This window comes from Paramagnetospirillum sp., from assembly GCF_058402745.1.
Genome location: NZ_JBZVFI010000003.1, coordinates 389,243 through 446,913, shown reverse-complemented (window position 1 = coordinate 446,913; position 57,671 = coordinate 389,243). Strand labels below are relative to the sequence as shown.

Here is a 57,671-nt window from a genome sequence, read left to right as displayed (position 1 = left end):
TGGAGCGCGACAACGACAAGAACCCGGTGGTGGCGCTGCGTGAGATCGCCGACGACACCATTGGCCTGGACGGCCTGCAGAACGCCCTGATCCAGAACCTCCAGAAGCACGTCGAGGTGGACGAGCCGGAAGAGGACGAGATGGAGGGCTTCATCCCCGACCGCGACATGGCCTTCGAGACCGTGGCCAACGAGGACGAGATGATCGAGGACGGCATGTCCATCAACGACACCGGCGCCGATTTCGACGTGGACTCGGGCGACGAGTAAGTCTTTCGGAAAAAGCCGCCCGTTCCCATCTTTGGTGGGGGCGGGCGGCTTCTCTATTGGGCGTTCATGAGTCAAGCACCTTCTTGTCTCCATCTGCCTTATTGGAGAGCATTGTCCCGCCAGGTCTCTGGCTTCTCTCCGAAGTCGGCGCGTTGGCCGCTTCATGGTTAGGTCCGAAGAGTGGTGGCTCAAGCTTTTTCGCGAAGTCGCTATTTGGCGCTTCAAACCGCCCTCGATCTCACCGACCCTCGGTCCCCGGAGGGACTTCGCTCCGCCTCGCGGCAGATCCTAAATTACGACGGACGCAATAGCTCAGACAGTGGCTTCGGCCTTCCAGCAGAACTCTGTGCGATCGATCCACATGCGGTGAAGAATCACCGCCAGTTTGCGTGCGACGGCAACCATCGCCCTGGCCATGCCTCGGCGTTTGGCAATCCGCAGGCCCCATGCCTTGAGCGCTGATGGCTTCGAATTCGGGCGCAGCAGCACCAAGGCCGCCTCGAAGAGCGTCGATCGCAATGTTTCATCGCCGTTCTTGCTGATCCGGCCCCGGCGGTCGATCTCGCCGGATTGGTGCGTTCGAGGAACCAAGCCGAAATGTGCACCAACGGCTCGTGAACGCTGGAAGCGGGCCGGCTCATCAATGGCTGCCCGGTAGGTCATCGCGACCACCGGCCCAACCCCAGGTGCGCTCATTAACAACCGGCAATCCTCATCGGCGCGGACCAGTTCCAACATTTTCCGATGAAGAGCCGCGAATTGCTCACGGGTGACGCGCCGGACGATGAGCATGGGTTCGATCACCGCCGCCAGCGTAGGGTCGCCGTCAATCAGCTCGCGGATCCGCGCGTCGTAACGGGCACGACTAATGACGCCGACTTTCATGCCGAAATTACGCAGCAGCCCCCGGATGCTGTTCTCGACGTCCAGAATCCGCGCCTGGAGAAAGCGCCGACCGTTGAGCAACGTCCTGATCTGCTGGCTCGCCAGGGTCTTCACATGCACGGGCCGATAAAGGCCGACACGCATCATCTGTGCGATGCCGCGGGCGTCGTTGCGGTCGGTCTTGTTGATCTGCGCCTTGAGCACCGCCTGCGCATGCCGCGTCTCGATGCAGATGACCGGCAGGCCAGCCTTTGCCAAGCCCGCGTACAGCCATTGGCAAAGCGGGCCTGCCTCGACGCCGACACGGATGTACCGCCTGCCGGGCACATCAAGGAACTGGATCAGCGCCTCGGGTTCGCTTTCGACCTTGCCTTCCTGAACGATTCTTCCGGTCTCGGTCATCACGCACACACTCGTCGTCCGCACCGACACATCCAAACCGACGAAATAGTCCATCACTTCTCTCCCCTGCTGGTCGGCGCCGCATCAGATCGCCGTCACGTCGAGAATTCTTACCACCCTACCGGGTGATGAGGGCGAGAGCCCAATGACCCAACCTTTTTTATTCTTTTTCCTCTTTGCCGCCGGCCTTTGGTCGGTACACACTTGGGCGGAAAAGGTGAGGTGACCCCGGCATGATGCGCCAGTTCGAGTTGGTGGAGCGCGTCAAGTCCTACGATCCCGGCGCGGACGAGGACGCCATCAACCGCGCCTACGTCTTCGCCATGAAGATGCACGGCTCGCAGCTGCGGGCTTCTGGCGATCCCTATTTCTCCCACCCCATCGAGGTGGCGGGCATCCTGACCAAGTACCGGCTGGATTCGTCCTCGATCATCACCGCCCTGCTGCACGACACCATCGAGGACACGCCGGCGACGCTCGACGACATCGAGAAGCTGTTCGGGCGCGAGATCGGACGTCTGGTGGACGGCGTCACCAAGCTGAACCGCATCGAGCTGCAGTCCGACCACGCCAAGCAGGCCGAGAACCTCCGGAAGCTGGTGCTGGCCATGAGCGAGGACATCCGTGTCCTGCTGGTCAAGCTGGCCGACCGCATGCACAACATGCGCACCCTTCACTACATCAAGAATCCCGACAAGCGCCGCCGCATCGCCATGGAGACCATGGAGATCTACTCGCCGCTGGCCGAACGCATCGGCATGCAGGGCATCAAGATGGAGCTGGAGGACCTGGCCTTCGCCGAGCTGCACCCCGACGCGCGGGGCTCCATCGTGGCGCGCCTCTCCTTCCTGCGCGAGCAGGGCGGCGACCTGATCGGCCGCATCCTGGACGAGCTGCGGAGCATTCTGGACGAGGCCGGCATCAAGGCCACGGTGTCGGGCCGTGAAAAGACGCCCTATTCCATCTGGCAGAAGATGCAGCGGAAGAACGTCGGCTTCGAGCAGCTGTCCGACATCATGGCCTTCCGCGTCGCCGTGGGGAATATCGAGGATTGCTACCGGGCGCTGGGGGTCATCCACTCCAAGTATCCCATGGTGCCCAACCGCTTCAAGGACTACATCTCGACGCCCAAGCCCAACGGCTACCGTTCCCTGCACACCGGCGTGTTCGGGCCGGAGCGCCACCGCATCGAGGTGCAGATCCGCACCAGCGAGATGCACGAGGTGGCCGAACTGGGCGTCGCCGCCCACTGGAAGTACAAGGGCGGCGGCGGTGACGGCGGCAACATGACCGATGGCCGCCAGTACCGCTGGCTGCGCGAGCTGCTCGACATCCTGGAGCACGCCTCCAACCCCGAGGAATTCCTGGAGCACACCAAGCTGGAGATGTTCTCCGACCAGGTGTTCTGCTTCACCCCCAAGGGCGACCTGATCAGCCTGCCCCGGGGCGCCTGCCCGGTGGATTTCGCCTATGCCGTCCACTCCCAGGTGGGCGACACCTGCGTCGGAGCCAAGGTCAACGGCCGCATCATGCCGCTCAGGACCCAGCTGAACAACGGCGACCAGGTCGACATCATCACGTCGAAGGCCCAGACGCCCAATCCCACCTGGGAACGCTTCGTCGTCACCGGCAAGGCCCGCGCCCGCATCCGCCGCTTCATCCGCACCCAGCAGCGCGCCCAGTACACCGAGCTGGGCCGCGCCATCCTGGTGCGCTCCTTCCGCCAGGAAGGCTATGAATTCACGGAAAAGGCCCTGGACGGCGTGCTGCGCATCTTCAAGGCGCCGTCGTCCGAGGATCTGCTGGCCCTGGTGGGCGAGGGCACGCTGACCGCCCGCGACGTGGTCTCCACCGTCTTCCCGGAACTCAAGGCCCAGGCCAACCGCAACGACAACGTGGTGGCGCTGAAGGCCCGCGGCGACAAGCCGTCCACCAACAAGAAGGACAAGGCCGGCGCGGTGCCCATCAAGGGCCTGATCCCCGGCATGGCCATGCATTTCGCCGGTTGCTGCCATCCGCTGCCCGGCGACCGCATCGTCGGCATCGTCAGCACCGGCAAGGGCGTCACCATCCACACCATCGACTGCGAGAACCTGGAACAGTTCGCCGACCAGCCCGAGCGCTGGCTGGACCTCGCCTGGGACGAGGCCGACAGCAACGCCCATGTGGGCCGCATCGATCTGGTGGTGACCAACGAGCCCGGCGCCTTCGGCGCCATCTCGACGGTGATCGCCAAGAACATGGGCAACATCACCAACCTCAAGATCACCAACCGCACCACCGACTTCTTCGAGATGATCATCGACATCGAGGTGCGCGACGTGAAGCACCTGACCAACGTCATCGCCGCGCTCAGGGCCACGCCGGCCATCAATTCGGTGGACCGGGCGCGGAATTAGCTCTTATACCAAGATGCACTGATCGGAACCGATCAGTGCATCGCCCTCAATCGCCGGGCGCCACCTGTGGCTGCTGGGCTCCCGCCGCATAAGCGGCGCGGCCCTTTGGGCCTATCCAAACTGCGGATGAGTCACGCTCATCGCAGTTTGGCATTAGCCACAGATAAACACGGATAGCCGCTACGCGGCTTCGCGGATGGACATGGAGAGATTATTCTTTCCGTGTTCGTCCGTGGGCCTGCACAAGCAGGCCATTCGTGTTTATCCGTGTCTCTTGAAAAATATCAGCGCCGCTTATCCCCGCGCTTGGTCAGCCCCTCGGCCAGGGCGCGGCGCTCGCCCCGGCGCAGCAGGTTGCCGAACAGCCGCCCGCCCCAGTTCATGCCGCGCTTGGGCTGTTCCCAGTCCTTGCGGCTTTCCCGCACCAGGATGGTGCCGTCGGGCGAGGGGGTGAGCGTCAGCTTGCGCTGATGGTATTGCTCCAGCTCGGCGTGGAAGCCCACGGTAAGGATGGTGGCGGTGGGGAATTCGTCGATCAGCAGCTGCATCAGCCGGCGCTCGCCATCGGGGTCGAGGGCGTCGGTGGCCTCCTGCAGGAACACCCATTTGGGGCGGTGAAGCAGGAGGCGGGCGAAGCCCAGGCGCTGCTGCTCGCCGGCGGTGAGGCTCTGCTCCCAGATGGCGGTGTCGTCGATGCGCGGCATGAGATGGCCGAGGCCGACCCGGTCCAGGGCGCTTTCCAGCTGGTCCTCGGGGAAGCATTCCATGGCCGACGGGTAGGTGAGCACGCCGCGCAATGTGCCGATGGGCATGTAGGGGCGCTGCGGCATGAAGAAGATATGGGCGTCGCAGGGCAGGTCCACGGTGCCGCGTCCCCACGGCCACAATCCGGCCACCACCTTGAACAGCTTGACCGCCGCCCCGGGATCGCCGCCGATCAGCACGTGCTCGCCGCCGATGATCTCGGCGCTGAAACCCTCGATCACCACGGTGCCGTCGGCGTTGGCGATGGTCAGGTCGTGGAAGCAGAGCGTGGGAATGGCCGCCTTCTGGACGATGACCGTGTGGGCGTCGGGCCGCGACGAATCGTCCCGGAGCGCCTGCAGCGCGTCGTGCAGCGACAGCACGCGCTCCACCGAGGCGCGCCATTCGGCCACCTTCTGCAGGTTGTCCACCGGCCAGGACAGGGCCTGGGAAAGCTGCTGGAAGGCCTGGGCGGTCTGCATCAGATGGCCCAGCGAGATGATGCCGGCGATGTAGCGCGGCGCGGCGATCAGGATGGGGAAGGCGGTGGAGAACACCGCATAGCCCGAGGTGAACAGGAACAGCCGGGTCAGGCCGGCGGTCTGGCGGTTCCAGGCGCCCTCGATGCCGCGGAACAGCTCCGAGAAGCGGCGGCGCTCGCCCACCTCGCCATGGAGAAGGGCGATGGCCTCGGAATTCTCCCGGGCGCGCACCAGGCCGAAGCGGAAATTGGCCTCCGCCGTCTGCCGGCGGTCGGTGGCGCGGATCAGCGGGCGGCCCACCCACAGGGCCAGGGACGAGGCGCACGAGGCGTAGATCAGCGCCACCCACACCATGTGCCCGGGAATGGGAATGTCGAAGCCGCCGACCGAAAGCACCAGATCACCCGACAGCGACCACAGGATCTGCACGAAGCTGGCCAGCAGCAGGGTGCAATAGAACAGCGAGTGCATCAGGTCGATGGCGGTCTCGGTGGTCAGGCGGATATCCTCGGCGATGCGGCCGTCGGGGTTGTCGTGGTCGCCCGGCATGTGCATCAGCTGGTAATGGTGGCCCATGGCCATCCAATTGTCCTGCAGGCGCCGGGTCAGCCAGCGGCGCCAGCCCAGCTGGATGGCGCGCTTGACCTTGAGATGGGTGGCGGTCACCGTCATGGAGGCGACCAGGATCACCCCGATCTCGGCGATCTGGCCGAAGAACTTCTCCATGGATTTCTGTTCGAGCGCATCGAACAGCTCGGCGCTCCACAGATTGATCATGATGGGGATGACCACCTGGGCCACGGTCAGACCCAGCAGCAGGGCGACCAGACCCCGCACCTTCCACTTCTCGCCCGATTGCCAATAGGGACCGGCCAGGCGGATGAACTGCCTGATGAAACCCGGCGACTGCCGCTCGAAATCCTGGCCGTCGCCCGTTGCGGCCCTGTTGTTCACGTCGCTTGCCATCCCGCGTGCGTGGCGGAGCCCACGCTCCCCCCGGTAATCACTTAACCCGGAAATGCCGGCCGAGTGAAGCCCGCACCACCTTCATACTGACATTTCAATGTTTCGCAGCGGTTAATTCCCGCGCTCTTGCAAGTTGGGCGGCGGGGCGCGATGTTTGGGAGATGATGAGAGGGACAGGCGGAATTCGGGCAGGCGGGGCGCTTCTGGCGCTGTGCCTTGTGCTGTCCGCCTGGGCGGCGCGGGCCGAGCCCTCGGCCTTTCTGGCGGTGGACCTGGACAGCGGCGCGGTGATCGCCGAAAGCCGGGGCGGAGCCGCCCATCATCCGGCCTCGCTCACCAAGATGATGACCGCCTATGTGGCCTTTGGCGCCATCAAGTCCGGCGCGGTCTCGGCCGGCGACGCGATCACCGTGTCCGAGCGGGCGGCCTCGCAGGGCGGGGCCACCCTGGACCTGCGCAAGGGCGAGCGCATCACCCTGGGCGCGGCGCTGAAGGCCATGATCGTGCGTTCGGCCAACGATGCCGCGGTGGCGGTGGCCGAACACGTGGCGGGCAGCGAGCAGGCCTTCGCCGCCCGCATGACCGCCGAGGCGGCCCGACTCGGCATGACCTCGTCCTCGTTCCGCAACGCCACCGGCATGACGGCGGCCGGGCACGTCAGTTCGCCCCGCGACATGGCGTTGCTGGCCATGGCCCTCGATCGGGACTTTCCCGATTTCCGCCCGCTGTTCTCCAGCCGCGACACCACCTGGAAGGGAAGGGTGCTGCCCACCGTCAACGGCTTTCTCGGCGCCTATGCCGGGGCCGAGGGCATGAAGACCGGCTTCACCTGCTCGGCCGGCTACAATCTGGTGGCCATCGCCCATCGTGGTGCCAGGCGGGCGCTGGCGGTGGTGATGGGGGCGGGATCGTCGGGAGAGCGGCTGGGCGCCATCCGCCGGCTGATGGATCAGGCGCTGGCCGCCCGGCCGGCGGCCTTCCGCCCGCTGTCGGGACTGGCCGATGGCGGGGGGGCGCCGCCCGACCGTTCCCTGGAGGCCTGCGGCATCGCCCGGAACGGCAGGGAAGGAGCGCCGGAGGCAGCCCTGTCGCAGCGCCGCGCACTTCCTGGCGGCTGGGGGCTGGAGGTGGCCTTCGGCCGCGATCCGGGCAAGGTCCGCCGCGACCTGGACAAGGCCCACCGCGAGCTGCGGGGAAGGCTGGGCGGCGGCTCCACCGTGGTCTTGATCCGTCCTCGCGACGGCCTGCTGCGCTATCGCGGCCTGATCGTCGGGCTGCAGGAGCGCCGGGCCATCGAGACTTGCCTGGCGGAACGGGCGCGGGCCGGCGAGGAGCGGTGCCTGGTGATGTCCCCCACCATGGTCGCCGGGGCGGTGGATGACGAGCGCCGGTTCAAAATGATCTCGGCGCATTGACGGAAAACACGTATACTCCCGGTATAGGCAATTTTGGAAAGCATCGACCCCAGGGGAATGGGCGGGTCGGTCCCGGGAGGACCCAGGTCGGTTTGAGTCGGAGCGATTGTTCGTAACGAAGTTTGACGGAGTAGTGTGCCCGCCCGATTATGGAGGGACGGCTTCTGTGATAGACTCCGAAGAATCGGCTAAGGAGGCCAAGATGAAGAGCAAACTGTTCGCTGCCTTGATGTTCGCGGTTGGGCTGCTGGTTTCGCAGGTCCCGGGTGGGGCCCTGGCCGCCGATCCGCCGGTTTCGCTGCTGATGCAGGTCAGCGGCACCGTCGAGCACAGCCGGGACGGCACCGCCTGGAAGCCCGTCACCCGCAACAAGTACCTGTTCGCCGGCGACATGATCCGTACCGGTGCCGACGGCACCGGCAAGCTGGTGGATCAGGCCACCAACATGGCCCAGACCATTTCGTCGGGCAGCCAGATCGAGGTTGCCGGCAACGCGCTCAAGGTGGTGAGCGGCAAGCTGTCCGCTCCGGAAGCCGCCTCGGGCGATCTGGTGGCCGGCCTGGGCAACCGCTTCGCCGAGGCCCAGCGCTATACCACGGTGCGCCGCGGCGTCGCCAAGGAAGGCGCCATCAAGCTGCGCGTGGTGCAGCAGGTGACCCTGTCCGCCACCTATCCCGAGCTGGCCTGGCAGAGCTTCGGCAAGCAGCACTCCTTCGTGCTGACCATCGGCGGCACCGTCCATCAGGTGCCGGGCACCGATGGCGATCTGGTCCGCTTCAAGGTGCCGGAACTGTCGCCCGGCAAGCACAGCTTCTCCGTGGCGGTGATGGAGAACGGCCAGAAAGTGGCCGAGGCCGACAAGGAAGGCGCCATCATGTGGCTGTCGGCGGCCGAGGACAAGGCCCTGGCCGACAACATCGCCAAGATCCGCGCCATCAATCCCAAGGACGACTTCTCGGTCGCCAACCTGCTGGACGAGAAGGGCGCCACCGTGGCGGCCATGGACCTCTACCGCAAGTATTTCGACGAGAACAAGGACGACAACGAGATGCGCCCGTTGCTGATCCGCGCCTATAACGAGCTGAAGCTCGTCGAACTGAAGAACAAGGAAGCGTTGGTCTACAACGACAAGCTCAACGCCAACTGACGTTCACGGGGCGCCCTCTTCCGCGAGGAGGGCGCCCTTCTTGATTCCGGGGAGCGCCATGAGCGGAATGACCAAGCGATACGACATTCTCTTCACCCTCATCCTGTTCCTGGTCGCCATCCCCGCGCAGCATTTCGAGTGGTTCGCCCTGTTGGAGGACCAGACGCTGTCCTTCCGCCACCAGTTGCGGCTGGCCTATGGCGATTCCAAGAAGCTGGCGGTCTCCCCCGACGTGGTGGTGGTCAACACCGACGAGGCGTTCTTCAAGGCCTATAAGAGCTTCCCGCTCCGGCGCACCGACATCGGCGCCATCGTGACCAATCTGAAGGCGCTGGGCGCCAGGGTCATCGCCGTCGACATGCTGATGGACTTCCCCTCCTCGTACAACGAGGACCCGGCCCTGGCCAAGGCGCTGGCCGACGCGGGCAACACCCTGCTGGTGGCCCAGGGCGAGTTCCGGGACGGCAAGTTCGTCAAGATCAACTATCCCACCGCCGCGCTGGATGCCGCCTCGGCCAGCGCCTACACCAACATCCAGTCCAATTCCAAGATCGTCACCACCCTGTCGCGCCTCAAGGTCTTCCCCGAGATGACCGGCGAGAAGGGCGGCTGGCCCTTCGCGGTCAAGGCGGCCGCCATGTTCCTGGGCGTCGAGCCCAGGCTGGACGGCAACACGCTGGTCCTGGGCGACCTCAAGGTGCCGCTGGACCACGAGAACAAGCTTTATATCGACTTCCCGCCGCTGCCCACCGGGACGCGCTTCCTCAGCCAGTCGGCGGGGCTTTCCGCCCTGGAATTCCTCGACATCTCGCAGCTGGACGAGCGCGAGCTGGCCGAGCTGGAATACTGGGTCAAGGACAAGATCGTCGTGGTCGGCGACACCTCGGAGGTGTCCCACGACTGGTTCGACACCCCCGTGGGCATGGTCTACGGGGTGGAGATCATCGCCGATTCCATCAGCTCGATCCTCAAGGGCGCCCCGCTGCGCGCCGCCAGCCCGATGACCGACGCCCTGGCGCCGCTGCTGCTGCTGGCCGCCATGGTGCTGCTGTCGCTCTACCTCACCCGGCCGCTGCTGCGCGGCATGTTCGTCATCGCGCTCGGCCTGGGTTTCGTCCTGGCGGCCACCGCCCTGTACGTGAACATGGGCGTGGTGGTGTCCATGTCCTACGCCATCATGGCCCTGGTGCTGTCCTATCTGCTGGTGGAGTTCCGCCAGTACCTGATCGAGCGCAACCAGAAGCAGCAGATCGCCAAGACCTTCGGCCAGTACATTCCGCCGGAGCTGGTGGCCGAGATGAACAAGAGCGGCCAGCAGGTGACGGTGGGCGGCGAATCCCGCGAGATGACCGTGCTGTTCTCGGACGTGCGCGGCTTCACCACCATTTCCGAGGGCCTGGCGCCGCAGGAGCTGACGGTGCTGATGAACGCCTTCCTCAGCCCCATGACCCACGTGATCCACGATCACCGCGGCACCATCGACAAGTACATGGGCGACGCCATCATGGCCTTCTGGGGGGCGCCGCTCCACGATTCCGACCATGCCCGCCACGCCGTCCAGGCGGCGCTCGGCATGGTCAGGAAGATGGAGGAACTGAAGGACGACTTCATCGCCCGGGGCTGGAAGCCCATCAAGGTGGGCATCGGCCTCAACACCGGAATCATGAATGTCGGCAACATGGGTTCCGACTTCCGCATGGCCTATACGGTGCTGGGCGATGCCGTCAACCTGGGGTCGCGGGTGGAAAGCCTGACCAAGCAGTACGGCGTCAACATGATGGTCACCGAATACACCCAGGCGGCGGTTCCCGGCCTGATCAGCCGCGAGATCGATCTGGTCCGCGTCAAGGGCAAGGACACGCCGGTCCGCCTGTACGAGCCCATCGGCTTCGAGGGCGAGGTGGATGCCGAGACGGTGGCGACGCTGTCCAGGCATCTGGCGGCGCTGGCCATGTTCCGCGAGCAGAAGTGGGATGCCGCCCGCATGGCCTTCCAGGATCTGCACAATGGCGATCCCGAGCGGGTGATCTACAAGACCTATCTCGCCCGCATCGAACATTTCGTGGAGGAGCCTCCCGGCCCCGATTGGGACGGCGTCTATACCCACAAGGAAAAGAGTTAGCCAATATGGCGTTAGGCTGAGCCGTCGGGACTTGGGGAATGACCGGCGGCACAAGGGAGAGGGTTCGATGATGGCTTCGCGTGCCTTGACGTTGCTGGGTGGCGCCGCTCTGGCGGTGCTGATCGCCGCCTCGCCGGTCTTCGCCCAATCCGCCGACGACCTGATCGGCCAGGCCCGGCAGGCCATGGCCGCCGGCAAGGCCGAGGACGTGCGCCGGCTGGCCGACGAGATCACCAAGGCCCGCTCGGGGCTGCCCGCCTGGGTGGCCGAAAAGCAGCAGGCGGCCTCGGGCGTGCCCCAGGCCAAGCAGCGCGCCGCCATGCTGTGGAACCGCGCCCACCAGCAGGCCATCGCCTCGGCCGGCGGCGGCGACCTGCCCAAGGCCGTCGAGGAGGCGGCCCAGGCTCTGTCCATCGCCAAGGACAATCTGGGCGAGGGCCATCTGGCCACCATCATCAGCGCCACCGACCTGGCCGCCCTGCAGCAGCTGGCCGGGCGGATCGAGGAATCCGAGGCCAATTACCAGCTGGCGGTGAAGCTGTCGCAGGCCGCGCTGGGTGACGCCCACCCCGAGACGGTCAAGGTGCAACAGGCCCTGGCCGGGCTTTATTCCTCCCAGGCCAAGTACGCCGAGGCGGCCAAGGTCCATGACGCGGCGGCCAAGGCCTCCGCCGCCGGGCTGGGCGCCGGCCATCCCCAGACCATCAGCCTGCAGCTGGCCCTGGCCCGCGCCCAGGTCAACGCCTCGAAGACCAAGGACGCCGACAAGCTGCTGGAGACCGCCTGTACCGCCAGCCGCAAGGCGTATGGCGAGGCCCACGGCGAATTCTCGCGCTGTCTGGCGCAACAGGGGGCCTTCAAGCGCGCCCAGGGCGATTACAACGCCGCCGCCGCCCTGCTGGATCAGGCGGTCGCCATCCAGAAGCTGGCCGTGGCCCCCACCGATCCGCTCAGCCTGACCACCCGCATCGAGGCCGGCGGGCTCTACCACCGCCAGGGCCGCCTGCCGGAGGCGCAGCAGATGCTGGAATCCGCCGTGCGCGACGCCCAGGCGGCCGGCGACCAGCAGAACCTGCTGTCGGCCAAGGGCGATCTGGCCGACGTGCTGGACGACCGCGGCGAATACGAGCCGGCGGAGAAGATGGCCAAGGAGGTGCTGGACGCCCAGACCCAGGCCCTGGGCGCCGCCCATCCCAACACCGTGGCGGCGCTGTCGTCGCTGGCCTCCATCTACCGCAAGCAGGGCCGCCTGATGGAGGCGGAGAAGACCTTCATGGAGGCGTGGGAACGCTACCGCAAGGTTCTGGGCAACGAGCACCGCTCGACGGTGATCGCTGCCAACAACGTGGGCGAGATCCTTGAAAAGGAAGGCATCTACGAGCGGGCCGAGCCGTTCCTCCGCAGCGCCCTGGACGGCGGGCGCAAGGCGTTCGGCGAGACCCATCCGGCCACGCTGACCACCATGAACAATCTGGCCCTGCTCTATGAAAGCCAGGGGGTGTTCGACAAGGCCGAGCCGCTCTATCAGAGCGTCATCACCGTGTTCGGCAAGACCATCGGGCCGAAGCATCCCGACACCATCGCCGCCACCAACAACCTCGCCTATCTCTACATGCTGAAGGGCGAGTACGACCGCGCCGCCCCCATGTTCAAGACGGTGCACGAGGCCTGGGTCAAGGCCTATGGGCCGAAGCACCAGAACACCCTGAAGGCGTTGAACAATCTGGCCCGGGCGCTGCACCGCCAGGGCAAGCTGAACGAGGCGGAGAAGGCCTTCGACACGGCGCTGGCCGGCCGGCGCTCTGTGCTGGGCGAGAAGCATCTGGACACGCTGCGGTCCATGCACGATCTGGCGGCGCTCTACCGCACCCAGAAGAAGCTGAAGGAGGCGTCCGCCCTGCTGACCAGGACCCTGGCCGGCAACGAGGCGGTGCTGGGCCCGAGCCACCCCTACACCTTCGAGACCCTGAACACCCTGGCCGGGGTGCAGGAAGACATGGGCGACGTCAAGTCGGCCTTCGCCACCCGCCAGACCACCTTCAAGCGGCGCACCGAATTCCTCAACCGGGTGCTCTACGTCACCGGCGACAACGCCCGCGAGGGCTATGTCCGCCTGCACGCTCCCGAACTGGCCGCCTATGTGGCGCTGCTGACCAAACTGGACGAGCCCAGCGCCGGCAAGGCGCTGATGGAGGTCAGCCTCAACCGCAAGGGCTTGCTGCTCAAGGTGGCGTCCGAGATTCAGCAGGTGACCCGCCTGTCGCGCGACCCGGAACTGACCAAGCTGACCGAGGAACTGGCCGAGGCCAGGAAGCGTCTGGCGGCGCTGACCCTGTCGGGTCCCACCGAGGAGACCAAGGACAACCACGTCGAGGTCATCAACGGTCTGGAAGAGAAGATCAACGACCTGCAGGGCGCGCTGGGCCGCTCGAGCACCCGCTTCCAGAAGTCGGTGGCGGCCATCGCGCTCGACGATCTGGTCAAGGCGCTGCCCGCCAATTCCGTGGTGGTCGATTTCTTCATCTACGGCGAGGAGGGGGGGCAGAAGCTGGTCGCCGCCACCCTGCGCAAGGAGGGCGACAATCCGGTCTATGGTCTGGTGAAGTACGACAGCCTCAAGGCCATCGACGACGGCATCGTCAAGTACCGCACCGAGATCCAGAACGAAGAGATCGACATGGACGATCTTCTGGACATCGGCCAGCAGGTCCACAAGCAGGTGTGGCAGCCGCTGGAACGCTCGCTGGGCGGGCGGACCAAGGTCTACGTCATTCCCGACGGCATGCTGAACATCCTGCCCATCAGCGCCCTGGTGGAACCCAACCGCAAATACCTGATCGAGCGGGTGGACCTGCACGTGCTCAATTCCAGCCGCGACCTGCTGCCGTCATCCATTCCGGCGGCCAGGGGCGGTTATCTCATCAATGCCGGCCCCGACTACAACACCGAGGACGTGGTGGGCAAGGCGACGCTGGAAAAGGCGCGTTCGCGCTCGGCCGGCAACGACGTCCAGTCGGCGGTGCGCGGCATGAGCGGCATGCGCGGCCTGAAGTTCGACCCGCTGCCCGGCGCGGAAAAGGAAGGCCAGCTGATCGTCAAGACGGTGGAGAGCCAGGGCAAGCCCACCACCATCTATTCCAAGGCCGCCGCCCAGGAGAAGGTGCTGCGCGAGGTGGAGCAGCCGCCCGAGGTGCTGCACATCGCCACCCACGGCTTCTTCCTCAAGGCCGACGACACGCTCCGGAAGCGCCTGCTGAAGCTGCAGCGCTCCAGCGACTTCCAGTTCCCGCCGCCCGGCGACAATCCGCTGCTGCGCGCCGGCCTGGCCTTCGCCGGCATCAACTCCAACGCCCAGGTGCTGGGCGACATCGATACCGACAACGACGGGGTGCTCACCGCGCTGGAGGTGCTGGGCCTCGACCTCACCGGTACCCGGCTGGCCATCCTGTCGGCCTGCGAGACCGGCCTGGGCGAGGTCCACGAGGGCGAGGGCGTCTACGGCCTGCGCCGCTCGTTCCAGGAGGCCGGGGTCCATTCGGTGATCTCGTCGCTGTGGGAAGTGAGCGACGCCGGAACCCAAACCTTGATGGCGGCTCTTTACAAACGCCTCCTGGCGGGCAAGACTCCTCACGATGCCTTGCGGGAGGCTCAACTGGAAATGCTGCGCAACAGCCAGTGGAGCATGCCGTACATCTGGTCGGCATTCTTCATGGTTGGTGGCTGATGGCGAAGATCGGGCGTCATTCCCAGCCGAAGCCGGAACGCGGTCCTGTGGGGGCAAGCCGCATGCGGGTGGTGGCCGTATCGTCGGGAATCAGCTGGGTCGAGATCCCGGAAGCGGATCTGCGCGTCCTGTGCGGCTGTCCCGCCGACAGCGTCAAGCACCTGATCAAGCGCGGCCTGATCGTCCCCACCGAGCGGGCCGGGGTCTCGTTCGAGACCGGCCCCAACGCCATCCTGCTGTCCGACGTGCCGCTGCAGAACGGCGCCTTCTCCAACCTGTCGGAATTTCCCATCCTTCAGATGCTCTATCGCCAGGGCATGATCATTCCCGGCCACCCCAATTGCTCGGGACGCAAGCCGCTGCTGATGGGCCTCGCCCAGCAGGTCGAGGCGCAGATGGAATACGTCATGCGCGGCAATTACGGCCTGCTGTCCGAGGAGGAGATGCTGGCGGCCGGCGTCCCGCCCGACATGGCGGCCGAGTGGATGCGCATGAAGCTGCGCTTCGCCTTCGGGGCGATCCGGCCGCCCCAGGAACTGCTGGACACCTGCATCATCGGCGACGGCGCGGCCATCCTGCCGGGCGGGGTGACGGTGCGGCGGCTGGAAGTCAACGTCTTCGAGTTTGCATACGCAGACGAAACGGTGATGGTCGATCTCAACCTGGGGGCGGGCCGCACCTACGAGACGCCCTACCACCTGGGCTACCACGACCTGGAGCGGGAATACTTCTCGGTGGTCCATTCGGGCGAGGGCGACGGCTGGGACCCCGAGCGGGCCGCCATGTCCTCCATCCTGATGTTCCAGGGCAAGATCTACCTGATCGACGCCGGCCCCAACATCCATTCGGCGCTGCAGGCCCTGGGCATCGGCGTGCAGGAGGTGGAAGGCATCTTCCACACCCATTGCCACGACGACCATTTCTGCGGCCTGACCACGCTGTTCCGCGCCGACCACCGCATCAAGTACTACGCCCTGCCGGCGGTGCGTTCGTCGGTGGCCAAGAAGCTGGCGGCGCTGACCAATATCGGCGAAGAGTCCTTCGGCGAGTATTTCGAGATCTGCGACCTGCAACTGGGCATCTGGAACGATATCGACGGGCTGGAGGTGCGGCCCATCTTCTCGCCCCATCCGGTGGAGACCACCGTCTTTCATTTCCGCACGCCGTGGGAAGACGGCTTCCGCTCCTACGCCCACATGGCGGACATCGTGTCGCTGGACGTGCTGGGCCAGATGGTCGATGACGACGAGACCCGCCACGGCATCAGCAGCGAACTGATGGTCCAGGTGCGCGACGACTACCTGACGCCCGCCGACGTCAAGAAGCTGGACATCGGCGGCGGCCTGATCCATGGCTGCGCCGAGGATTTCCGCGAGGACAAGTCCGAGAAGATCATCCTCTCCCATACCGCCCTGGCGCTGACCAAGGCGCAGAAGAGCATCGGCTCGGGGGCGCCGTTCGGCACGGTGGATGCCCTGATTCCCTCGTACCAGGAATACCGGCTGCGGGCCGCCCACGGCTATCTCGCCGAATACTTCCTGGGGGTTCCCGAGCATCAGATCCGCATCCTGCTCAATCACCCGGTGGTGACCTTCAATCCGGAAACCATCCTGCTGCGCGAGGGCAGCTATTGCGAGGACGTGCATCTGATCCTCACCGGCCTGGTGGAGACCATCGAGCCGGATTCGGACCAGACGGCGATGCTTTCGGCCGGCGCCATGATCGGCGAGTCCTACGCCTTGTCGGGCGAGCCGTCGTTCGAGACCTACCGGGCGCTGTCCTTCGTGCGCGCGCTCAAGATTCCCTCCGGGCTGTACCGCAGCTTCGTGGAACGCAACGAGATGAGCGAGCGCATCTCGCGTCTTGCCGACCTCAGGAACTTCTTCAATCACACCTGGCTGTTCGGCGAGAGCCTGTCCAACCTGACCGAAGTGCGCATCGCCGAGACCTGTCAGCCTTACTACCTCGCCGCCGGCGAGGAGATCGACATGACCGGGCAGGATTTCGTCTTCATGGTCAGGGACGGCCGCCTCGACCGCTATTTCGACGATACCGTGGTGGAGTATTGCGGCATCGGCGAGCCCCTGAACGAGTCCGAGGTCCTGTTCTCCCAGGCGGGGCAGGGGCGTCTGGTGGCGGCCATGCGCAGCGAGATGCTGATGGTGCCGGGTGCCATGGTGCGCGACATTCCGGTGGCGCGGTGGAAGCTGCTGGAGCTATACCAGCGGCGCCAGCGGACCTTCTCCTCGCTGCGCCAGGAAGCGGGAGCCCCGACTTGAGGCATTCGATCGCCGCGTTCGCCTCCTTGCTGGTGGCCGGATGCGCCTCCATGGTCAACGGGCCGTCCTCGGAGGTCGCCATCGCCACCCAGCCGGCCGGCGCCCGCTGCCTCCTAAGTGGCGGCGACGGCTTCGCCGCCGACATCGTCACTCCGGCGACGGTGCAGCTTCCCCACAAGGCGGCTCCCATCACCGTCACCTGCGAGGCTCCCGGCTACCGCCGTACCGTCAATACCCTCAATACCGGGGGCAGCGGCTGGCTGTGGGGCAACACCGCCTTCATCGCCTTCACCGGCGGGGCGGCGATCCTCGGCCTGGTGGTCGACGAGGCGGTGGGGGCCACCACCAGCTACCGCAAGGACTTCTCCATGGACCTGGACGCCGAGACCGCCCGGCGCCTGCGCGCTACACAACGCAACGGTGGGCCATCTTTCGATCTCACCACGCCATAATCCGTTTCTTGCCTGCCAATACCTTTGGGAGCATCCTTCCGGTGGGTAGGGAAGGTAAGGTGAGGAGGCGCGCATGGCAACCTGGCAGGAGCACATGCGGGTCGGCATCGATGTGGTTGATGACGACCACCAGGAGCTGTTCGCCCTGGTCAAGGAATTCGAGGTGGCCAGCAGGACCACGTCCGGACAGGTGGACCCGGCCGAGATCGGCCGCATTCTCGAACGCCTTCAGGCCTATGTTCACGACCATTTCGAGCGCGAGGAGACGGCCCAGATGGAGGCCGGCTACGAGGGCTACGCCGAGAACAAGCGCCAGCACGACGAATTGCGCGCCACCCTGGAGAAGTTCCTGGTCAAGCACCGCGCCGGAGATTGGGGCGACCTCAAGGTGGCGACCGAGAACATGCGCAGCTTCCTGGCCATCTGGCTGCAGGAGCACATCATGAAGACCGACCGCAAGATGCGCGGCCGCATCCTGCCCTGGGTGCGCAAGCGCGGCTGACCGCTCCTTATACCAGCGGTCGAAACCTTCGACCGCTGGACGGCCACGAGGTGGGGCGGGAGCCAAGCCGCCACAGGCGGCGCCCGGCGACTGAGGGCGCTATTATACCATCCGCCGAAAGAACTGACTCCTCCTGTCATCCCGAGCGAAGCCGAGGGATCTTTCACGCCATGGCGGCAGCCGCTTGCCGCTTAACAGGCTGCGGAAATACTCGTCCCAAGACGTCGTCATTCCCGCGAAAGCGGGACCGAAGGGAACGCGGAGCGGACAATCCATGCATCAGCAAACTATATCTTGTTTTGATGTCGCCAAATTGCGTCAACATGGACCCCCTAAGCTCACGATCGAAGTGCAACACCCGCTATAATGGGTGCTGCGATGGGACAACGATACAATCAGCTCAGTCTGGATGAGCGGTGCGAGATTTACCGTCTGCATGCAGACGGTAAATCTCGGCGAGCCATTGCCCGGGCCTTGGGCCGGGCGGCGTCAACAATCAGCCGAGAGCTGGAGCGCAACAGTGGCGCCCAAGTCGGCTACAAGGTGGATTGGGCGATGATCCAGGCCCGCGCCCGGCGGCGGCGCAAGCTTTACAAACTGGAGCGCTCGAGCGCGCTCAGGAAACTGACCTTGGACGGCCTTGCGATGGGATGGTCCCCGGAGCAGATCGCCGGGCGGCTCGAGCTTGAGCAAGGTAGGCCGGTGATCAGCCACGAGTCAATTTACCGCTACATCTACTGGCGCGTGAACAGCCACAAGGACTATCTGCACCGGCTGCTGCCGCGCGCCAAGTTTCAGCGTGGCTGGCGTGGCCGCAAGGGCGGCAGCTCGGTGCATTTCATTCCCCAGCGAGTGCCGGTAGCCGAGCGTCCCGCCGAGGTCGCCGACCGGCGCCAGACCGGCCACTGGGAAGCCGATCTGATGCTGTTCTCCCGCTATCGCCAAGCCGTCCTGGTGGCGCACGAACGTAGCTCGCGCCTGCTTCTGCTCCGGCATCACCTCAGCAAAGCCGCCGAGCCAATCGCCGACAGCCTGACCGCCATGCTGCGGCGATTTCCTGCCGAGCAGCGCCGCACCATCACCTTCGATAACGGCTCTGAATTCGCGGCCCATCGCCGCCTGAAGACAAGGCTTCGCATGAAAACCTATTTCTGCGATCCCCATAGCCCCTGGCAGAAGGGCGGCGTCGAGAACGCCATCGGGCGAATGCGGCGGGGACTGCCGCGAAAAACAGATCTCGCGGCAGTTTCCCAGGCCGATCTGGACGACCTGGCCATGGACTACAACCTCACCCCGCGAAAGTGCCTCGGATATCGAACTCCGCTTGAGGCTTTCCTCGGAAAAGCCATCGATCTCGGTGTTGCACTTGAAATGTGAGTCCATCCCCCCGCCTTCGCGGGGGTGACGAATAAATAGAGTGGTGGGCGAGTTTTTCCGCAGCCTGTTAAAGATTCTTCCTCGCATCGTCCCGGCCATCCACGCGGATCCGCTGGAATGCCTTATGAAACAATAGTCCCTGCGGATGGGCGTGGATGCCCGGAACAAGTCCGGGCACGACGCACCTGGAATGTCCTCTTGGTGCCCTTGGTGTCTTGGTGGTGAAAAAACCCGTCCGCCAGAACCCAGGCAATTGAACCGGACAGCAGTGCTGCGGTCGTCAGGATGACACGTCAGGTCAAATGACGGCCGGTATTACTGGGTCGGCACGCCGGGAGGGACCGCGTAGGCCGGCCACAGGGTGACGTCGGGCGTGCAGGTGCCGAGTGTCAGGGCGGTTTCCACCACGGACCTGTCCAGGGGCATGTCGGGATCGCCAAAATAATCGACCAACAGGATGTTGGGGCGGTTCCAGGTCTGGATGGTGCCCGAATTCAGCCGCGTGGTGACGAAATAGTCCAGGCTGGCGTTGAGATTGGCCGCTTCGGACCGCAGATTTGTGTCGGGCTGCGGTCGGGCGTCGGCCTGGCAGGTCTGGCCGGCCACCCAGGACAGGCAGAACAATTCGCGATAGTCGCGCCGGTAGCTCAGCAGATGGCTTTCCTGCACGGCGCCCACCGTGGCGGTATCTGTCGCCGTGGTGCGGGCATCATAGACGGTCAGGTTGGCGTCGACGTCCACCGCGCTCCACACCGGGGCCGGGCCGTCGGCCCGTTGCGGGGTGCCGAGCAGCAGGCTGACCGGTGCCGTTCGCCAGGACGCCCTCTCGATCTGGCTGCCGTCTCCCGTCGGAGAGAGGGTCACTTCGGTCTTGCCGGCATGCTTTTCCAGGATGAACAGCAGGGGAGCCCCGTTCTGGACGATCAGGGTCGGCGGCGCATCCACCGATTGTTCGCGCACCGGCCCCGCCAGCGACCAGCAGGTGGCGTTCCCCCGGCCGGACATGTAGACGGGCGCGGCCGGCGCCGGATCGGGAACCAGCACCACTCCGACCGAGCCATCCGGCATGAAGGCCATGGACGGCGTCAGGGTGGTGCGGCCGGGGGTGGGGCAGGGCGCCTCCCAGCTGATGGACTCGCCCGTAACCGTGCCGATTCTGGAGGATACCGCGCCATCGGCGTCGGCGTCGGCGTAGAGCAGCAGCAACTGGCCGGTGACGGGATTGCAGGCCAGGGCCGGGCCGGTGCCGTCGGCCACCCGGGCATGGAGCGAGATAGGGTCTGACCAGCCGGTATTGCCCAGCGGGCGGGTGACCACGGTGAGTACGTTGCCGCCGTCGCTGTCGGCGTGGGCGACAACCATCAGGTTGGCCAGGCACATGGTGACGGCCGGGGCGGTCTTGGTTCGGCGCCCCGTTCCGCCCTGGGTGGCAGTGCTCCAGGTCAGGCCCCCGTCCAGGGTGGTGAGCACTCTGATCTCGTCATCCTCGCCGACGAAGGCCAGCAGGCCACTCCCGGTGGGCGTCATCGACATATGGGGGACGGTACCGGCCTTGATGGCCAGATCGGCGACCTCGACGAACTGGGTCCAGCTCTTGCCGCCGTCATAGGAACGGCGGGTGGCGATATTACGGTAATAGGCGCCCGTCGTCGTGTCGGTGGCCCTGACCGGCGCGGTCAGGGCGGTGATGGTCCCGCCCAGGGAGGCGGCGGCCACGGGCAGACCGCTGCGGGGATAGGCGATTCCCAGGCTGAACACTCCGGTGCTGGTGTCCTGGCGGTCCTGAATGTCGGAAAACAGGCACAGCACGTTGCCGTAGGTCAGCAGATCACCAAGGCTCCGCTGCGCCAGGGAGACCGTGGAATCGCCGCTGGTGATCAGCTGGCCGGCCAATTTGCCGGTCACCGCCCCCAACAGCTCCGCCAGTTGGTCGGAAGAGGGGGGAACGCGATGATCCATGTCGAAGGCGTGGGAAAAGGCCAGGATCACCAGTTCGTTGCTGCGCCCGCCCAGGGCGTTGTCGGCGGCGGCGAGAAACTCGACCACCTGCTCCAGCATGTCGTCCAGCCTTTCCCCATAGCCTCCCTGAAAGCTGCCGTTCACGTAGGAATGAAGGCCGGCAAACCATTCTCCGCCGTGGAGGGTGGGATGGATGTCGAGGACGCGGGCCCCGGCGCTCAGGAGATCAAAGGTGCGGAGCGACTGGGTCAGCGTGTTGTTCCCGGCCGCATTGGGGCTGGGATCGCGCAGCACCGACATGCCGGCGGCGCGGCAGCCGGGAAGGCAGATCTGGGCGAGTTCCCGCGTCCTGAGCAAATCCCAGTTGTCGGAAATCCAGGTCAGCGGATTGATGTCGCCCATGATGCCCCTCCCGAAAGCGAGAATGGCAGTCTGGCAGCAGTCTCATAGCGATGTAAATCGTCTTATTGAATCAACCTATGGCACGCAAATGCACGCAACGGCTCGCAATATATACATTAAGCACCAAGAAAAATATCGTAAAACGTGTTGCGGCCCGGGCGCGGGCGGGGTCACCCCAAGGAGCGGAGTGGCTATAGGGCCTTCCCCAGCCTTCCCGCCAGGTCCTGGATGAACTGCCAGGCGACGCGGCCCGAGCGCGAGCCCCGCGTCACCGACCATTCGTTGGCCTGGGCGTGCAGGTCCTCGGTGGAGATGGGCAGGCCGTAATGGGCCACATACCCTTCGACGATGGCGAAGAAGGTGTCCTGGCCCACATGGTGGAAGCCCAGCCACAGGCCGAAGCGGTCCGACAGCGAGACCTTCTCCTCGACCGCCTCGCCGGGATTGATGGCCGTCGAGCGCTCGTTGTCGATCATGTCGCGGGCCATCAGGTGGCGGCGGTTGGAGGTGGCGTAGAACACCACGTTGTCCGGCCGTCCCTCGATGCCGCCTTCCAGCACCGCCTTCAGCGACTTGTAGGCGTCGTCCTGCTGGTCGAAGGACAGGTCGTCGCAGAACAGCACGGCGCGCCGCCCGCTTTCCTTCAGCAGGCGCAGGCAGCGGGGCAGGGAGGGGATGTCCTCGCGGTGAATCTCGACCAGCAGCAGGGCGCCGGGCTTCTCCGCGTTGATGGTGGCATGCACAGCCTTGACCAGCGAGCTCTTGCCGGTGCCGCGCGCCCCCCACAGCAGGGCGTTGTTGGCGGAAAAGCCCTCGGCGAAGCGCCTGGTATTGGCCAGCAACTGCTCGCGCTGGCGCTCGATGCCCTGCAGCAGGTCGATGTCCACCCGGTTGACACGGGGAATCGCCTCCAGCCGGTCGGGATCGGCATGCCAGACATAGGCGTCGGCGGCCGACAGGTCCGGGGCGGCGGAGGGCGGGGGCGAGAGGCGTTCCAGGGCCTCGGCGATGCGGTTCAGGGCCTTGACGGCGTCGGCGTAGGGCATGGCGGCAATCCCTTGAAGACAAGGCGCGGATGGTAGCAGCTTCACCCCTCGGGGCAAGCAAATCGGATTATCGGCCACTTGGCGTTTGCATCCGGGCGATTGGCGGCTATATTCCCGCTGCATTCAGTGAAGCGCGACTTCCCGAGGAGACAGTGATGTTCGTGTCGCCCGCCTACGCCCAGGCCGCCGCCACCGGTGGTGGTTCCATGGGAGCCCTGGAACAGTTCCTGCCTCTGATCCTGATCTTCGTGGTGTTCTACTTCCTGCTGATCCGCCCGCAGCAGAAGAAGATGAAGCAGCACAAGGAGATGCTGGGCCAGCTGCGTCGTGGCGACCGCGTGGTCACCGCTGGCGGCATCATCGGCACCATCAACAAGCTGATCAACGACACCGAGGTGTCGGTGGAGATCGCCGAGGGCGTGCGGGTGCGCGTCCTGCGCGCCACCATCACCGAGGTGATGTCGAAGACCGAGCCGGTGGCCGGCGACAAGGCCAAGGACGAAAAGGCCGAAGCCGAACCGGACGCCGACAAGGCCGACAAGTAAGACCCTTCTCTTCTTCTCCCAACCAGCACAGGCCGGGACATGAACTATTTTCCCAAGTGGAAGATCGCTCTGGTGGCGATTGTCAGCCTGCTCGGCATCGTCTTCGCGGCGCCGAACATGTTGTCCCGCGAACAGGCCGACCGGCTGCCCCACTGGCTGCAGCCGGTCAGCCTGGGCCTCGACCTGCAGGGCGGTTCCTACCTGTTGCTGGAGGTGGACACCGGCTATGTGTTCCGCGAGCAGCTGACCTCGCTGGTGGAAACCGTGCGCACCACGCTGCGCAAGGAGAAGATCAAGTATTCCGACCTGGGCGCCAAGGGCGATCTGGTCAACGTGCGGATCATCGACGCGGAGGAGCGGGCCAGGGCCCGCGACCTGCTGCGCAAGCTCGATCCCGATGCCGGCCTCGACGCCAGGGACGACGGCGCCATGGTGCTGAAGTACTCGGAGCAGGCGGTCAAGGCCCGCAAGACGGCGGCGGTCGAGCAGTCGCTGGAGATCGTGCGCCGCCGTATCGACGAACTGGGCACCCGCGAGCCCTCGATCCAGCGCCAGGGCGAGGACCGCATCGTCGTCCAGCTGCCCGGCGTCAAGGATCCCGACCGCATCAAGGCCCTGCTGGGCAAGACCGCCAAGCTGACCTTCCACCTTCTCGACGATTCCACCACCGCCGAGGAAGCGGGCAAAGGCAGGGTGCCGCCCGGCTCCATGCTGCTGCCCGCCGCCGAGAAGGAGCGGGGCATGCCCGAATCCTACGTGGTGAGGAAGCGCATCGAGGTGGGCGGCGACATGCTCACCGATTCCAAGGCCACCTATCAGGACGGCCGCCCGGTGGTGAGTTTCCGCTTCAACGCCGCCGGCGGCAAGAAGTTCGGCGACGCGACGCGCGAGAACTCCGGCAAGTTCCTGGCCATCGTGCTCGACGAAAAGGTGATCAGCGCGCCGCGCATCAACGAGCCCATCCTGGGCGGTTCCGGCATCATCTCGGGCAGCTTCACCGTGCAGCAGGCGCAGGATCTGTCGCTGCTGCTCCGCGCCGGCGCCCTGCCGGCGCCGTTGCAGGTCTTGGAAGAGCGCACCGTCGGTCCCGACCTCGGCGCCGATTCCATCAAGGCGGGCGCCATCGCCTGCCTGCTCGGCCTGGGGCTGGTCATCGTCCTGATGATCGCCATCTACGGCTCGCTCGGCGTCATCGCCAACGTGGCCCTGGTGCTCAACCTGATCATGCTGCTGGCCGGTCTTTCGATCCTGGGCGCCACGCTGACCCTTCCCGGCATCGCCGGCATCGTCCTGACCATGGGCATGGCGGTGGATGCCAACGTGCTGATCTACGAGCGCATGCGCGAGGAGCAGCGGAACGGCCGCACCATCATGTCGGCCATGCAGGCGGGCTTCGACCGGGCCTTCGGCACCATCTTCGATGCCAATCTCACCACCCTGGCGGCGGCGGCCCTGCTGTTCCAGTTCGGCACCGGCCCGGTCAAGGGCTTCGCCGTGACCTTGTCGCTGGGGTTGATCACCTCCATGTTCACCGCCGTGATGGTGACCCGGATGCTGACCGTGGTCTGGATCAAGGCAAGGCGCCTCAAGGCGCTGCCGTTGGGTTGAGGATTCCGGACATGAGACTGATCGAACGCATCCTGCCGCACGGCACCAAGATTGACTTCGTGCGTTATCGTCTGATGGCCTTCGGGCTGTCGCTGGGGCTGATCCTGCTGACGGTGGGATCCATCGCCACCAAGGGCTTCAATTTCGGCATCGACTTTGCCGGTGGCGTCCTGATCGAGGCCCAGTCCACCAGCGGGCCGGCCGATCTCCAGGCCATGCGCGGCACCTTGGGAAATCTGAATCTCGGCGAGGTGTCGCTGCAGGAATTCGGCACCACGGGCCGCGACGTGATGGTCCGTGTCCAGCGCCAGGAGGGCAACGAGAAGGCCCAGCTGGAGGCGCTCAACAAGGTCAAGCAGGCCCTGGGCGAGGGCTTCACCTATCGCCGGGTCGAGATCGTCGGCCCCAAGGTGGGTGGCGAACTGGTGCGCGACGGCATCCTGGCCGTGGCCCTGTCGGTTCTGGCCATCGCCGCCTATGTCTGGTTCCGCTTCGAGTGGCAGTACGGCATCGGCGCCCTGGCGGCGCTGGCCCATGACGTCATCACCACCTTCGGCCTGTTCTCCATCACCGGCCTGGAATTCAACCTGACCACGGTGGCGGCGATTCTGACCATCGCCGGCTATTCCATCAACGACACGGTGGTGATCTTCGACCGGGTGCGCGAGTCGTTGCGCAAGTACAAGAGCATGCCCTTGTACGATCTGCTCAATCTGGCCATCAACGAGACCCTGTCGCGCACCATCCTGACGGTATCGACCGTGTTCGTCACCGTTCTGGCCTTGCTGTTCTTCGGCGGCGAGGTGCTGCACGGCTTCGCGGTTGCCATGCTGTGGGGCCTGATCGTCGGCACCTTCTCCTCGGTTTACGTGGCCATTCCCATGCTGATCTACTTCAACCTGCGGACCGGCCAGCAGGCCGAGGACGAGGAGAAGGCCCAGGCCGACGGCGGACCGGCCGCCGCGCCGTAATCCGCCCATGGACATCACGCCCCTCATTCCGTCCGGCCGTCAGATCGTCAAGGGATACGGCGACGGGGGCTTCACCATCTCGGGACTCCGCTGGGAAGGGTCGGTTCTGGTCCTGCCCGACCGGACCCAGTCCTGGGCGGTCAATGAGCCGTCCCTGCTGACCGCGGACAGCCTTTCGCCGCTGCTGGCCCTTGCCGAACGGCCGAGGTTGCTGCTGTTGGGCTGCGGCGCCCGCATGCTGCCGGTTCCCGCCGCCCTGCGCATGGCCTTGCGGGATGCGGGAATCACCGTCGAGGCGATGGATACGGGCGGCGCCTGCCGTACCTTCAACGTCCTGGTGTCCGAGGACCGCTCGGTGGCGGCGGCCCTGATCGCGGTCTAAAGCGGCGATCGTTAAATACGAAACGCGCTGTCATGCTGAGTGCAGCGAAGCATCTTTCAGTTTGGATAGGCCCAAAGGGCCGCACCGCTTATGCGGCGGGAGCCCAGCCGCCACAGGTGGCGCCCGGCGATTGAGGGCGATGCACTGATCGGTTCCGATCAGTGCATCTTGGTATGAGGCGGTTGCCGCAAGTGCCTGAAAGGCCCTTCGCTTTGCTCAGGGTGACAATCCGCCTCTGCTATGCCCCCGGCGGAGGAACCTGGGGCAGGGTGAAGCGGAAGGTGGCCCCTCCGCCGGGCGATGGCTCGACCCAGATCCGGCCGCCATGGTGTTCCACGATGCGTTTGCAGATGGCCAGGCCGATGCCGGTGCCTTCGTCCTGCTCGCGGCCGTGAAGCTTCTGGAAAATGGTGAATATGCGATCGGCATATTGCGGCTCGACGCCGATGCCGTCATCGCGGACCCAGAAGGTCCATCCCCCGGTGGCCTCGTCGATCTCCGCCCCGACCTCGACGGAGGACGGATGGTCCGGCCGGTGATACTTCACCGCGTTGGCGATCAGGTTCCGGAACAGGGTGACCATCTGCTCCCGGTCGGCGGACAGGGTCGGCAGCGACCCCACATGGAGGGTGGCGCCATAGCGGCCGATGTCCTCGGCCTGCAGGTCGGCGGCCTCGGCCGCCACCAGATTCAGGTCGATGGCGCTGAAGCTGTCACCCCGGCTGCGGATCTGGGAATAGGCCAGCAGGTCGAGCAATTGCTGCTGCATGCGCTTGGTTCCGGCCACGGTGTAGTCGATGAACTCGTTGGCCTCGGCGTCCAGCCGGTTGCGGTAGCGATGCTGAAGCAACTGGACGAAGCTGGTGATGCTGCGCAGCGGCTCCTGCAGGTCATGGGCGGCCACGTGGGCGAATTGCTCCAGATCGGCGTTGGAGACGGCCAATTGACGCGCCTTGTCCTCGGCCGCCGCCTGGGCCACCCGCAGATGACGGGTCCGCTCGGCCACCTGCTCTTCCAGGTCCCGGCTTTGCCGCTCGAGGTTGGCGGCCAGGAGCAGGCGGGAATATTCGCGGCGGTCGGACAGTGTCGCCAGCCAGAACAGCGCCGCCGACAAGGTGATCACCACGGCGGCGATCCAGGCGGCCTCCCGGCGGAAGTCGGCGAAGGCCGTCCTCTCGGTGATGCCGATGGTGGCGACCACCGGATAGCGGTCCAAGGTCCCGTAGCTGACGATCTTGGCATTGCCGTCGGTGACCGAGACGAAGCGGGCGATACCCGATGGCGCCTGCGGCAGATGCTTCTGGAACAGGGGGCTGGTGGCGGTGGAGCGGCCGAGCGACGCCAGGGGGTCGGGCAACCGGGCCAGAAAGGTGCCGTCGCGGCGGATGACCGAGATTCCACCGGGCTCCTCGATCAGCAGCATCTCCAGGGCCTTGACCAGGAACATGGGATCGAAGGCCACCGAGACCACGCCCCTGAACCGTCCATCGGCATCGACAATGGCCCGCGACAGCGGGATGGCGGGGCGGCCGTCGATGCGGTTGAGGATCGGCGCGCCGATATTGAGGGTGTTGCTCCGGGGATTGCCCACGTGAATCTGGAAGTGCTCGCGGTCCGAGATGTCCATGGGGAGATTCATGATGCCGTCCGCCTGGAGGACGACACTGGAATTCCGCCCATCCGGACCGAAGACCACCAATTGGCGGATTTCTGGAAAGGCGCCGAGACGGCTCTGGAACCACTGGACGAGGCCGGGGTCGGGCCAGCGCGCCGGGTCGATTCGCTGGCTGGCTTCCAGCAGCAGGTTGTCGATGCTGCGCAGGCTGGTGTCGACCTGATGCTCCAGGGTCCGGGTCAGGGCGGTCAGCAGCCGTTCGGCATTGCCGTTGGCCCTTGTCCAGGCGGTCTGGAGATGGATGGCGGCGATCACCGCCAGCATGGTGATCAGGGCCAGGGCCCAGCGGCGGGCGATGGCGGTCGGACGCAGGGCCGGTGTCTCCGGGGAGTGTGGGGCAAGGCAAGTCTGATCACGGCGCAAGGTGAATGCTGCCTCTCTCCGAACGCGACGCCCGATCCCGAACTCCGTCTACCATCTTTCCGGCCGGGCGAGTAGTACGCAAATGAAAAGCCCCCCTCCCGGCGGGGGAGGGGGGCGTTCTTCCGTGAAAATCAGCCCAGATTGGCTTCGACGAAGTCCCAGTTGACCAGATTGTCGAGGAAGCACTGGACGAAGTCGGGACGGCGGTTCTGCCAGTCCAGGTAATAGGCGTGCTCCCACACATCGACGGTCAGCAGCGCCTTCTGGCCATGGGCCATGGGCAGGTCGGCGTTGGCGGTCTTGGTGATCTTCAACTTGCCGTTCTCTTCCACCAGCCAGGCCCAGCCCGAGCCGAACTGGGTCACGGCGGCGTTCTTGAAGTCCTCCTTGAACTTGTCGAAGCCGCCCAGATCGGACTCGATGCGGGCCAGCAGCTTGGCGCCCGGCTTGCCGCCGCCGCCCTTCTTCAGGCAGTTCCAGAAGAAGGTATGGTTCCACACCTGGGCGGCGTTGTTGAAGATGCCCTGCTTGGCCGGCAGATCGGCGGCCGCCGCCTTGATCACCTCTTCCAGGGACTTGGACGCCAGATCGCCGTCCTTGGTCAGGTTGTTGAGGTTGGTCACATAGGCGGCGTGATGCTTGCCGTGATGGAACTCGAAAGTGCGGGCGGAAATGTGCGGCTCCAGCGCGTCGATGGCGAAGGGGAGCGGCGGAAGCTCAAAAGCCATAATTCACCTCTATGTCGTCAAGGGGTTCCGAACCGGATTGGAAATCGTCTAAACGATGGCCCAAAGATAGGAACTCCGGGGATGATTGTGAAGCACCTTTGTCGGCTATTGCCGAATCAAAAGGTCAGGCCCGGACGCGCCAGAGCCAGCCGCGCGGCGGCCAGGCCGCTGCAGATGGCGGCCTCTATGGTACAGGGCCAGGGCGAGGCAATCCAGTCGCCGGCGAGGAAAATCCCGTCCCGGCCGGTAAGCGGCCCGGGCCGCGCGGCGACGGTGAGGGCGTCGTGGGCCAGGGTGGCCCGCTTTTCCTTCATGATGCGATAGGGCGGCGGCGCGATGGGCGGCATGCCCAGCGCCCGGCGGATTTCGTCCCACAGGCGGTCGGCGATGGAATCGTTGTCCAGGTCGACCAGCGCGCCCGCCGCCGACACCGTCACCGACAGCACGTCGCCACGGGCGAACAGCCAGTGGCCGGACGCATGCACCAGGCCGAGGAAATGGCTGCCATGGGGCAGTTCCACCGGCTGGGCGCAGCGGAAATGGGCGTTGACGATGGGCCGGGTCGGCATGGCGGGGGCGGTGCCGGGCAGCAGGGTCTCGATCACCCAGGGCGGCAGGGCCAGGATCACCCGGTCGGCGGAGGACAGAGCCACCTCGGCATCGTCGAAGACCAGGGCGTCGGGCCGAAGCGCCTTCAGGCGGCGGCGGAAATGGGTTTCGGCGCCGAACAGCGCCAGCGTCGCCAGGGCCGGCGCCACCAGGGCGGCGGACAGGCCGGCGGGAAAGGTCCAGGGCACCAGCGCGTCCGAGCCGCCCAGCAGCGCCTTGCGCATGGTCCAGGCGAACATGCGGGCCGACGCCTCGTCGGGCGCGGTGTTCATGATCGCCTCGCACATGGGCAGCCACAGGCGGGAGAAGGACGGGGTGCGCCCCAATCGGCTGGCCACCGTCTCGGACTTGCCCGTCCAGGGCAGGCCCAGGGCCCTGAGGATCTCGCCCAGTCCGGCGGGCAGGCGCTTGGGGCTGACCGTCCACGACTTGCCGGTCACCAGGTCGATGAAGGGAAAGGCCGGCGGCGCCGCCGCCATGGCCTCGATGCCGCCGGTGGCCCGGGCATAGGCCAGGGCGGTGCGGTTGGCGCCCAGGACCAGATGGCTGCCGTTGTCGATCACCCGGCCCAGGCGCTCGTCCAGGAACGAGCGGCAGCGCCCGCCGGCATGGCCCGCCGCCTCGTGCAGCACCACCCGCGTTCCGGCCTTGGCGGCGGCCACTCCGGCGGCGAGGCCGGCCAGGCCGGCGCCCACCACATGCAGGGTGCCCTGGGTCGTCACGCCGTCAACCCGCGCCAGAGCCCGACGGCGAACACCCCGGCATAGTCGATCTTGTCGAGCTTGACCCGCCCGGCCAGGGGATCGCCACGGCGCAAGCGCGCCGACAATTGCTCGGCCACCCGCACGGTGACGGCGCATTGCAGCCGCATGCGCAGATCCTTGACCAGGCCGGTCAGCGGCTGGGCCAGGGTGATCAGCCCGTCGGTGGCGTCCAGCATGCGGTCGAGCACCCGGCGCAGCTCGGGCGGGGTGTAGCCGCCTTCCAGCACCTGAATGGTCAGGCCCTCGGCGGCCAGCCAGTCGCGGGGGATGTAGACCCGCTTCAGCTCGCGGTAATCCTTGCCGCAATCCTGCAGGTGGTTCAGCACCTGCAGCGCGGCGCACAGGGCGTCGGAGGGGGCGAAGGTGTCGTGGGACTCGCCGTGCAGGTCCAGCAGGAAGCGCCCGACCGGGGCGGCCGAGTACCGGCAGTACTCCATCAGATCGGCCCAATCGGCGCAGTAATCGCGCACGGAATCGCGGCGGAAGGCGTGCAGCAGCTGCGAGGCGTGCTCGATCATCGCCGCGTCGCCGTCCACCGCCCGGCGGTAATCCTCGGCCAGCACCAGGGCCGGGCCGCTTTCGGTGCCGCGCAGGGCGCGGTCCAGGGCGTCGAGCCCGGCCACCTTCCCCTCGGGCGACAGGGTGGGCGAATCCGCCACGTCGTCGGCATGCCGGGCGAAATGGTAATAGGCCATGATGGTGGCGCGCTTGTGCTTGGGAAGCAGCAGCGAGGCCACCGGGAAGTTTTCCTGGCCGGCGGTCTTGCTGGCGGCGGGGAGGGGGGCGGCGGCGGCGCGGGACAAGGGAGTTCGGCCTTCCAATTGGAGCGCGGAGCGGGAAGGGCTATATATGCCACGCCCCCGTGCCGGGCTCCAGTTCAAACGAGGTTCCATGTCCGCCCCGATCCCGCCGTCCTCCGGCCTCTCCCACGCCGCCGATCTGGTGTCCCGGCTCGACCGCGACCGCTTCGCCACCGCGCTGTTCGCGCCCCTGGACCGGCGCGAGGCGCTGATGCTGCTCTACGCCTTCAACCTGGAGATCGCCCTGGTTCTGGAAAGCGTGCGCGAGCCCATGGCGGGAATGATCCGGCTGCAATGGTGGCAGGATACCCTGATCGCCGGACTGGAGGGTGGGGCCTGCGACAACCACCCCGTGGCCCTGCCGCTGTGCCGGCTGATCCGGGAGCGGGGACTGCCGCTCGAGCCGTTCGACGATCTGATCTCCGCCCGCCGGGACGATCTCGAGGGCGTCGCCCCCGCCGATCTGGCCCAGGCCGAGCGTCACGCCGAGCGCAGTTCGGCGGCGCTTACCGCCCTGGCGCTCGCGGTACTGGGCGCCGAAGCCGGGGAAACCCGCCGGGCCGGCCGGCATGTGGGCATCGCCTGGGGGCTGGTGGGCAACCTGCGGGCGCTGGGGCATCATCTGTCAATCGGTAAGTTGACACTGCCCGAGGATCTTCTGCGGGCCGCCGGTACCAGCGGCGAGGCGGTGCGGGCGGGGAGGGCGTCAACCGAAGCGTTGACGAGCGTGACTCGGACTCTGGGGCAGCATGCCCGCCATCACTTGGCCGAGGCCCGCCGCATTCGCCCCGGACGGGAGGGACTGGCGGCCCTGCTGCCGGCCACCCTCGCCGACGGCTATCTGCAAGTGCTTGAAAATGCTGGGTGGAATCCATTCGACAGCCGTGTGACGCACCCCCGGCCCCGGCCGGTCCGTCTGCTGCTGGCCCATCTGACGGGGCGGTTCTGAGTATTGTTGCTGAAACGCAATAACAATATTACATATCCGCAATATTAAAGTTGCCTTAACGCAATAAACGGCGAAGGACTCAAGGTCAAGGAGAGTCTGGGGAAAATATAGCGTATCACGACCGTCGTGGCTACAAGATCGGGGGGCGGCCCGTATTCGGGGCCGCCCCACCTTGTTCCTGCTATTCCAATCGGATCTTGGCCGCGCTGACGTGGGGCTTGGTGTCGCCCCCGGCTCCCAGGGTGGAGAAGGTGACGGTCGGCGGGCCTCCCTTCCACTGGCCGGCCGCCTTCTGCTTTGCCAGCAATTCGCCGACGTTGAAGCGGAAATCGGTGGGCTGGTCGCCGTGGTCCTTGTGGTCGCCGGTGGCGCGCATGGGGCGGCCGGAGCCGCTGTCGAAGCGGAACAGGTTGAGCCGTCCCGCATGGAAGGCGGAGCCCAGTTCGGGGGCCTTGCCGTCCGGCTGGTTGATGAAGACGTGGATGGGGGCCTTGGGGCGCCGCAGCAGGCGAACGTCCTCCATGACCAGGAAGGAGGGGGCTCCCGCCGCCTCGGCATTGGTCTTGGCCTTCGGCGCGGGCTTGAGGGTCACCTTGCCGCCGTTGCCGCTGATGGAGACCTTGCCGCTTTCCATGGCCAGAGCGGTTCCGCCGGGCGCGGTCTTGGCGGTTGCCACCAGGGCCGGCGCCGCGGGGGTGGCGAAGGAATCGTAGGTGTAGCCCAGATTGGCGGTGGCGACGGTCTCGCCGGCCTTGACCTTGACCACCGTGCCGGTGTCATCGACGAAGCTGAAGGTCTGGCCGGTCCAGGTGGCTTCGCTGGGCGAGGCGGCGGTATTGCCCCAGTTGTAGGTGGAGCCCTTCTCGTTGGACCAGCTGGCCCACAGGCGATCGATCTGGCAGTGGTGGACGTAGAACACCGGATCGCCGGCCGCCGAGGGGACGTTGCCCATCCAGCCGCCCACGTTGTCGTGGACGAAATCGTGGGGCAGCACCTCGACCCGGCCGGAAAATCCGAAGGCCTCGAAGGCCGGCGTGCCGGGATCGGCGTACTGCACGTCGCTGGGGAAGATGGGCAACGCCTGCAAGGCGTCGTTATAGGTCGATTCCTTGTAGGGCATGTAGCCGCCCTTGTTCATGGGCACGTTGCGCAAGCCCTTGCCGTCGGAGGCCTTGAAGCCCTGGCCGCGGTCCTGGAAGAACAGCTTGGTGGCGGTGTCGCGGAACTGGGGCGGCAATTGCTCGGCCGCGCCGGTGTTGGAGCCGTAGTTCCAGTAGGGCAGGGCGAAATTGGCCGCTCCCGACATCTTGGCGCAGATCCGCTCGAAATAATAAACGTACCAGCGGTGCCAGCTGACGAAATTGGGGCTGCCGTGCGGGCACGAGCCCCAACAGGCCACCGCCGCCGCCTTCCATGCCGCCTGGGGCGTTCCCGGGGCCGGATTGCCGTAGATCTGGTCGATGCGCTGCTGCAGTTCGGGCGTCCCGTTCATCAGGCCGGGCGAATTGGCCGGGTTCTTGCTGTCCTTGGGCACGCCGTGGATGAAGGACTGGAACGTCCAGCTGAGGGGCTGCGGCGGGGTGTTGATGGCCGGGTCCATCATCTTGGCCACCGCCTGGGCATAGAAGGCCAGCATCTGCGCCCCCGCCGGGCTGGCGATGTCGGGGCGAACCATCGGCGGAGCGGCGGATGCCGCCATCTTCGGCAGCCCCAGGCCCAGGGCCAAGCCCGCCGCCGTTCCGGAAGCAAGAACATTACGGCGAGATATGCCCCCATTGGTGCTGAATGGCATTTTATTATCCCCCAGATTGAAATAAATTATTGGCAATCATCATCTAAAACGAGAATTCCACAAGGGGGCAAGCTGTAACGAATTGTTGTAATTCTAATTGTTGTGCAGGCTTTACATGTATGGTGACGCGTCGCGGCGCGGTCCGGCCATCAACGCCGCGTCGCCGCCGGCGGCGGCGGTATTGACCGACAGGCAGCGCTCCACCCCATAGCGAATCAGGGTGTTGGGGCCGCCGGCCTTGGCGCCGGTGCCCGACAGGCCCAGGCCGCCGAAGGGCTGCGAGCCCACAACCGCGCCGATCATGGTGCGGTTGACGTAGATGTTGCCGATGCGGGCGCGGGCCACCACCTGGGCGATGGTGGCGTCGATGCGCGAATGAATGCCGAGCGTCAGGCCGTAGGAGGTGGCGGCCACCGCGTCGAGCACCGCGTCCAGGTGGCCGGCCTCCCACGGGATGACGTGCAGGATGGGGCCGAACACCTCGTCCTTGAGCAGGTCCAGGTTCTCCAACTCGTGGGCCATGGGGGCGAAGAAGGTTCCGTTATGGCAGGCGGCGGGCAGCGGCGCCGTGGCGATGGCGCGGCCCGCGTGGCGCAGTTTTCCGCCATGGGCCAGCAGCCGCTGGCGGGCGGCTTCGTCGATCACCGGCCCCACGTCGGTGGCGAGCAAGGCGGGGTCGCCCAGGGACAGCTCGGCCATGGCGCCCTTCAGCAGCGGCTCGATGCGGCTCCAGGCCTCGCGCTGGATGAAGGCGACGCGCAGCGCCGAGCAGCGCTGTCCCGCCGAGCGGAAGGCGCTTTCCAGGCAATCGGCCACCACCTGTTCGGCCAGGGCCGAGGAATCGACGATCATGGCGTTGAGTCCGCCGGTCTCGGCGATCAGCGGGACCAGCGGCCCGTCCATGGCGGCGCGCAGGCGGTTGATGCGGCGCGCCGTGGCGGTGGAGCCGGTGAAACTGATGCCGTCCACCAGGGGGCTGGCGGCCAGCGTTTCGCCCACCAGGGGGCCGCCGGGGACCAGATGCAGCGCCTGGGGCGGCACGCCGGCGGCGTGGAGCAGACGCACCGCCGCCGCCGCCATCAGCGGAGTCTGGGGCGCCGGCTTGGCCACCACGCAATTGCCGGCGGCCAGGGCGGCGGCCACCTGGCCCATGAAGATGGCCAGGGGGAAGTTCCAGGGGGAGATGCAGGCGAACACGCCGCGCCCGCCCAGCATCAGCTCGTTGCTTTCCCCCACCGGGCCGGGCAGCCGCAGCGGCTGGGCGAAGCGTGAGCGGGCCTCGGCGGCGTAGAAGCGCAGGAAATCCACCGCTTCCCGCACCTCGGACAGGGCGTCGGGGATGGTCTTGCCCGCCTCGCGGATGGCCAGCGCCATGAAGCGCGGCCGCTCGGCCTCCAGGCGCAGGGCGGCTTCCTCCAGGATGGCGGCGCGGCGCTCGCCGCCCAGGTCGTCCCAGGCGGGGAAAGCGGCACGGGCGGCGGCCAGCGCCTCCTCGACCTCGGCGGGAGTGGCGTCCATGGCCTCGCCGACCACGCGGCGATGGTCGGCGGGGTCGAGCACCGGCCGGGCCGGCCCCGCCTTCCGCTCCTCGCCACCGACCATGGGCGCCGCCCGCTCGGGCGTCGAGGCGGCGGCCAGCGCCAGGTCCAGTTCGGCCAGCACCGCCGGGGACGACAGGTCGAGGCCGCCGGAATTGCGCCGCTGGGGGGCGAACAGGGCGGCGGGCTCGACCACGCCTTGCGGATTGATGCGCCCCAGCGCCGCCAGCGGGTCGGCGGCGACCACATGGGCGGGAATCTCCTCGTCGGCGAGGCGGCTGACGAAGGAGGAATTGGCGCCGTTCTCAAGCAGGCGGCGGACCAGATAGGGCAGCAGATCCTGGTGCGATCCCACCGGGGCGTAGGTGCGGCAGGCGAAGCCGGGCACCAGCTGGGCGTAGAGCGCCTCGCCCATGCCGTGCAGGCGCTGGAACTCCCAGTCGCCGGGGCCGCCGGTCATCTCGATGATGGCGGCGGCGGTATGGGCGTTGTGGGTGGCGAATTGCGGGTAGAACAGGTCGGGCCGCGCCAGCAGGTCGGCGGCGCAGGCCAGATAGGAGACGTCGGTGGCCTCCTTGGCGGTGAACACCGGAAAGCCGTCCAGGCCGCGTTCCTGGGCGCGCTTGATCTCGCCGTCCCAATAGGCGCCCTTGACCAGCCGGATCATCAGCCGCCGCGCCCGTCGTTCGGCCAGGGCGCCGGCCCAGGCGATCACCGGCCGCGCCCGCTTCTGATAGGCCTGAATCGCCAGCCCGAAGCCGTTCCAGCCGTCCAGGCCGGCATCGGCCAGCACCGCCTCGATGACGTCGAGCGAGATTTCCAGCCGGTCGGCCTCCTCGGCGTCGATGGTCAGGCCGATGCCGGCGTCGCGGGCCCGATGGCAAAGACCGGCAAGACGGGGCACCAGTTCCTCCAGCACCCGGCGGCGCTGGGCCATCTCGAAGCGGGGGTGCAGCGCCGAAAGCTTGACCGAGATGCCCGGCCCGGCCTGCGGCCCGGCCCCCCTGGCGGCGCGGCCCAGGGCGTCGATGGCCTCGGCATAGGCACGAACGTAGTTGAGCGCCGTCTCGTCCGAGCGCGCCGCCTCGCCCAGCATGTCGAAGGAATGGCGGTAGCCCTTGGCCTCCCACGGGCGGGCATGGTCCAGGGCCTCGGCGATGGTGCGGCCCATGACGAACTGGCGGCCCATCAGCCCCATGGCCCGGCGCAGCGCCTGGCGGACCACCGCCTCGCCCAGGCGGCCCGCCATCCGGCCCAGCACGACCTTGCCGTCCTCCTCCAGGTGCAGCAGGCGGTCGCCCAGCATCAGCGCCCAGGTGGAGGCGTTGACGAACAGCGACGGAGAATGGCCGAGATGGCCGTCCCAATCGGCCGAGCCGATCTTGTCCTTGATCAGCAGGTCGGCGGTGCGGTCGTCGGGAATGCGCAACAGCGCCTCGGCCAGGCACATCAGCACCACGCCCTCGCGGGTGGACAGCCGGTATTCGTTCAGGAAGCCGTCCAGGCCCAGGGAGTGGCGGGTGCTCCGCGCTCCGTCAACCAGCTTGACGGCGTGGTTGACGATTCGGCGGCGGGCTTCGTCCTCCAGGGGAATGGCGGCGGCCAGCCCCGACACCAGCTCGGCCTCGCTCCGTCCGGCGGCCAGCTGGATGGCCTGCCGCGGGGCGTCGGGGGCGGGAAGGGGGGTGGCGAAAATCATGGTTCCATCCAGGGCCGGACGCACTGATCCAAACGGATCCTTCCGGAGGCAGAGTCTCCGCAACGCCGGGCCGGCGCAACACATTTCAGAGCCGGGCACCGGGAAGGGAGGCGCGCGTGCGCTGCTGTTATGAAATACGGCTATAACGCGTAATTATTGTCTATGAACCCGGTGAAATTTTAGCAATCATAATAATGTTTACTAAAACGCGATTTGACCGCGATTGGGGGTTTCCATGGATCGACGTACCCTACTGAAAGGCTTGGGAGTGGCGGGAATGGCCGGGGCCGTGCCCCGGGTGACGCTGGCGGCATCCCGGATGGTGACCGGCCGGCCGTTCGTCCAGCCCACCGAACTCGTGTCCCGCCTGGGCGTGCTGAACTTCACCACGGCGGTGCGTTACGGCAGCTATGACCTTTACGGCAACAGGGTTCGCCTGCGGGGTTTCGATGGCCAGCCCACCGGCAAGACCTTGCGGGTGAAGGCCGGGGACCGGCTGCACTTCGCCATGATCAACCAGTTGCCGGGCTGCGCCACCTGCGAGACCAGCCCGGTGTCCAAGGAGGCTTCGGCCATCACGGTCGAGGCGATGCAGGCCATGCACGCCGGCCATTCCGGCCATGGCCCGGCCGGGAAGGGCAAGGCGCGGGTGGTCGGCCCCACGGTCTCCAACGTCGCCTTCAACACCACCAATCTGCATGTGCACGGCGTCCACGTCTCGCCCAGGCAGCCCTCGGACGACGTGCTGATGCAGATCGACCCGGGGAGTTTCTTCCACTACAGGTATGAAATTCCCGCCGATCACCCGCCGGGCACCTATTTCTACCACCCCCATTTCCATTCGGCGGTGGCGGTGCAGGTGGGCAGCGGCATGGGCGGCGCCCTGATCATCGAAGGCGAACTGGACCGCATTCCCGAGATCGCCGCCGCCGCCGAAAAGGTCATGGTCCTGCAGTCGCCGGCCTTCGACTCCCAGGGCGTGCTGGAAAGCACCAATACCCTGTTCGCCAAGAGCTATCCGCTGACCGTCAACGGCCTGCTGCAGCCGGTGCTGAGCATGCGGCCGGGCGAGGTGCAGCGCTGGCGCATGATCAACACCACCTATGAGCGGAGCATCACCCTGTCGCTGCGGCCCAAGGGCGGGACCGCCGCGCTGCCGTTCACGGTGCTGTGCACCGACGGCAACGCCCTGACCAAGGCCACGGCGGCCGACAGCCTGTACATGGCGGCGGGCAACCGCATCGACGCGCTGGTCCAGGCGCCGCCGGCGCCGGGGATCTACGAGCTGCGCTACGTCAACGTCGGCGACAGCGGCAAGACCTCGCTGCTGGCCATGACCGTCAAGGTGGAGGGCGCGCCGAAGACCATGCCTCTTTACTCCGGCGCCCTGCCGCAGGTGCCTTTGCTCAAGCCGATCGCCGATTCCGAAATCGTGCGCAAGCGCACCGTCGTTTACGGCTTCGACAACACCACCCAGCTGTTCACGGTGGACGGGGTCACCTTCGGCCAGGGCCAGCCGCAGCAGAACGTCACCCTGGGGACCGCCGAGGAATGGACGGTCACCGACACCACCGGCTTTCCTCATTCCTTCCACATCCACGTCAACCCGTTCCAGCCGGTGAGTTCTCCGGCCCAGCCCATGATCCAGGCGGGCCAGTGGATGGACACCCTGGAGGTGCCGCCCAATTCCAGCATCACCTTCCGGACGCGGTTCGAGGATTACACCGGGACCTTCGTGCTGCACTGCCACTTCCTGCCGCACGAGGATGCCGGCCTGATGCAGATCGTCAACGTTTTGCCGCCACCACCGAAGTGAGCGGGGCGGGCGGAGGGGGGAGCGGCGCTCCCTCCCCCTATCCCTCCTGGCGGGTCGAGAGGCCGATGGCCATGTAGACGGGGCACCAGCCGAGCGCCGCCGAGACCAGCGGCACGATGCCGATCCAGCCCCAGGGGCCGATGACGTCGGCCATGGCCAGCCCGATCATGGCCAGACCGACCGCGACGCGGATCAGACGGTCCTTGCCCCCCATGTTGGCGTCCATCATACCGTCTCCACGGCGCAGGCCAGGTTCATTTCGCCGGCGGTGTTGGCGACGGTGGTCAGGCAGGCCTCGGCGCGGGCGGGAATGCTGACCGAGAAGCGGGTGACGTAGATCCCCTGTTCCGGCAGCCTTTGCGCGTCCATGCGCACGATATTGGCCTGGAATTCGCCGAACACCTCGGACAGGCGGGCCACCAGACCGGGACGGTCGCCGCCCGACACCACCACCCGGTGGGTGATGGTGCCCGCCGGGCCGTGGGCGGAATCCATCTCGAAGGGGCGGACGGCGATGCGGGCTCCGGCCAGCGCGGGCAGGCGGGACAGGTCGGCCTCCACCTCGTCCGGCGACACCGAGGCCGGCAGGTCGCACACCGAGGTGAACTCGGCGCCGCTGCCCAGCATGGCGAAACTGGTGTCGCCCAGATCGGCGCCCAGATCGAACAGCCGCCCGGTGATGGCCGCCACCAGGCCGGTGCGGTCGGAACAGAATACGGATACGAGCACGGTGGACATGACAGGCTCCCGCAAGGGTCGCAAACACTTGAATTGTCCATCATGCGTCAGGTTCAGACATTTGTTAACCCCGAGACATGGCGCTATAATCACCTTGCAAATTGCGAGGAAACGATGCGCGGCGTGGCCTTGGCCCTGGTGTTGTTGGCGGGAGCGGTAACCGGGGTTGCGGCCTGGGTCTGGTGGCCGCGCGGCTACGGCATCAATCCGCAGGACGCCCGGCAGGTGGCCCAGGGCTATGATCTGTACAACGTGCACTGCGCGTCCTGTCACGGCCACGACCTCAAGGGCGAGCCCGACTGGCAGATCCGCAAGCCGAACGGCGAGCTTCCCGCTCCGCCCCACGACGCCTCGGGCCATACCTGGCACCATCCCGAGGAGCAATTGTTCGCCATCATCAAGCACGGCATGGCCCGTTTCGCCCCGCCGGGCTACAAGACGGCCATGCCGAGCTTCGTCGGCGTCCTGACCGATGCCGAGATCAAGGCGGTGCTGTCCTACATCCAATCCACCTGGCCGGCGGAGATCCGCGAACGCCGCGAGGCCATGCTGAAGCGCTGATTCCCGTCTACCGGCGGGCGCGGCTTGATGGTATCAGGAGACGCGCCGCCACCGCCGGGGAAGGGAACCCACGTGACCGCCAAGATCAAGATCGGCAATTACGGCTACACCTGCCAGCCGCGCTGGGGTTTCGGCCGGCCCACCCATCCGCGCCTCTCCGAGATCATCGGCCGGCAAAAGGCCGAGTACGGCCGCCGCATCGAGCATCTGCTGGGCCTGGCCGAGCACTTCGCCGCCATTCCCCTGGAAGAGCCCGACGAGGCGCCCGGCCCCCGCTGGATGAATCCCTGGTTCAGCGCCCTGGACGCCATGATGCTGACCGGCATGCTGGCGAAGCATGATCCACGGCTGCTGATCGAGATCGGCTCGGGCAATTCCACCAAGTTCGCCCGCCACGCCGTCACGGCGCGCCGCTTGCGCACCAAGATCGTCTCCATCGACCCGGAACCCCGTGCCGAGGTGGATTCCCTGTGCGACGAGGTGATCCGCGCCCCCGCCGAGTTCGTCGATCCGTCGGTGTTCTCGCGCCTCAAGCCCGGCGACATCCTGTTCATCGATTCGTCGCACCGCTCGCTGGAGAATTCCGACGTCACCGCCCTGTTCCTGGAGGTGTTGCCGGAACTGCCGCCCGGGGTGATCGTCCACGTCCACGACGTCTACCTGCCCTACGACTACCCGCCCGCCGCCGAGGGGCTGATGTACAACGAGCAGTACATCCTGGCCGCCCTGCTGCTGGGCGAGGCCAAGTGGCTGGAGCCGGCCTTCCCCAATTACGCCGTGGTGCAGGACCCGCAGCTGTCGGCCCGTCTGGCGCCCTTGTGGCAGGCCATCGGCACCAACGCCTTTCCCGCGCCCAGCACGTCGTTCTGGCTGAACATCAAGAAACGGCGCTAGACTATTATATCTTCTGGCTTTTTTCCAGATGCATGGCGTGCCCACGCGGCCTCGTAGCCGCTTTCCAGGTTCCGGGCGAAGCGGGCGGGGTCGAAGGCGGGCGAGGTGGGCAGACGCTCCATCAGGCGGGCGCGGAGCGCCGCCAGACGCGGGCGGTCGCGGCCGAGACCGACCACCAGCGCCTTCATCGTCTCCGGGTTTTCCACCGCCAGTTCGGGCAATCCCGCCGCATGCAGCAGCGAGGCGGCGACGCGCGAGCCCAGGCGCGGTCCGGCCACGGTGACCAGGGGCACGCCCGAGCGCAGGGAATCGGCGGCGGTGGTGTGGGCGCCGCACACCAGGGCATCGACGAACAGGTCGGCGGCGGGCAGGCGGGCCAGATGCTCGGGCCGCGGCAGCGACGGCGCCCAGATCAGGCGGGCGGGATCGATGCCGGCCCGGGCGGCGGCGCCCTCCAGGCGCGTCCGGGCGGCTTCCGGCGGTGCCAGCTGCCACAGCACGGATTCGGGCAAGGCCTCCAGAATCTCCAGCCACAGGGAGAAGCTGGCGCGGTCGAGCTTGCGGTGGCCGTTGAACGAGCACAGCACCAGCCTCTCCTCGGGCAGCCCCAATGCCGTCCGGGACGGCGGCCCGCCCGGTGGCGTCCAGGCGAGGTTCGCCTGATAAGTATCTGGCAGGAAAATAAGTTTTTCGGTGAAATGGCCGCGATGGGCGGGCGGCACCAGCACCGGATCGACGATGGCGTAATCCAGCCAGGGGGCGGCGGAACTGGCGGCCAGTCCCAGCCACACCGCCTGGACGGGGGCGGGACGCAGCGCGGCGATGCCGGGGCGGGCATGGCGGGTGAACACCGACAGATCGACCAGGATATGGACGCCGTCGGCGGCGATGCGCTCGGCGGCGGCGCGGTCGCTCAAGGAGGACAGATCGACGAAGGAGCAGCAGTCGCGCTCCATGCGGGCGCGCCATTCCGACCCGTCGTCGGGCCCCACCGAATAGGCCATGGGCCGCACCCGGTGGCGGTCATGGGCGGCGAAGAGGTCGCCGGCCAGATGCATGGTGGCGTGCTCGCGGTAATCGGGCGAAAGATAGCCCACCACCAGCGGCGGCTGGGATTTGGGGGCGGGCCTGACCACCGGCCGGATTTGCCCCGGCACCCGGAAGGCCACCTCCAGCCCGGCGATGCGGCGCAGTTCGTCGCCGCTGAAGGGATAGAACAGGGCGTCCTGGGTCGAGAGCGGCAGCTGTCCCTTGGTCTCGCCCCTGGCGATGGCGGCGCGGATTTCGGCGAACAGCCGTTCCTCGGCATCCCAGTCGGCGGTCTCGCGATGGGCGCGCAGCAGGTGGCCCCTGGCCGGGGCCAGGGCGGGATTGATCTCCAGGGCCTTGGTCAGCGCCGCGATGGCCTCGGCGTGGCGCCCCAGGCGCAGCAGCACCTGACCGCGCATGGCCTGCAGTTCGGCGATGCCGGGATGCAGGCGGGTTCCCTCGTCCAGGGCGGCCATCGCCGCCTCGCTGTCGGCCGAGGACACCAGCAGGATGGCGAGATTGATATGGCCGCCGGCGAAGGCGGGGGCGACCCGGGTCAGGCGGTGGAAAGCCTGGGCGGCCTCGGCCATGCGGTTGAGGGCGCGCAGCGCGTTGCCCTGGGCCAGCAGGCTTTCCGGATCGTCGCCGGCGGCGAGACGTTCCAGGATGGGCAGCGCCTCGGCCGGGCGGTCCAGCGCCAGCAGCCCCTTGGCCTTGCTGAACAGCGAGGGCGGGTGCCCGGGATGGGCGGCCAGGATGCGGTCGAGATGGGGCAGCGCCTCGGCATGGCGTCCGGCCATCAGCAGGAACAGCGCCAGATTGTAGCGCACCGGCACCGAGGCGGGCGCCGCCTTGACCAGCCCCTCCAGGATGGCCACGGCCGGCTTCAGCTTGCCCGCCTGGGCCAGCTTGACCGCCTTCGCCATGTCCTGATCGATGTTCATGATGTTTCCATGCCCGCAAACGGCGGGCGCATCAAGCCGGAAAGACGTGATGGGGACGGGGAATCGTGCGCCAGGTGGCGGCGCGCTTCTCGAACCAGTGATGGCGGATGGTGTGGAAGACCTCGCCGGTCCAGCCGCGGATCGCCACTTCCATGTGGTCGGAATCGAAGCGCAGCAGGCAATAGCCGTTGGAATCCTCGCGCAGCCGGGTGGAGCAGGCGGTGGTGGCCTGGACCAGCACCAGCGAGCGGCCGTGCATTCCGTTGATCAGCTCGACGCGGGCATGGTGGACATGCCCCGTGAGCACCGCGTCGACGCCGTGCTCCACCAGCGTTTCAAAGGGATGGCCGCCCGACGCGGTGGACGGAGGGTGATGGAGGAACACCAGCCGCGCGGCATCGGGCGGGGCGTCGTCCAGGGTGGCTTCCAGGTGATCCAGGTGCGCTCCCTTCAGCGCCCCCGACTTCCAGCGCAGGGACCGGGTGCTGTCCAGCCCGACCGCCACCAGGGCCTCGTCCTGCCAGACCGGCAGGGAATCGTGACCGGGCAGGTGCTTGTGGAACTTGGCGCGCGGCCGGAAGATGCGCTTCCACGGTCGGTAGAGCGGCTCCAGGTCGTGGTTGCCGGGCACCACCAGGGCGGGGGCGGGGCAATGGGAGAGGAAGGCCCGTGCCTCGGCGAACTGGCGCGAGCGGGCCCGCTGGGTGAGATCGCCCGAGACGATGACCAGATCGGGCCGCTGGTGCTGGAGGTCGTGGAGCAGCGCCGTCACCACCTTGGAATCGGCGCGGCCGAAATGCAGGTCGGAGAGATGGGCGACGGTCCTCACGCCGGCTCCCCCCGCTCCGGCATCAGCACCCGGAGCGCCCTGGGCCGGGCGCGGAACACCAGCGGCGCGTTCATCACCGTTACCTCGCCGTCCAGCGAGACCATCATGCGGCGCTTGCGGCTGGTGACGCGCACCTCCTCGGTGGTGAAGGTCTTGAGGCGCGGGCTGGCCCGCCAGTGGCCGATCACCGCCTCGACGAACAGCCACAGCAGCGACAGGCGGCCGGAACAGGAAGCCACGTGAATCACCAGCTTGCCGGTGTCCAGCGCTTCGCGCGACAGGGGCAGCGGTTCCTCGCGCCAGGGATTGTTGGTGATGAACAGCATGGGGGTGGAGACGGTGAGGTTGCCGTCGGGCAGGGCCAACGTCACGTCGATCAGCGGAAAGCGGCGAAAAGCCTTCAGTGCCGCCAGCAGCATGGCGCGGCCCTTGGCCATGCCGCCGCGCTGCATGTGGTCGCGCCGCCGAACCACCCAGGGATGCATGCCCATGGACGCCCAGATGGCGAAGGGCAGGCCGTTGACCTCGGCCAGGTCGATGTCGCGGGCCGTGGCGCCGGCCAGGATGGCGGCCGCCTCAACCGGATCGAGCGGCAGCCCCAGGTCGCGGGCGAACAGGTTGAGCGTGCCCAGCGGCAGGATGCCCAGCGGCTTCTCGCGTCCCAGACCGGCCAGGATGGCGGTGAGGATGGTGCCGTCGCCGCCGCCCACCACCACCGCCTCCACGTCGCGGCGTTCCGCCATGGCCGACAGGGTGCGGGCCAGTTCGCGCCGCCCGACGATCTCGACGCGGACCACGTGCCCGGCCCCGGCCAGTTCGGCCGCGATGGCCGCCACCGTGGAATCGAGGGGCAGGCGCCGGAAGGTTCCGGCGGAACGGTTGATGACGAGGGCCAGTCTCATGCCTTGACAGCACTCCGAGCGGACGCCGCTGTCAAGGTGCAAGACCTCAGAAGATGGGCTTGTCGCCGAAGACCAGGGTCTGGCCCTCTGGCAGCACGGCGCGGTCACGCCCGCCGCGCTTGGCCTCGTACATGCGCTGGTCGGCCAGTTCGATCAGCTTCGGCCAGTCGGCGGCGCCGTCGGCCACGCGCTCGGCCACGCCGATGGAGGCGGTCATGGGGCTGCCGTCGGGGCGGGGGCCGAAGCCGCTGGCGCGCAGGCGTTCCATCAGGATCTTGGCGCCCTCGGCATTGGTGTCGGTCAGGATGGCGACGAATTCCTCGCCGCCCCAGCGCACCAGCACGTCGCCGCGCCGCAAGCCCTGGCGCAGGTTCTCGGCCAGGGTCTTCAGGGCCTTGTCGCCTTCCTCGTGGCCGTAGGTGTCGTTGATGGACTTGAACTTGTCGAGATCGAAGAAGGCGATGGCCAGCGGGGTGTTGCGCATGGCCGACAGGCGGAACTGCAGGTCCAGCGCCTCGCCGCCCGAGCGCCTGGTGTAGGCGCCGGTCAGGGTATCGACCATGGCGCGGTTGACCAGGGCGGTGATGTAGTGAAGCTGGCTCATGCCCGAGAACATGGCCACGCCCATCACCAGCACCATCAGCCAGAACATGGGGCCGTGGACGTCCACCGACAGGGTCTGGCCGCCCATCAGCAGGCCGAGCACCGCGAAGACGAAGGCCGGGGCCGAGAACAGCAGCACCTCGAAGGCGGTCAGCGGAAAGATCGCCAGGCCGGCCAGCACGATGTTGGGCATCAGGGCGTAGAGCTTGGTGACCAGCAGGGCCACGCCGGTGACGGCCAGATCCTCGGTCACCTTGATGGAGACCAGATAGAACACGGGCGGCACCAGCAGCATGGCCATCAGCATGGAATCGGCCTGCAGCCGCGTCTTGGTGATGTCCCACGGCCAGGCCAGCAGCAGGAAGATCAGGCCGGAGCCCAGGCGCAGCGCCGTCATCATCGCCCATTGCGGCCAGGGGAAGACGAACCAGTCGATGATCGACCACAGCGGCACCATCACCGCGAAGATGGCGGCCACCAGCTGGATGCGCGAGATGATCACCGAGGCGGCGTGGCGGCGGATGTGGGGGGAATGGCGCAGCGGCACCAGCAGGTCGAAGAACTGCCCCCAGGTGATCTTGATGGGAGCGAACAGGTGGGCGGCGAAGGAGCGCCAGCCCTTGGGGCCGTCACCGTTGGCGTCGATCAGGTCGCTTTGCATCTGTCCGGAACCGTCCACCGCCCATCTCCCCAAACTCGTGAGTTCCCGTCCTCACACCGGGGCGGAGGGTATTGGAAAAACCCCACGTTGACAATGGTCAAGCATGGCAAATCCCGGTTGAAAAGCATTCATTCCAGCCCCATGCTCCTGGGACAACGACGCGCCGCAAAGGCCTGAACCGGACGACAATCGGGAGACGCAGATGTCCGCAGCCAATCCCTACAACACCCATCTCGACAAGACTCCGGCCAATTACGTGCCGCTGACGCCGCTGGGCTTTCTCGAGCGCGCCGCCTTCGTCTATCCCGACCGGATCTCGGTGATACACGGCGATCTGCGCTTCACCTGGAGGCAGACCTACGAGCGCTGCCGCCGGCTGGGCTCGGCCCTGGCGGCGCGGGGCATCGGGGTGGGCGACACCGTGGCGGTGATGGCGGCCAACACGCCCGCCGCCTATGAGGCGGCGTTCGGCGTGCCCATGACCGGCGGGGTGATCTGCGCGCTGAACATCCGCCTGGATGCCGAGGCCATCGCCTTCATGCTGAGCCACGGCGAGGCCAAGGTGCTGCTCACCGACCGGGAATTCTCGCCGACCATCAAGAAGGCGCTGTCGCTGATGGACAGGAAGCCCATCGTCATCGACATCGACGACGCGGCGGTCACCAGCGGCGAGCCGCTGGGCGAGATGGAGTACGAGGCGTTCATCGCCGGCGGCGATCCCGACTATGCCTGGGTCTGGCCGTCCGACGAGTGGGACGCCATCGCCCTCAACTACACCTCGGGCACCACCGGCAATCCCAAGGGCGTCGTCTACCATCACCGTGGCGCCTACATCAACGCCCTGGGCAACGTCGTCAACTGGGGGATGACGGGTCATCCGGTCTATCTGTGGACGCTGCCCATGTTCCACTGCAACGGCTGGTGCTTCCCCTGGACCCTGGCGGCCCTGGCCGGCACCAACGTCTGCCTGCGCCGGGTGGACGGCGGCCACATGTTCGCCGCCATCGAGAAGCACAAGGTCACCCACATGTGCGGCGCCCCCATCGTCATGGGCATGCTGATCAACGCCCCGGAAAAGGACCGCCGGCCGCTGCCCCATCCGGTGGAGTTCATGACCGCCGCCGCCCCGCCGCCGGCGGCGGTGATCGGCCGGCTGGAATCCCAGGGCTTCAAGATCACCCACGTCTACGGCCTGACCGAGGTCTACGGACCGGCCACGGTCTGCGCCTGGAAGGAGGAGTGGGACGAGCTGCCGCTGGACGAGCGGGCCAAGATGAAGTCGCGCCAGGGCGTGCGCTACGTCAACGAGGAGGCGATGATGGTCGCCGATCCGGTGACCCTGGTGCCGGTGCCCAAGGACGGCGCCACCATGGGCGAGGTGTTCTACCGTGGCAACGTGGTGATGAAGGGCTATCTCAAGAATCCCTCGGCGACCCAGGAGGCGTTCTCGGGCGGCTGGTTCCACACCGGCGATCTGGGCGTCTGGCACGCCGACGGCTACATCGAGCTGAAGGATCGCTCCAAGGACATCATCATCTCGGGTGGCGAGAACATCTCGACCATCGAGGTCGAGGGAGTCCTCTACCAGCACCCGGCGGTGGGCGAGGCGGCCGTGGTGGCCCGTCCCGACGAGAAATGGGGCGAGACGCCCTGCGCCTTCATCGGCCTGAAGGACGGCGCCACCGCCACCTCGGACGAGATCATCGCCTTCTGCCGCGAACGCCTGGCTCACTACAAGTGCCCCCGCACCGTGGTCTTCACCACCCTGCCCAAGACCTCCACCGGCAAGGTGCAGAAATACGTCCTGCGGGAGATGGCCAAGAAGCTCGGGGGCTGATCCCTCGGCGTGCGGTCAGCCCCGGAAAGGGCGGGCCGCACGCTCCGGTACGTAAGTTGCTTTCCCGATCGTCTTTCGGTTTATGTCTCCCGTTGATTTGACTGGTCGGACCAGTCGCGGGTATAGTTCGTTCGTGATGAACATCAAGATCCGCGACGATCAGGCAAGTCCCGCGAAGTCGAGCGTCCTGGCAGTGATGCCTTCGACGGCATCCCATCGCGGCCTTGCCGAGCGGCTGATCTGTCTTCACGACGAGATCAAGGGGGATGATTCCCTTTGCGGCCTGAGCCGCATCGCCATCGCCCTTTATGACGAGTCTTCGGACATCCTCAAGACCTTCATCCATTCCAGCGACGGCGAGAGCCCGCTGGACCATTCCACCGCCAGGCTGTCGGAAATGCCGGGGCTGAAGCGTCTGGTCACCATGGGCGGGCGGCGAACCCTCAACGACCTGGCCAAGGTGGCCGCCGCCGGCCAGGAACACGCCGCCCGGCTGGTGGCCGCCGGCTACCTGTCCAGCTATACGGTGCCCATCCAGTCCAAGGGCGTGTTCTACGGCTTCCTGTTCCTGAATTCGTTCCAGGCGGGCTTCTTCACGCCGCCGGTGCTGCACCGCCTGCGGCCCTATGCCGAGCTGATCGCCCAGATCATCATGCGCGAGCTGGACACCGTGCGGATGATGCAGGCCGCGGTGAAGGTGATCCGCCAGGTCTCCACCGTGAGGGACGAGGAAACCGGCGCCCATCTGGCCCGCATGGCCCGCTACACCCGGGCCATCGCCCTGAAGTTGGCGCCACGTATCGGGCTGACCGACGAGTATGTGGAATATCTGTTCCAGTTTGCGCCGCTGCACGACCTCGGCAAGATCTCGGTGCCCGACCACATTCTGCTCAAGCCAGGGCGGCTGACTCCCGAGGAATTCAACATCATGAAGGGCCACGTGGCCCGGGGCGTGGAAATCGTCGACCTGATGGTCGGCGACATGGGCCTGCAGTCGCTGCCCCATTTCCACATGCTGCGCAACGTCATCGCCTATCATCACGAGGCCATGGACGGCAGCGGCTATCCCTATGGCCTGGCGGGCGAGGCCATTCCGCTGGAGGCGCGCATCGCCGCCGTGGCCGACGTGTTCGACGCGCTCACCTCGGCCAGGCCCTACAAGGAGCCGTGGACCAACGAAGCCGCCTTCGATCTGCTGCGAAGCCAGGCCGGGGCCAAGTTCGACCCCGATTGCGTCGCCGCCCTTGTGGACAGTGTCGCCACCATCGGCGATATTCAGGCCCGGTTCGACGAGACGGTATTCGACTGATGCATGTTCTGGCCCGCCTGCTGACGCTGTCCGCCCTGTTTCTGGGGACCGGGGCGGCGGTGGCCGAATCCGCCCGTGGCGACTGGTCCAAGGTGGGCGACCCGGCGACGGGACCGGCCTCGGTGATCGGCTCGCCCGCCGCCGGATGCCTCAAGGGCGCCGTGGCGCTGGCCGAGGACGAGCATGCGTTCCAGGTGCTGCGCCCGCAGCGCAACCGCAATTGGGGTCACCCCGCAACCATCCGCTTCGTCGAGGACCTGGCCCGGGCGGCCAAGGGGGAGGGGATCGCCGGCCCGCTGCTGATCGGCGACCTGGCCCAACCCCGGGGCGGCCCCATGCCGGCCGGCCACGGCAGCCACCAGAACGGCCTGGACGTGGACGTCTGGTTCCGCCTGCCCGCCAGGCCGCTCAGTCGTACCGAGATCGAGGCGCCAAAGCCGGTCTCCATGGTCTACGGCAGCGAGATCGACCCCGATCACTGGACCCCGGCCCAGGCCCGGCTGCTGGAACTGGCGGCCCGGGTGCCCCAGGTGGACCGCATCTTCGTCAATCCCGCCATCAAGCAGGCCATGTGCCGCGCCACGCCAGCCGGCGGCGACCGGGAGTGGCTGCGCAAGCTGCGCCCCTGGTGGGGGCATGACGAGCACTTCCACGTGCGCCTCGCCTGTCCCGACGACAGCCCCGGCTGCGAGCGCCAGAAGCCCATGCCCGAGGGGGACGGCTGCGGCGAGGAACTGGCCTCCTGGTCGGCCAAGCCCACCTGGCCGGCACCGTCGCCCAAGCCCCATCACCAGTCCCGTCCGCTGCCCGAGGCCTGCGCCGGCTTGTTCCGCAAAGGGTAAGGCCAAACTGCGATGAGCATGACTCATCGCAGTTTGGATAGGCCCAAAGGGCCGCGCCGCTTATGCGGCGGGAGCCAAGCCGCCACGGGCGGCGCCCGGCGATTGAGGGCGATGCACTGATCGATGCCGATCAGTGCATCTTGATAATAAGGCATTACTTCTCTTGCAAATGGGCGGCGAAGGGCGTAGAACCCCGCCACCAATCCGCACGCGGGATCGCGGCGGCGGCATGTCTGTGCCGCCCGTTCGCTCCGGTGCCGGGAGTTTTCCCGGCCACACCCGCGGAGGTTCAACCGGAGAAGCAAAGGACTTATCCAATGGCTCTGCCCACGTTCACCATGCGTCAGCTCGTCGAAGCCGGCGTCCATTTCGGTCACAACACCCGTCGCTGGAACCCGAAGATGGCTTCGTACCTCTTCGGCGTGCGCAACGGCATCCACATCATCGACCTGCAGCAGTCCGTGCCCATGCTGCACCGCGCCATGCAGGCGGTGCGCGACGTGACCGCCGGTGGCGGCCGCGTCCTGTTCGTCGGCACCAAGCACCAGGCGTCCGAAGTGGTGGCCGAGGCGGCCAAGCGTTGCGGCCAGTACTTCGTGAACCATCGCTGGCTCGGCGGCATGCTGACCAACTGGAAGACCATCTCCAACTCGATCCGCCGCCTGCGCGAGCTGGACGAGCAGCTGGCGTCCGGCGCCCTGGCCGGCCTGACCAAGAAGGAACAGCTGGTCCTGTCGCGCGAGAAGGAGAAGCTGGACCGCGCGCTGGGCGGCATCAAGGACATGGGCGGCCTGCCCGACATCCTGTTCATCATCGACACCAACAAGGAGGCCCTGGCCGTCCAGGAAGCCAACAAGCTGGGCATCCCGGTGGTGGCGATCATCGATTCCAACTGCGATCCGGCCGGCATCACCTATCCGATCCCCGGCAATGACGACGCCATCCGCGCCATCCAGACCTATTGCGACCTGATGTCGGGCGCCGTGCTGGACGGCATCCAGGCGGAGATCACCCGCGGCGGCGGCGACATCGGCGCCTCGGCCGAGGCTCCGGTCGAGCAGATCCCCGAAGTGGTCGCCGAGGCGGCCGCCGAGGAAACCGCCGCCCAGGCCTGAGCCGGCGGACAGGAATAAGGATGGCGGCGGTTCAAGACCGCCGCCATTCGCTTGAGAACCAAACATCACATTCGTCGAGAGGGGAATACCCATGGCCGAGATTACCGCTTCGCTGGTCAAGGAACTGCGCGAGAAGACCGGCGCCGGCATGATGGACTGCAAGAAGGCGCTGGGCGAGACCGCCGGCGACGTCGAAGCCGCCATCGACTGGCTGCGCAAGAAGGGCCTGGCCGCCGCCGCCAAGAAGGCCGGCCGCGTCGCCGCCGAGGGCCTGGTCGGCATCGCCGCCGCCGGCACCAAGGGCGTGGCCGTCGAGGTCAATGCCGAGACCGACTTCGTCGCCCGCAACGACCAGTTCCAGGGCTTCGTGTCGGCCGTCGCCGCCGTGGCGCTGGACAAGGGCGCCGACGTCGACGCCATCAAGGCCGCCGCCTGCCCCGGCACCGACAAGAATGTCGCCGACCAGCTGACCCACCTGATCGCCACCATCGGCGAGAACATGTCGCTGCGCCGCGCCATTCGCCTGGAAGTGTCGGCCGGCGTGGTCGCCTCCTACGTCCACACCTCCATCGCGCCCGGCCTGGGCAAGATCGGCTGCCTGGTGGCTCTCGAGTCCACCGGCAACGCCGACCGTCTGGCCGAGGTGGGCAAGCAGATCGCCATGCACGTGGCGGCCGCCAACCCGCAGTTCCTGGACCCCTCCGTGGTCGACACCTCGGCGCTGGACCGCGAGAAGGCCGTGCTGACCGAGCAGGCCCAGGCCTCGGGCAAGCCCGCCGCCGTCATCGAGAAGATGGTGGAAGGCCGCATCCGCAAGTACTACGAGGAAGTCTGCCTGTCCGAGCAGGTCTTCGTCATCGACCAGGAGAACAAGATCTCCAAGGTGCTCGAGAACCTGTCCAAGGAGCTGGGCGCCCCGGTCAAGCTGGCCGGCTTCGCCCGTTTCGCCCTGGGCGAGGGCATCGAGAAGGAAGAGAAGGACTTCGCCGCCGAGGTGGCCGCCCAGCTGGGCGGCTGATCGGACGGAGGCGTCAAGGCCGCCCGCTCCCCAAGGGGCGGGCGGCCTTTTTTCTCCCCACAAGGGGGGGAGACAGGCGGGCGGAATGGTGTATGATCGCCGCCGCCCGCGCCTAGCGGATCGGCAAGATTTTCCAGCCCGAGGATTCCATGGCCAGCGACGCCAAATTCCGCCGCGTTCTCCTCAAGATTTCGGGCGAAGGCCTGATGGGAACGCGGGAGTACGGACTCGATCCCGAGACCGTCGATCGCATCGCCCGCGAGGTGAAGTCCGTGCGTGATCTCGGCGTCGAGGTCTGCGTGGTGATCGGCGGCGGCAACATCTTCCGTGGCGTCTCCGGGGCCTCCACCGGCATGGAACGGGCGGCGGCCGACAACATGGGCATGCTGGCCACCGTCATCAACGCGCTGTCGGTGCAGAACGCCCTGGAGAAGGTGGGGGTCGAGACCCGCGTGCAGTCGGCCATCGTCATGCCGACCGTGTGCGAGGCCTTCATCCGCCGCCGGGCCATCCGTCACCTGGAAAAGGGCAGGGTGGTGATTTTCGCCGCCGGCACCGGCAATCCGTTCTTCACCACCGACACGGCGGCCGCGCTGCGCGCCGTGGAAATGGGCTGCGACGCGCTGCTGAAGGCCACCCAGGTGGACGGCGTCTATTCCGCCGATCCCAAGAAGGTCAAGGACGCCACCCGCTACGACCGTCTGACCTTCAACGAGGTCCTGGCCCGCGACCTCGCGGTCATGGACACCTCGGCCATCGCGCTGTGCCGCGAGAACAAGGTTCCCATCGTGGTGTTCGACCTGCACCGGCCAGGCGCCTTCGCCGAAACGGTCTCGGGACGCGGTCTGTTCACCATCATTGCCAACGACTGAAAGCCTTGAAAGGGAGTTGATCGTGTCCGCTCCGACCAACTGGAACGACCTCAAGAAGGATGTCACCCGGCGCATGGACAGTGCCGTCGAGGTGTTGAAGAAGGAATTCTCCGGCCTGCGTTCGGGCCGCGCCTCCACCAACCTGCTGGACCCGGTGGTGGTCGAGGCCTATGGCCAGACCATGCCGCTGTCCCAGTGCGGCACCGTCGGCGTGCCCGAGCCGCGCATGCTGACCGTGCAGGTGTGGGACAAGGGCCAGGTCAAGGCGGTGGAGAAGGCGATCCGCGACGCCGGGCTCGGCCTCAATCCCCAGGCTGACGGCCAGTTGATCCGCGTGCCGATTCCGCCGCTGAACGAGGAACGCCGCAAGGAGCTGCAGAAGGTGGCCGGCAAGTACGCCGAGCAGGCCCGCGTCTCGGTGCGCAACGTGCGCCGCGACGGCATGGACTCGCTGAAGAAGATGGAGAAGGACGGCCACATCTCTGAGGACGAGATCAAGAAGCACGAGAAGGAAATCCAGACCATCACCGACAACACGGTGAAGTCCATCGACGAGCATCTGGCTCACAAGGAAAAGGAAATCATGCAGGTTTGAGGAGGCGAGGAGCCGGTATGGAGCCCATGCTTTCCCCAGCCGACCAGCCGCCGCCACCGGTCCACGTCGCCATCATCATGGATGGCAACGGGCGCTGGGCGAAGGCGCGTGGGCTGCCGCGCACCGCCGGCCACAAGCGCGGCGCCGAGGCCGTGCGCCGCACGGTCGAGGCGGCCCGCGAGATGGGTGTCTCCTACCTGACGCTGTACGCCTTTTCCTCCGAGAACTGGAAGCGGCCGGCGGGCGAGGTCACCGACCTCATGGGCCTGCTGCGTCTTTATCTGCGCAACGAGGTCAACAACCTCCACAAGAACGGCATCCGCCTCAAGGTGATCGGCGACCGCAACCGGCTGGGCGCCGACATCGTCCGCCTGATCGAGGAATCCGAGGCCAAGACCGCCGGCAACACCGCGCTGACCCTGCTGCTGGCCCTGTCCTACGGCGGGCGGCAGGAAATCGTCGAGGCGGCGCGTTCCCTGGCCCGCGAGGTGGCCCAGGGACGGATTTCCCCCGAATCCGTGGACGAGGAAGCCATCAACGCCCGCCTGTCCACCGCCGGGGTGCCCGATCCCGACCTGATCATCCGCACCAGCGGCGAACAGCGCATCAGCAATTTCCTGTTGTGGCAGGGGGCCTATGCCGAGCTGGTGTTCATGGACACCCTGTGGCCCGATTTCGGGCGCTCCGACCTGGAAGCCGCCATCCGCGACTTTCACGGCCGCGACCGCCGCTTCGGAACGGCCAGGTAACGCCCTCCGTGCTCAAGACCCGCGCCCTGTCCGCCCTGGTGATGGCTCCTCCCGCCTTGCTGGCCGCCTGGGCCGGAGGCTATGCCTTCGCCGCGCTGATCGCGCTCGCCGCCGCCCTGATGTGCTGGGAATGGCACCGCATGCTCAATGGGGGGTACCCGCTGTCGGGGCGGGTGGCCTCGGCCGGCTGCGCCCTGGCCTCTCTGCTGGCGGTGGCGCGGCCCGATATCGGGCTGGCCATGGTGGCTCTGGCCACCCTGGCCTCGGCGGGGCTGGCGGGAAGCGACCGCTCGGGCCGAAGCTGGGCGGCGTTCGGCGCCGTCTATGCCGGCCTGCCCTCGGTGGCCCTGGTCTGGCTGCGCGACGATCCGGCCGCCGGCAACGCGGTGATCTGGTGGCTGCTGCTGGTGGTGTGGTCCACCGATATCGGCGCCTATGCCTTCGGCCGGCTGATCGGCGGGCCCAAGCTGCTGCCCGCCGTCAGCCCGAAGAAGACCTGGGCCGGGTTGATCGGCGGCATGATCTCGGCCGGAATCGCCGCGCTGCTGGTGGCGGTGGTGGTGGACGCCCGGGTCGGAATTGCGGCGTTCGCCGCCGGCGCGGTGGTCGCGGTGGTCGCCCAGGCGGGCGATCTCTTCGAGTCGTGGATCAAGCGCCGTTGCAACGTCAAGGATTCAAGCAATATCATCCCAGGTCACGGCGGCGTGCTCGATCGCGTCGATGGCCTGCTGACCGCCGCCTTGGCCGTGGCGGCACTCACTCTGGCGACCGGCGGGACGGTCCTGGACTGGCAATGAAGGAAATGCGATGAGCGGGCGCAAGAGTGTCACCATTCTGGGCTCGACGGGGTCCATCGGCTGCAACACCGTGGATCTGGTCGAGCGCCGTCCCGACCTCTACAGGGTCGAGGCGCTGGTTGCCAACTCGCGGGTTGACATCCTGGCCGAGCAGGCCCGGAAGCTGAAGGCCAAGCTGGCCGTGGTCGCCGACCAGGGGGCCTATGGCGCGCTCAAGGCCGCCCTGGCGGGGACCGGCATCGAGGTCGCCGCCGGTCCCGAGGCGGTGGTCGCCGCCGCCGAACTGCCCGCCGAATGGGTGATGGCCGCCATCGTCGGCGCCGCCGGCCTGGCGCCCACCCTGGCCGCGGTTCGGCGCGGCGCGGTGGTCGGTCTGGCCAACAAGGAGTGTCTGGTCTGCGCCGGCCAGCTGATGATGGCCGAGGTGGAGAAGCACGGCGCCACCCTGTTGCCGGTGGATTCCGAACATTCGGCCATCTTCCAGGTATTCGAGGCCGACCAGCACGACAAGATCGAGAAGATCATCCTCACCGCCTCGGGTGGGCCGTTCCGCACCAAGACCCGCGAGTTCATGGCCGACGTCACGCCGGAACAGGCGGTGGCCCATCCCAACTGGTCCATGGGCGCCAAGATCTCGGTGGATTCGGCCTCCATGTTCAACAAGGGGCTGGAACTGATCGAAGCCCACCATCTGTTCGACATGCCCGAGGACAAGATCGACATCGTGGTTCATCCCCAGTCGGTGATTCATTCGCTGGTGGCCTATGTGGACGGTTCGGTGCTGGCCCAGCTGGGCTCGCCCGACATGCGCACCCCCATCGCCTATGCGCTGGGCTGGCCCAACCGCATCGAGGCACCGGCGCCCAAGCTCAATCTGGCCGAGATCGCCACCCTGACCTTCGAGGCGCCCGATCCGGTGCGTTTCCCGTCGCTGCGCCTGGCGCGCGAGGCGCTGCGTGCCGGCGGGTCGGCGGCGGCGGTGATGAACGCCGCCAACGAGATGGCGGTGGCCGCCTTCCTGGGCCGCCGCATCGGCTTCCTGGATATCGCCTCCATCGTCGAGCGCACCGTGGCCGGCGTGAAGCATTGCGAGCTGGCCGGCATCGACGACGTCCTGGCCCAGGATGCCGAGGCGCGTCGCTTCGCGTCCGCCCTGATCGACGGCGGTCGCTAGGCCATGGATCTTTCCAGCCTGCTCAACAGCGTGCTGCACGGCGTGTGGTATTACGTGGTCATCTTCCTGGCCATCCTGACCGTCGTGGTGTTCGTCCATGAACTGGGGCATTACCTCGTGGCCCGCTGGAATGGCGTCAAGGTCGAGGTGTTCTCCATCGGCTTCGGGCCGGAGGTCTGGGCGCGGGTCGCCGCCGACGGCACCCGCTGGCGCATCGGGCTGCTGCCGCTCGGCGGCTACGTCAAGATGTTCGGAGACGCCGACGCCGCTTCGGCCACCGCCAGCGATCAGCCCATGAGCGAGGCGGAGCGGGCGCAGGCCTTCAGCCACAAGCGGGTGGGCCAGCGCGCCGCCATCGTGGCGGCCGGACCGGCGGCCAATTTCCTGTTCGCCATTCTCGGCCTGATGGGGATGTTCATGGTGCTGGGCCAGCCGGTGACCCAGCCGGTGATCGGCATGGTTCACCCCGGCACCGCCGCCGAGGCCGCCGGCCTGAGGGGCGGTGACCGCGTCACCGCCATCAACGGCCGCGCCGTCGAGCGCTTCCAGGATATCCAGCGGATCGTGCGGCTGGAGATCGAGCAGGACCTGACCCTGTCGGTCCGGCGTGGCGACAGGGAATTCGAGGTGTCCGCCCGGCCGCGCGTCATTTCGCGCAAGGGTGTGTTCGGCGGCATGGAGAAGGTGCCGGTCCTGGGCATATCCGCCGACCCGGCCAGCACCGCGGTGGTCCGGCACGGCCCGGTCTCCGCCCTGGGCGAGGCCCTGGCCGAGACGGAGAACATGGTGCGCTCCACTTTCATCGGCATCGGCCAGATGATCAACGGCACCCGCGACACCGACGAATTGGGCGGACCGATCCGCATCGCCAAGGGAGCAGGGGAAGCGGCACAGCTCGGGCTGGCCAGTGTAGTCTTCTACACCATTCTCCTGTCGCTCAATCTTGGTCTGATCAACCTTTTCCCTATTCCGGTTCTCGATGGCGGTCATCTAATGTTTTACGCCGTCGAGGCCGTTCTTGGCCGCCCCCTGGGAGAGAAGGCCCAAGAATATGGTTTCCGAATCGGGTTGTTTCTGGTATTGGCCTTGATGGTCTTTGCCACCCGCAACGACCTTGTGTCGCTGCCGGTCTGGGATATGGTGAAGCGGCTGTTTTCGTGAGCCGGGTCCGAACGGGCGGTATCGCGAAGTCAAGGGGGGCCTGGATGCGTTTCGTGCTGTGGACCGCTGTACTGCTGGGCTTGATCGCCGGCACGACGCCGGCATACGCCCAGGACGGCGGGCGAATTCGCTCCATCTCCATTCAGGGGACCCAGCGTATCGAGCTCGAGACGGTCAAGTCGTACATGACCATCGCCGAGGGCGACCTGTACGACACCGACCGCGTCAAC

Annotated in this window: 46 protein-coding genes (2 of these 46 running past the window's edge); 30 read left to right on the top strand and 16 right to left on the bottom strand. The window is 66.9% G+C overall.

Going from position 1 to position 57,671, the window contains the following annotated elements; all coding sequences use genetic code 11:
- Nucleotides 1-269 carry the 3' portion of a DNA-directed RNA polymerase subunit omega gene (rpoZ, locus tag ACV4UZ_RS03060; RefSeq protein WP_491599463.1) on the top strand. It extends 112 nt beyond the left edge of the window, so only the last 269 of its 381 coding nucleotides appear in the window; its start codon lies off the left edge, out of view; its stop codon occupies nt 267-269.
- 312 nt (nt 270-581) lie between these two features.
- On the opposite strand, the gene ACV4UZ_RS03055 is transcribed toward rpoZ, so the two are convergent.
- Nucleotides 582-1,610 carry an IS110 family RNA-guided transposase gene (locus tag ACV4UZ_RS03055; protein ID WP_491599289.1) on the bottom strand — a complete coding sequence of 343 codons (1,029 nt, stop codon included), beginning with the start codon at nt 1,608-1,610 and terminating at the stop codon, nt 582-584.
- 179 nt (nt 1,611-1,789) lie between these two features.
- Between ACV4UZ_RS03055 and ACV4UZ_RS03050 the strand changes: the two genes are divergently transcribed.
- On the top strand, nt 1,790-3,955 hold the full coding sequence (locus ACV4UZ_RS03050) for a RelA/SpoT family protein (protein WP_491599462.1): 2,166 nt from the start codon (nt 1,790-1,792) through the stop codon (nt 3,953-3,955).
- A 284-nt stretch (nt 3,956-4,239) separates the two neighbouring features.
- Here ACV4UZ_RS03050 and ACV4UZ_RS03045 read toward each other — a convergent pair whose 3' ends face one another.
- Nucleotides 4,240-6,135 (bottom strand): ABC transporter ATP-binding protein/permease, encoded by a 1,896-nt coding sequence (locus tag ACV4UZ_RS03045; RefSeq protein ID WP_491599461.1) that lies wholly within the window; start codon nt 6,133-6,135, stop codon nt 4,240-4,242.
- Between the two features lie 173 nt (nt 6,136-6,308).
- Between ACV4UZ_RS03045 and ACV4UZ_RS03040 the strand changes: the two genes are divergently transcribed.
- From ACV4UZ_RS03040 to ACV4UZ_RS03005, 8 genes are all read left to right on the top strand, one after another.
- Nucleotides 6,309-7,562 carry a D-alanyl-D-alanine carboxypeptidase family protein gene (locus ACV4UZ_RS03040; protein WP_491599460.1) on the top strand — a complete coding sequence of 418 codons (1,254 nt, stop codon included), beginning with the start codon at nt 6,309-6,311 and terminating at the stop codon, nt 7,560-7,562.
- Nucleotides 7,563-7,764: 202 nt separating this feature from the next.
- Nucleotides 7,765-8,709 (top strand): DUF7354 domain-containing protein, encoded by a 945-nt coding sequence (locus tag ACV4UZ_RS03035; RefSeq protein ID WP_491599459.1) that lies wholly within the window; start codon nt 7,765-7,767, stop codon nt 8,707-8,709.
- A gap of 58 nt (nt 8,710-8,767) precedes the next feature.
- A complete protein-coding gene (locus ACV4UZ_RS03030; protein WP_491599458.1) occupies nt 8,768-10,831 on the top strand; it encodes a CHASE2 domain-containing protein in 2,064 nt (687 codons plus the stop codon).
- A gap of 67 nt (nt 10,832-10,898) precedes the next feature.
- Nucleotides 10,899-14,555: a CHAT domain-containing tetratricopeptide repeat protein gene (locus ACV4UZ_RS03025; RefSeq protein WP_491599457.1), complete on the top strand. Its 3,657-nt coding sequence runs from the start codon at nt 10,899-10,901 to the stop codon at nt 14,553-14,555.
- A 62-nt stretch (nt 14,556-14,617) separates the two neighbouring features.
- The gene (locus ACV4UZ_RS03020; protein ID WP_491599456.1) at nt 14,618-16,834 is read left to right on the top strand and encodes a cyclic nucleotide-binding domain-containing protein; all 2,217 of its coding nucleotides are present in this window, start codon (nt 14,618-14,620) and stop codon (nt 16,832-16,834) included.
- Nucleotides 16,831-17,286, top strand: coding sequence for a hypothetical protein (locus tag ACV4UZ_RS03015; protein ID WP_491599455.1), 456 nt, complete (start codon nt 16,831-16,833; stop codon nt 17,284-17,286). Before ACV4UZ_RS03020 ends, ACV4UZ_RS03015 begins: the two co-directional genes overlap by 4 nt.
- 73 nt (nt 17,287-17,359) lie before the next feature.
- The gene (locus ACV4UZ_RS03010; RefSeq protein ID WP_491599454.1) at nt 17,360-17,788 is read left to right on the top strand and encodes a bacteriohemerythrin; all 429 of its coding nucleotides are present in this window, start codon (nt 17,360-17,362) and stop codon (nt 17,786-17,788) included.
- Nucleotides 17,789-18,154: 366 nt separating this feature from the next.
- Complete coding sequence (locus tag ACV4UZ_RS03005; RefSeq protein ID WP_491599453.1) at nt 18,155-19,165, top strand: IS30 family transposase; 1,011 nt, start codon at nt 18,155-18,157, stop codon at nt 19,163-19,165.
- Between the two features lie 315 nt (nt 19,166-19,480).
- On the opposite strand, the gene ACV4UZ_RS03000 is transcribed toward ACV4UZ_RS03005, so the two are convergent.
- Nucleotides 19,481-21,526, bottom strand: a complete 2,046-nt coding sequence (locus ACV4UZ_RS03000; RefSeq protein ID WP_491599452.1) for a hypothetical protein — start codon at nt 21,524-21,526, stop codon at nt 19,481-19,483.
- 191 nt (nt 21,527-21,717) lie between these two features.
- The gene (locus tag ACV4UZ_RS02995) at nt 21,718-22,572 is read right to left on the bottom strand and encodes an ATP-binding protein (protein WP_491599451.1); all 855 of its coding nucleotides are present in this window, start codon (nt 22,570-22,572) and stop codon (nt 21,718-21,720) included.
- A 155-nt stretch (nt 22,573-22,727) separates the two neighbouring features.
- Between ACV4UZ_RS02995 and yajC the strand changes: the two genes are divergently transcribed.
- From yajC to ACV4UZ_RS02975, 4 genes are read left to right on the top strand one after another with little or no spacing between them, the layout of a single operon-like run.
- Complete coding sequence (gene yajC / locus ACV4UZ_RS02990; protein ID WP_491599450.1) at nt 22,728-23,117, top strand: preprotein translocase subunit YajC; 390 nt, start codon at nt 22,728-22,730, stop codon at nt 23,115-23,117.
- Nucleotides 23,118-23,156: 39 nt separating this feature from the next.
- Complete coding sequence (gene secD, locus ACV4UZ_RS02985) at nt 23,157-24,725, top strand: protein translocase subunit SecD (protein ID WP_491599449.1); 1,569 nt, start codon at nt 23,157-23,159, stop codon at nt 24,723-24,725.
- An 11-nt stretch (nt 24,726-24,736) separates the two neighbouring features.
- Nucleotides 24,737-25,696: a protein translocase subunit SecF gene (gene secF / locus ACV4UZ_RS02980; protein ID WP_491599448.1), complete on the top strand. Its 960-nt coding sequence runs from the start codon at nt 24,737-24,739 to the stop codon at nt 25,694-25,696.
- 7 nt (nt 25,697-25,703) lie between these two features.
- A complete protein-coding gene (locus ACV4UZ_RS02975; protein ID WP_491599447.1) occupies nt 25,704-26,078 on the top strand; it encodes an Mth938-like domain-containing protein in 375 nt (124 codons plus the stop codon).
- Between the two features lie 238 nt (nt 26,079-26,316).
- Here ACV4UZ_RS02975 and ACV4UZ_RS02970 read toward each other — a convergent pair whose 3' ends face one another.
- The 4 genes from ACV4UZ_RS02970 to hpnC all read right to left on the bottom strand — a co-directional run bounded on the left by ACV4UZ_RS02970 (nt 26,317) and on the right by hpnC (nt 31,020).
- Entirely contained in the window at nt 26,317-28,116 is a 1,800-nt protein-coding gene (locus ACV4UZ_RS02970) for an ATP-binding protein (protein WP_491599446.1), read from the bottom strand.
- 131 nt (nt 28,117-28,247) lie between these two features.
- The gene (locus ACV4UZ_RS02965) at nt 28,248-28,844 is read right to left on the bottom strand and encodes a superoxide dismutase (RefSeq protein WP_491599445.1); all 597 of its coding nucleotides are present in this window, start codon (nt 28,842-28,844) and stop codon (nt 28,248-28,250) included.
- Between the two features lie 116 nt (nt 28,845-28,960).
- The gene (locus ACV4UZ_RS02960) at nt 28,961-30,175 is read right to left on the bottom strand and encodes a hydroxysqualene dehydroxylase (RefSeq protein ID WP_491599444.1); all 1,215 of its coding nucleotides are present in this window, start codon (nt 30,173-30,175) and stop codon (nt 28,961-28,963) included.
- Nucleotides 30,172-31,020, bottom strand: coding sequence for a squalene synthase HpnC (hpnC, locus tag ACV4UZ_RS02955; protein WP_491599443.1), 849 nt, complete (start codon nt 31,018-31,020; stop codon nt 30,172-30,174). The genes ACV4UZ_RS02960 and hpnC overlap by 4 nt, the downstream gene beginning before the upstream one ends.
- 88 nt (nt 31,021-31,108) lie before the next feature.
- Here hpnC and ACV4UZ_RS02950 point away from each other — a divergent pair, with 88 nt between their 5' ends.
- Nucleotides 31,109-31,966, top strand: a complete 858-nt coding sequence (locus tag ACV4UZ_RS02950) for a phytoene/squalene synthase family protein (RefSeq protein ID WP_491599442.1) — start codon at nt 31,109-31,111, stop codon at nt 31,964-31,966.
- A 181-nt stretch (nt 31,967-32,147) separates the two neighbouring features.
- On the opposite strand, the gene ACV4UZ_RS02945 is transcribed toward ACV4UZ_RS02950, so the two are convergent.
- Both ACV4UZ_RS02945 and putA read right to left on the bottom strand, forming a co-directional pair.
- Complete coding sequence (locus ACV4UZ_RS02945) at nt 32,148-33,692, bottom strand: tyrosinase family protein (RefSeq protein WP_491599441.1); 1,545 nt, start codon at nt 33,690-33,692, stop codon at nt 32,148-32,150.
- Between the two features lie 177 nt (nt 33,693-33,869).
- Complete coding sequence (gene putA, locus ACV4UZ_RS02940) at nt 33,870-36,995, bottom strand: bifunctional proline dehydrogenase/L-glutamate gamma-semialdehyde dehydrogenase PutA (RefSeq protein WP_491599440.1); 3,126 nt, start codon at nt 36,993-36,995, stop codon at nt 33,870-33,872.
- Nucleotides 36,996-37,272: 277 nt separating this feature from the next.
- Here putA and ACV4UZ_RS02935 point away from each other — a divergent pair, with 277 nt between their 5' ends.
- Nucleotides 37,273-38,811, top strand: a complete 1,539-nt coding sequence (locus ACV4UZ_RS02935) for a multicopper oxidase family protein (RefSeq protein WP_491599439.1) — start codon at nt 37,273-37,275, stop codon at nt 38,809-38,811.
- Nucleotides 38,812-38,848: 37 nt separating this feature from the next.
- Here the strand turns inward: ACV4UZ_RS02935 and ACV4UZ_RS02930 are convergent, their stop codons facing one another.
- Together ACV4UZ_RS02930 and ACV4UZ_RS02925 are read right to left on the bottom strand one after the other, a co-directional pair.
- Nucleotides 38,849-39,040, bottom strand: a complete 192-nt coding sequence (locus ACV4UZ_RS02930; RefSeq protein WP_491599438.1) for a YgaP family membrane protein — start codon at nt 39,038-39,040, stop codon at nt 38,849-38,851.
- Nucleotides 39,037-39,549, bottom strand: a complete 513-nt coding sequence (locus tag ACV4UZ_RS02925) for a glycine cleavage system transcriptional repressor (RefSeq protein ID WP_491599437.1) — start codon at nt 39,547-39,549, stop codon at nt 39,037-39,039. Before ACV4UZ_RS02925 ends, ACV4UZ_RS02930 begins: the two co-directional genes overlap by 4 nt.
- Before the next feature lie 114 nt (nt 39,550-39,663).
- Here ACV4UZ_RS02925 and ACV4UZ_RS02920 point away from each other — a divergent pair, with 114 nt between their 5' ends.
- Both ACV4UZ_RS02920 and ACV4UZ_RS02915 read left to right on the top strand, forming a co-directional pair.
- A complete protein-coding gene (locus ACV4UZ_RS02920; protein ID WP_491599436.1) occupies nt 39,664-40,110 on the top strand; it encodes a c-type cytochrome in 447 nt (148 codons plus the stop codon).
- Nucleotides 40,111-40,182: 72 nt separating this feature from the next.
- A complete protein-coding gene (locus tag ACV4UZ_RS02915) occupies nt 40,183-41,004 on the top strand; it encodes a class I SAM-dependent methyltransferase (protein ID WP_491599435.1) in 822 nt (273 codons plus the stop codon).
- Here the strand turns inward: ACV4UZ_RS02915 and ACV4UZ_RS02910 are convergent.
- Genes ACV4UZ_RS02910 through ACV4UZ_RS02895 form a run of 4 tightly spaced genes read right to left on the bottom strand, consistent with a single transcriptional unit; the run spans nt 41,001 to nt 45,990 of the window.
- Entirely contained in the window at nt 41,001-42,977 is a 1,977-nt protein-coding gene (locus ACV4UZ_RS02910; RefSeq protein WP_491599434.1) for an O-linked N-acetylglucosamine transferase, SPINDLY family protein, read from the bottom strand. The genes ACV4UZ_RS02915 and ACV4UZ_RS02910 overlap by 4 nt on opposite strands.
- A gap of 31 nt (nt 42,978-43,008) precedes the next feature.
- The gene (locus tag ACV4UZ_RS02905) at nt 43,009-43,806 is read right to left on the bottom strand and encodes a metallophosphoesterase family protein (protein ID WP_491599433.1); all 798 of its coding nucleotides are present in this window, start codon (nt 43,804-43,806) and stop codon (nt 43,009-43,011) included.
- Nucleotides 43,803-44,708 (bottom strand): lipid kinase MamU, encoded by a 906-nt coding sequence (gene mamU / locus ACV4UZ_RS02900; protein ID WP_491599432.1) that lies wholly within the window; start codon nt 44,706-44,708, stop codon nt 43,803-43,805. Before mamU ends, ACV4UZ_RS02905 begins: the two co-directional genes overlap by 4 nt.
- 46 nt (nt 44,709-44,754) lie before the next feature.
- Nucleotides 44,755-45,990 carry a GGDEF domain-containing protein gene (locus ACV4UZ_RS02895; protein WP_491599431.1) on the bottom strand — a complete coding sequence of 412 codons (1,236 nt, stop codon included), beginning with the start codon at nt 45,988-45,990 and terminating at the stop codon, nt 44,755-44,757.
- Nucleotides 45,991-46,174: 184 nt separating this feature from the next.
- On the opposite strand from ACV4UZ_RS02895, the gene ACV4UZ_RS02890 reads away from it, so the two are divergent.
- The 12 genes from ACV4UZ_RS02890 to bamA form a co-directional block, all read left to right on the top strand.
- Nucleotides 46,175-47,809 carry an acyl-CoA synthetase gene (locus ACV4UZ_RS02890; RefSeq protein WP_491599430.1) on the top strand — a complete coding sequence of 545 codons (1,635 nt, stop codon included), beginning with the start codon at nt 46,175-46,177 and terminating at the stop codon, nt 47,807-47,809.
- A gap of 136 nt (nt 47,810-47,945) precedes the next feature.
- The gene (locus tag ACV4UZ_RS02885; RefSeq protein ID WP_491599429.1) at nt 47,946-49,118 is read left to right on the top strand and encodes an HD-GYP domain-containing protein; all 1,173 of its coding nucleotides are present in this window, start codon (nt 47,946-47,948) and stop codon (nt 49,116-49,118) included.
- Entirely contained in the window at nt 49,118-49,960 is an 843-nt protein-coding gene (mepA, locus tag ACV4UZ_RS02880) for a penicillin-insensitive murein endopeptidase (RefSeq protein WP_491599428.1), read from the top strand. The genes ACV4UZ_RS02885 and mepA overlap by 1 nt, the downstream gene beginning before the upstream one ends.
- 317 nt (nt 49,961-50,277) lie before the next feature.
- Nucleotides 50,278-51,075 carry a 30S ribosomal protein S2 gene (gene rpsB, locus ACV4UZ_RS02875; RefSeq protein WP_491599427.1) on the top strand — a complete coding sequence of 266 codons (798 nt, stop codon included), beginning with the start codon at nt 50,278-50,280 and terminating at the stop codon, nt 51,073-51,075.
- Nucleotides 51,076-51,166: 91 nt separating this feature from the next.
- A complete protein-coding gene (tsf, locus tag ACV4UZ_RS02870; RefSeq protein WP_491599426.1) occupies nt 51,167-52,093 on the top strand; it encodes a translation elongation factor Ts in 927 nt (308 codons plus the stop codon).
- Between the two features lie 149 nt (nt 52,094-52,242).
- Nucleotides 52,243-52,965, top strand: a complete 723-nt coding sequence (gene pyrH / locus ACV4UZ_RS02865; RefSeq protein WP_068437874.1) for a UMP kinase — start codon at nt 52,243-52,245, stop codon at nt 52,963-52,965.
- A 22-nt stretch (nt 52,966-52,987) separates the two neighbouring features.
- Nucleotides 52,988-53,560, top strand: a complete 573-nt coding sequence (frr, locus tag ACV4UZ_RS02860) for a ribosome recycling factor (RefSeq protein ID WP_491599425.1) — start codon at nt 52,988-52,990, stop codon at nt 53,558-53,560.
- Nucleotides 53,561-53,577: 17 nt separating this feature from the next.
- Nucleotides 53,578-54,309, top strand: a complete 732-nt coding sequence (locus ACV4UZ_RS02855) for an isoprenyl transferase (RefSeq protein ID WP_491599424.1) — start codon at nt 53,578-53,580, stop codon at nt 54,307-54,309.
- 8 nt (nt 54,310-54,317) lie between these two features.
- Nucleotides 54,318-55,106, top strand: a complete 789-nt coding sequence (locus tag ACV4UZ_RS02850) for a phosphatidate cytidylyltransferase (RefSeq protein ID WP_491599423.1) — start codon at nt 54,318-54,320, stop codon at nt 55,104-55,106.
- 10 nt (nt 55,107-55,116) lie between these two features.
- The gene (locus ACV4UZ_RS02845) at nt 55,117-56,280 is read left to right on the top strand and encodes a 1-deoxy-D-xylulose-5-phosphate reductoisomerase (protein WP_491599422.1); all 1,164 of its coding nucleotides are present in this window, start codon (nt 55,117-55,119) and stop codon (nt 56,278-56,280) included.
- A gap of 3 nt (nt 56,281-56,283) precedes the next feature.
- Nucleotides 56,284-57,441 (top strand): RIP metalloprotease RseP, encoded by a 1,158-nt coding sequence (gene rseP / locus ACV4UZ_RS02840; RefSeq protein WP_491599421.1) that lies wholly within the window; start codon nt 56,284-56,286, stop codon nt 57,439-57,441.
- Nucleotides 57,442-57,485: 44 nt separating this feature from the next.
- Nucleotides 57,486-57,671, top strand: partial view of an outer membrane protein assembly factor BamA gene (gene bamA, locus ACV4UZ_RS02835; RefSeq protein ID WP_491599420.1) — the 5' end (the start) only. 2,082 nt of this gene lie beyond the right edge of the window; the window shows 186 of its 2,268 coding nt (coding positions 1-186); the start codon lies at nt 57,486-57,488; its stop codon lies beyond the right edge, outside the window.

Excerpts from the sequence above, each read along its gene's own strand:
- ACV4UZ_RS03055 (WP_491599289.1), bottom strand. The coding sequence starts at position 1,610 with ATGGACTATTTCGTCGGTTTGGATGTGTCGGTGCGGACGACGAGTGTG.
- ACV4UZ_RS03050 (WP_491599462.1), top strand. The coding sequence starts at position 1,790 with ATGATGCGCCAGTTCGAGTTGGTGGAGCGCGTCAAGTCCTACGATCCC.
- ACV4UZ_RS03040 (WP_491599460.1), top strand. The coding sequence starts at position 6,309 with ATGATGAGAGGGACAGGCGGAATTCGGGCAGGCGGGGCGCTTCTGGCG.
- ACV4UZ_RS03035 (WP_491599459.1), top strand. The coding sequence starts at position 7,765 with ATGAAGAGCAAACTGTTCGCTGCCTTGATGTTCGCGGTTGGGCTGCTG.
- ACV4UZ_RS03030 (WP_491599458.1), top strand. The coding sequence starts at position 8,768 with ATGAGCGGAATGACCAAGCGATACGACATTCTCTTCACCCTCATCCTG.
- ACV4UZ_RS03025 (WP_491599457.1), top strand. The coding sequence starts at position 10,899 with ATGATGGCTTCGCGTGCCTTGACGTTGCTGGGTGGCGCCGCTCTGGCG.
- ACV4UZ_RS03020 (WP_491599456.1), top strand. The coding sequence starts at position 14,618 with ATGCGGGTGGTGGCCGTATCGTCGGGAATCAGCTGGGTCGAGATCCCG.
- ACV4UZ_RS03010 (WP_491599454.1), top strand. The coding sequence starts at position 17,360 with ATGGCAACCTGGCAGGAGCACATGCGGGTCGGCATCGATGTGGTTGAT.
- ACV4UZ_RS03005 (WP_491599453.1), top strand. The coding sequence starts at position 18,155 with ATGGGTGCTGCGATGGGACAACGATACAATCAGCTCAGTCTGGATGAG.
- ACV4UZ_RS03000 (WP_491599452.1), bottom strand. The coding sequence starts at position 21,526 with ATGGGCGACATCAATCCGCTGACCTGGATTTCCGACAACTGGGATTTG.
- ACV4UZ_RS02995 (WP_491599451.1), bottom strand. The coding sequence starts at position 22,572 with ATGCCCTACGCCGACGCCGTCAAGGCCCTGAACCGCATCGCCGAGGCC.
- yajC (WP_491599450.1), top strand. The coding sequence starts at position 22,728 with ATGTTCGTGTCGCCCGCCTACGCCCAGGCCGCCGCCACCGGTGGTGGT.
- secD (WP_491599449.1), top strand. The coding sequence starts at position 23,157 with ATGAACTATTTTCCCAAGTGGAAGATCGCTCTGGTGGCGATTGTCAGC.
- secF (WP_491599448.1), top strand. The coding sequence starts at position 24,737 with ATGAGACTGATCGAACGCATCCTGCCGCACGGCACCAAGATTGACTTC.
- ACV4UZ_RS02975 (WP_491599447.1), top strand. The coding sequence starts at position 25,704 with ATGGACATCACGCCCCTCATTCCGTCCGGCCGTCAGATCGTCAAGGGA.
- ACV4UZ_RS02965 (WP_491599445.1), bottom strand. The coding sequence starts at position 28,844 with ATGGCTTTTGAGCTTCCGCCGCTCCCCTTCGCCATCGACGCGCTGGAG.
- ACV4UZ_RS02950 (WP_491599442.1), top strand. The coding sequence starts at position 31,109 with ATGTCCGCCCCGATCCCGCCGTCCTCCGGCCTCTCCCACGCCGCCGAT.
- putA (WP_491599440.1), bottom strand. The coding sequence starts at position 36,995 with ATGATTTTCGCCACCCCCCTTCCCGCCCCCGACGCCCCGCGGCAGGCC.
- ACV4UZ_RS02935 (WP_491599439.1), top strand. The coding sequence starts at position 37,273 with ATGGCCGGGGCCGTGCCCCGGGTGACGCTGGCGGCATCCCGGATGGTG.
- ACV4UZ_RS02930 (WP_491599438.1), bottom strand. The coding sequence starts at position 39,040 with ATGATGGACGCCAACATGGGGGGCAAGGACCGTCTGATCCGCGTCGCG.
- ACV4UZ_RS02925 (WP_491599437.1), bottom strand. The coding sequence starts at position 39,549 with ATGTCCACCGTGCTCGTATCCGTATTCTGTTCCGACCGCACCGGCCTG.
- ACV4UZ_RS02920 (WP_491599436.1), top strand. The coding sequence starts at position 39,664 with ATGCGCGGCGTGGCCTTGGCCCTGGTGTTGTTGGCGGGAGCGGTAACC.
- ACV4UZ_RS02910 (WP_491599434.1), bottom strand. The coding sequence starts at position 42,977 with ATGAACATCGATCAGGACATGGCGAAGGCGGTCAAGCTGGCCCAGGCG.
- mamU (WP_491599432.1), bottom strand. The coding sequence starts at position 44,708 with ATGAGACTGGCCCTCGTCATCAACCGTTCCGCCGGAACCTTCCGGCGC.
- ACV4UZ_RS02890 (WP_491599430.1), top strand. The coding sequence starts at position 46,175 with ATGTCCGCAGCCAATCCCTACAACACCCATCTCGACAAGACTCCGGCC.
- ACV4UZ_RS02885 (WP_491599429.1), top strand. The coding sequence starts at position 47,946 with ATGAACATCAAGATCCGCGACGATCAGGCAAGTCCCGCGAAGTCGAGC.
- mepA (WP_491599428.1), top strand. The coding sequence starts at position 49,118 with ATGCATGTTCTGGCCCGCCTGCTGACGCTGTCCGCCCTGTTTCTGGGG.
- rpsB (WP_491599427.1), top strand. The coding sequence starts at position 50,278 with ATGGCTCTGCCCACGTTCACCATGCGTCAGCTCGTCGAAGCCGGCGTC.
- tsf (WP_491599426.1), top strand. The coding sequence starts at position 51,167 with ATGGCCGAGATTACCGCTTCGCTGGTCAAGGAACTGCGCGAGAAGACC.
- pyrH (WP_068437874.1), top strand. The coding sequence starts at position 52,243 with ATGGCCAGCGACGCCAAATTCCGCCGCGTTCTCCTCAAGATTTCGGGC.
- ACV4UZ_RS02855 (WP_491599424.1), top strand. The coding sequence starts at position 53,578 with ATGGAGCCCATGCTTTCCCCAGCCGACCAGCCGCCGCCACCGGTCCAC.
- ACV4UZ_RS02845 (WP_491599422.1), top strand. The coding sequence starts at position 55,117 with ATGAGCGGGCGCAAGAGTGTCACCATTCTGGGCTCGACGGGGTCCATC.
- rseP (WP_491599421.1), top strand. The coding sequence starts at position 56,284 with ATGGATCTTTCCAGCCTGCTCAACAGCGTGCTGCACGGCGTGTGGTAT.